The organism is Allobosea sp. TBD101, from assembly GCF_059817965.1.
The window spans coordinates 3,780,018-3,833,242 of record NZ_CM187543.1 but is presented as its reverse complement, the minus strand read 5'-3'; the positions used below and the strand labels follow the sequence as shown (position 1 = coordinate 3,833,242).

The window sequence follows — 53,225 nt, the reverse complement described above, 5'->3', positions numbered from 1 at the left end:
CGCAGACCGATCGCACGGTGCATTGCTTCTCGGTTGAGATGAGCGGCGATCTCTACGTCCTGCGCAACAACGGCAACGGCATGGTCAACGCGCTGGCCAAGGTCGAACTCGGCAATCCCCGCAATCATAGCGATAACGGCACGCCCTGGTATTGCGACGGGCTTATCTCGCGGGCGCCCGGTCCCCCGATGAGCCGGAAGCTGGCGCGGCGCTGATGACCAGGCTCGCAGGTATCGCCGGCTTTGCGTTCGGCCTGCTGGCCGCAAGCCAGGCACCTGCGGTCGAGCGCCTGAGCGGCGATCAGATCAGGCGGCTCTTCGAGGGCAACACCGTCTCCGGCCGCTATTCCGGCAGCAACCTGCCGTTCAGTGAGTATCATCACGCCGATGGTCGGGCGAGCGGGCATAATCGCCATCTGACGAATACCGATGCCTGCTGGACCACGACGCCGGATTCCGTCTGCTATTATTACGGACCACTCGAAACGCGCCGCACCTATTGCTTCGCCATCGAGACCAGCGGCGACCTGATCGTCATCCGCAGCCGCCCGAGCGGCCGGATCAACGGCCTCGCTCGCGTCGAGAAGGGCGATCCATACGACTACGCCACGAAGAAATCCGACTGGGTTTGCGACGGCCTGATCTCGCGGGCACCGGGCCGGTCGCGTCTGGCAGGCCGATGAGCCCCGGCGAGGGGCTCGATGAGGTGCTGGCGGAGCTGCGAGCCTGCCGCATCTGCCGTGACGCTCCGCTCTACCTGCCGCCCTTGCCGCATCAGCCCCGCCCGGTCATCCAGGCTGCGGCGACGGCCCGGCTCTGCATCGCCGGGCAGGCGCCGGGCACCCGCGTCCATGCCAGCGGCCGGCCCTTCACCGACCCTTCGGGCGTGCGCCTGCGCAGTTGGCTCGGCATCGACGAAGCGCTGTTCTACGATGCGGCCAAGGTGGCGATCGTGCCGATGGGGTTCTGCTTTCCCGGCCTCGATGCCAAGGGCGGCGACAAGCCTCCGCGGCGGGAATGCGCGCCGACCTGGCGGAGCCGCGTTTTCGCGGGTCTGCCGCGGGTCGAACTCGTGCTGGCGATCGGGCGTTATGCCCAGAGCTGGCATCTCGGTGCGAAGGAAGCGGCCAATCTCTCCGCGACCGTCGCTGACTGGCGTGAAATCCTCGCGCGGCCGGGCTTTCCGCGCGTCCTGCCGCTGCCGCACCCGTCATGGCGCAACAATGCCTGGCTCAAGCGCAACCCGTGGTTCGAGAAGGAACTCCTGCCCGCCTTGCGGCAGGAAGTGACGCGCCTGCTGCGGTAGTCCGGATGCTCAGTAGCGGAAGGGGCCGGAATCGAGCCCGCGATTGACCTGGCCACGCACGCCGACCACCGTGCGGACGGGACCGAGCGCTGTCTGGCCGCGGCTTTCGAGATAGACTACCCCGTCGGCGCGGCTGCCATAGCCATTGCGGGAGCTCTTGCCGAATTCGGCTCGGACGGCGCCGCCCGCCCGCACGCAGAACGCCGAACCTTCCATCCGGATGAAGCCCGCGCCGTATTCCGGGCAGGGACGGGCGGCGGAACCGGGTTTGGCGGCCGGTTTCGCGGTGGCCTCGTACGGCGCTGATTTCCGGGGCAACGGCTCGCCGATCGACTGTGCCGAAGCTGCCGTTGCGAGGCCGGTCAGAAGCAGGGCGAGGGTGGCGGTGCGGAGCATGGCGAACATCCGTGGCGACGGTCCTTGCTACTGAGCCAGCAAGGCGCAGTTGTGGCAAGATCGCCCGTTCAGGCCCGGCCATAGAAAAACCCCGGCTCGCGCCGGGGTGAGTATCCCTCGCGCTACGGGCTCTGTTGGATCAGAGCTGATTCGAAACGCGCGAGCGGATCAGGAAGTTGTCGAAGGTGTATTCGGCGATCTGGAACCAGAGATATTCGTCGCCGCGGAAGGCCGCCATCGAATCGTAGATCTTCTTGAAGTCCGGATTCTTGGCCGAGGTCTCGGCATAGACCTCCTTCGAGGCCTTCAGGCAGGCTTCGAGGATCTCCTGCGAGAACGGGCGCAATTGCGCGCCACCGGCGACCAGACGCTTCAGGGCCGGCGGATTGCGGGCGTCGTATTTCGCCTGCATGTCGATATTGGCCTGGGCCGCGGCCGTGGTGAGCAGCGATTTGTAGGTCTTCGGCAGCTCTTCCCATTTCTTCGTGTTGATGAAGAAATGCAGTGAGGCGCCGCCTTCCCACCAGCCCGGATAATAGTAATACGGCGCAACCTTGTTGAAGCCGAGCTTCTCGTCATCGGCCGGGCCGACCCACTCGGCCGCGTCGATCGTGCCCTTTTCGAGCGCCGGATAGATGTCGCCGCCGCCGATCTGCTGCGGCACGACGCCGAGCTTGCTCATCACCTGCCCGGCGAAGCCGCCGATGCGCATCTTGATGCCCTGCAGGTCGGCGACCGTCTTGATCTCCTTGCGGAACCAGCCACCCATCTGGCAGCCGGTATTGCCGCCGGGCAGGGCGTAGATGCTCGCCTTCCTGTAGAATTCGTTCAGCAGCTCGTTGCCGCCGCCATGGTAGAACCAGGCGTTCTGCATGCGCGCATTGAGCCCGAACGGCACCGCGGTGCCGAAAGCGTAGGTCGGATCCTTGCCGACATAGTAATAGGACGCGGTGTGGCACATCTCGACGGTGCCGTTCGTGACGGCATCCGCCGCCTGCAATGCCGGCACGATCTCGCCGGCCGCAAAAACCTGGATCTGAAAGTTGCCGTCGGTCGCTTCCGAGACGGCTTTGGCGAGAACTTCAGAAGCCCCGTAGATGGTATCCAGCGATTTCGGGAAGGATGAGGTGATGCGCCACCTGATCTCCGGCATCGACTGCGCGATGGCCGGACTGGCGATCGCGCCCGCAGCTGCCCCTGCCGCTGCGGTCTTCAAGAATAGGCGTCGCTTCATCAACCATACCCTCCCTCTGGGTCTCGCCGGTTTTCCGGTCGTGCCGATGCGCGCCAGCAAAGCAGGTCTGTTGGCCGGCGCAAGAGAAATTTGCATAGCTATCATGCAATTTCATCATGAATCGACGCCGAACCCTGTTTTTCGCAGATCGATCATGGGCGGGAGAGGGGAAGGACCGAGCCCGGAATGCAGCAAGGCCCGGCTTTCGCCGGGCCTTGCTTTGTCGAGCGATTGTCGCGCCGGTAAGCTCAGCGAGCGCGGGTGCGGACCTGGAAGACGTCGAAGCTGAGCTCGGCGACCTGCCACCAGAGATACTGGTCGGAACGGAAGGCAGCCATGGCGTCGATCGCCTTCTTGAAGTCCGGGTTCTTGGCCGAGATCTCGGCATAGAGCTCGTTGGAGGCCTTCAGGGAAGCTTCCATCACGTCCTGCGGGAACGGGCGAAGCTGCGTGCCGGCCGCGACGAGGCGCTTCAGCGCCGCCGGGTTCACTACGTCGTAGCGGGCGGCCATCTGCGTGTTGGCATAGGTGCAGGCGGCGGTCAGCGCGGCCTGGTAGGCCTTCGGCAGGGCGTTCCACTTCTCCAGGTTGACGAAGGCGTGCACGGTCGGGCCGCCCTCCCAGAAGCCCGGATAATAGTAGTACGGTGCGACCTTGGCGAAACCGAGCTTCTCGTCGTCATAGGGGCCGACCCACTCGGCGCCGTCGATCGTGCCCTTCTCGAGCGCCGGGTAGATGTCGCCGCCGCCGATCTGCTGCGGCACGACGCCGAGCTTGCTCAGCACCGAGCCGGCGATGCCGCCGATGCGCATCTTCAGGCCCTGGAGGTCGGCGACCGACTTGATCTCCTTGCGGAACCAGCCGCCCATCTGCGCGCCGGTATTGCCGCAGGGCAGGCCGTAGATGTTGAACTTCTTGTAGAACTCGTTGAACAGTTCGTTGCCGCCGTTCTGGAACAGCCAGGCGTTCTGCTGGCGGGCATTGAGGCCGAATGGCACCGAGGCGGCGACAGCGAAGGTCGGGTCCTTGCCGACATAGTAGTACGAGACGGTGTGGGCCATCTCGACGGTGCCGTTGGTCACGGCGTCGGCCGCCTGCAGCGCCGGCACGATTTCACCGGCCGCGAAGACCTGGATCTGGAACTTGCCGTCGGTCAGCTCGGAGACCATTTTCGCCATGATCTCGGCGCCGGCATAGATCGTGTCGAGGGACTTCGGGAAGCTCGACGCCAGGCGCCATTTGATTTCCGGATTCGACTGGGCGACGGCCGGCATGGCGACGGCGGTCGCAGCGGCGCCGGCTGCGGCGGTCTGGATAAACTGACGACGCTTCATCTAGGGACTCTCCTCGGATGTCTGGCGGGTGCGGGCGTTTCGAAACAGCTTCTGCCGCCCGGCGTTCGGAATCGGGTTGTAGCGAATGGGTTTTCGAAGCGCGAGGGATTTCATCGCCGATTCCTGCGACTTTCGGCTAGTTTCCGTCCGCATCTTGGCGCGCTCCTCCGGCGATGGTTAAAGCGGGCATGATCGAGACCGAAAACCTGCGCCTGCGCCGTCCCGAGATCGATGATCTCGACGCGATCCATGCGATGCGCAGCGACCTGAATGTCGTCCGTTTCCTCGGCGGCCGGGCCCTCAATCGCGAGGAGGCTTGGCACCGGCTGATGCGCCTCGTCGGCCACTGGGCCCTGCGCGGCTATGGCATGTTCGCGGTCGTCGAGAAGGGCAGCGGCGCACTGGTCGGCGAAGTCGGCCTGTTCGACGGTTGCCGGGGCCTGTCCCCCGATTTCGACAATGCGCCCGAGGCTGGCTGGATCCTGGCCAGCGCCGCGCATGGCAAGGGCTATGCGGGTGAGGCTGCGGCGGCGGCCCATCGCTGGTTCGCCGCGACCCATGGCGAGCAGCGCAGCGTCTGCATCATCGCGCCCGAGAATCTTGCCTCCTTCCGCGTGGCGCACAAGCTCGGCTACAAGAGCTTTGGACAGGTCGATTACCATAACGGGCCGATGACGATGCTCGAACGCATCCCCGGCTGAAGAGCGTGAGGCGGGGAGGCCGGCATGGATCAGGACAGGCTCGCGAAGCTGCGGCAGCGTTATGCCGGCGCCGGCGGCGGTGACATTCACCATCCGCACTTCGCCAAGGTGGCCGCAGCCCAGTTCACCGGCGACAAGCGCAAATGGCCCTTCGCCGATGTCGCGACCTTCGTCGGTGCGCCCTACCGCCCCGATGCCCTGACCACGCCCGGCCTCGGCGGGCTCGACGTCGCGATCATCGGCGTGCCGATGGATCTCGGCGTCACCAATCGCGCCGGCGCGCGCCTCGGTCCGCGCGCGGTGCGTGCGATCGAGCGCATGGGGCCGATGGATCATGTGCTGGGCACGGCCCCTTTCACCATGCTCAAGGCGGCCGATATCGGCGACGTGCCGTTCCGCTCGCGTTACTCGCTGGAGAGCTGCCACGAGGATATCGAGGCGACCTTCAGGACGATCGTCGAGGCCGGCGTTTCGCCGCTGGCCGTCGGCGGCGACCACTCGATCACCTATTCGATCCTGAAGGCGGTCGGCGCGAAGCGCCCGGTCGGCATGGTCCATATCGACGCCCATTGCGATACATCCGGCCCCTATGAGGGTTCGAAATTCCATCATGGCGGGCCGTTCCGGCAGGCGGTGCTGGACGGGGTGCTCGATCCCGAGCGCGTGATCCAGATCGGCATCCGCGGCGGCGCCGAATATCTCTGGGAGTTCTCCTACGAGTCCGGCATGACCGTGATCCACGCCAACGAGGTCGACGATCTCGGCCTGGAGGCGGTGATCGCGAAGGCATTGGCCGTGATCGGCGACGGGCCGACCTATGTCTCCTTCGATGTCGATTCGCTCGATCCGGGCTTTGCGCCGGGTACGGGCACGCCCGAAGTCGGGGGCCTGAGCCCGCGCGAGGCCTTGGCGATCCTGCGGGCGCTGAAGGGACGCGACATCGTCGCCGCGGATGTCGTAGAAGTCGCCCCGCAATACGACGCGACAAGCAACACGGCGCAGTGCGCGGCACAGGTGCTCTTCACCGAGCTCTGCCTGCTGGCTGAGGCGCGCGCTTCGGGAAAAGGACGACCATGATTCGGATTCGATCGATCGCACGGATCGCCGCGCTCGGCGGGCTCTGCCTGCTGGCTCCCGCCGCGCGCGCCGAGGTGCCCGCCAACGGAAAGGCCTATCTGGACGCCGCCTACGCCTCCGTCGAATCGCTGTTCAAGCTGTATGACGGCAAGCCCAACCTGCCGCGCCTGTCGGACCCGGTCGACGGCAAGGTTCTGGCCGATGTCTGGAACGCCCCGGCAATCCTCGGCAAGCCGCCCTATGGCGCTGACGATCTCCCCACGCTGATCGATTTCGTGAAGAAGCAGACCAGCATCCTGCAGGCCTATGCCCTGTTCTCGCCGCAGCCGGGCCGGAAGGCCCCGGACCAGGCGGCGAATGCCGTCGAGTTTCAGGACGAGCTGACCCGGGCGCGCGTCTTCCTGCTTCAGACGGCGGGCGGCGTCCTGTCGGCGATCAATGATTTCGCCGCCAGGCTGAAGGATCAGGACAAGACCGAGGATCGGGCACGGGGCTTGCGGGAGATGCGGCTCGGCCTGCAGGAGATCGTCGTCGGCGCGGCGCTGGCGCTGCGCAGCCCCGAACTGCGCGATGCGAATCGCCTGTTGATCGCGCAGGCCTTCGCCGAGAATGCCGCCGGCATCGCCACCGCACTGGCCCCGCCGGACCGGACTGCGCTCGTGTCGGCGCTCCAGGCGGTTCGCCCGTCCCTGAAGCCGGAAGCGCAGAAGGCGATCACGGATTTCGCCACGGCCGTGACCGCCGCTCCTTGCGAGCTCTTCTGCCTCGTCAACTGAGCGGCGGCGGCGCCGCTCTCAGGGCCGCGTTGCCAGCCAGATCACATGCCGAGCCCCGCCGCCGGTGCGGCGGGCGCGTGCGGTCACCTCTTCGGTGGCGAAGCCGGCCTGGCGCAAACGCCGAGTGAAGCCGTGATCCGGCCCCGAGGACCAGACCGCCAGAATGCCGCCCGGCCGTAATGCCGCCCGGGCGGCCTGCAGCCCCTCCGCCCCGTAGAGCTGGTCGTTGCCGGCGACGGTGAGCCCTTCCGGGCCATTGTCGACATCGAGCAGGATGGCGTCGTGGCGCGCCTTGCCGGCGCCGATCGCGGCGGCGACGTCGGTGACATTCACCCGCACGCGGGTATCGTCGAGAGAGCCGGCGAAGACCGCGGCCATCGGCCCCCGCGCCCAGACGACGACGGCGGGAATGAGTTCCGCCACCTCCACTTGCGCATCATCAGGCAGATGGTCGAGCGCGGCCCGCAGGGTGAAGCCCATGCCGAGGCCGCCGATCAGGATGCTCGGCTGCCGGCGCTGTCCCAGCCTGTCGCAGACCAATGTCGCCAGCGCCTCTTCCGATCCGCTGAGGCGGCTGTTCATCAGCTCGTTGCTGCCGAGCATGATCGAGAATTCGCTGCCGCGCTGCTTGAGCCTGAGGTCGCCGCTGCCGTCCGGCAAGGCTGCCGTATCAAGGGTGGTCCAGGGTATCACGTCGCTCTCGCCTGTCTGGGAAGCCGCCTTATAGCGCATTTGATCCGAGGGCTCGGAAGCCAAAACGATATGCGCAGATTGCATGAAGTATCGCCGCGGGCGTCGTTGATCGGTTGGTGATGCATGGCTATTTCATGTTGCATCGCAGCATTCGCTGCCGCCTTCCGTGAAAGCCCAATACGACGCTCGCCGCGAACGATCGCAGCCTGGACGTATCCGCGTCCGCTCACGCGCCTACCTCGGCAGGGCTCGTGCTGTTCGCGCTCGTCATGGGCGGCTTCGCCATCGGCACCACCGAATTCGCGACGATGAGCCTGCTGCCGTATTTCTCGGCGGGTCTCGGCATCGACGAGCCGACCGCGGGCCATGTCATCAGCATCTATGCGCTCGGCGTCGTCGTCGGCGCGCCCCTGATCGCCGTGCTGGCGGCGCGGATTCCGCGCCGCACGCTATTGATCGGTCTGATGGCCCTCTTCGCGCTCGGCAACGGGTTGAGCGCGCTGGCCCCGACCTATCACTGGATGCTGGTCTTCCGCTTCCTGAGCGGTCTGCCGCACGGCGCCTATTTCGGTGTCGCGGCGCTGGTTGCGGCCTCACTCTCGGCGCCGAATCGCCGGGCGCAATCGGTGGCGCGCGTCATGCTCGGCCTGACGGTTGCGACGATTCTCGGCGTTCCTGCCGCGAGCTGGATGGGGCAGGTGCTGGGCTGGCGCACGGGTTTCGCCATCGTCGCCGGCCTCGCCCTGCTGACGGTGGTCCTGATCGCCCTGTTCGCGCCGCGCGACACCGTCCAGCCGGGCGCGAGCCCGCTGCGGGAGCTCGGCGCCCTGAAGCGGCGGCAGGTCTGGCTGACGCTGGCGACCGGCGCGATCGGCTTCGGCGGCCTCTTTGCTGTCTATACCTATGTCGCCTCGACCCTGATGGCGGTGACCGAGGCTTCGCCCGCGCTCGTTCCCGTCGTGCTCGCGATCTTCGGTCTGGGATTGACGGCCGGCACGCTCGTCGCCGGCTGGGCCGCCGACCGTGCGCTCGTTCCCGCAACCGCGGGCATGCTGCTCTGGAGCGCCTTCTGGCTGGCGGCCTTTCCCTTCGCGGCCGGCAACATCTGGGCGGTCTCGCTGGTCATCTTCATGATCGGCAGCGGCGGCGGACTCGGCGCCATGCTCCAGACCCGCCTGATGGACGTTGCCGACGACGCGCAGACGCTCGCTGCCGCGCTCAACCACAGCGCCTTCAACGCCGCCAATGCGCTCGGCCCCTGGCTCGGCGGCATGGCGATTGCCGCCGGCTACGGCTGGACCTCGACCGGCTGGGTCGGCTCAGGCCTGGCGCTGGGCGGTCTCGCGATCTGGATCGTCGCTGTTCTCGACGCGCGCCGCTGAACCTGATGGCGGGGCCTTTCCGGCCCGCCCATCACCTGCTTCTTTGGTCGCATTCCGGTCAGCGCCGGTCGTTTGGGCGTGCAAGCCGCGAAAAGCTGCGCCGCTCCCTCTTGCGAGCGGCGCGAAACTGCGCCCAATCTGTCGCCACAGAACCGGACCGGGACAACAGGAAGACCGGCCGGCTGAATCTGCGGAGGTTCCATGAAGAGTTTCGTTCGTTTCATCGCGGCGGCGGCGTTGACGGTTGCCGGCGCGACAGGGGCGCTCGCCCAGGCCAAGGAGTGGAAGGAGATCCGGATCGGCACGGAAGGCGCCTATCCGCCCTTCAACAACCTGAATGCCAAGAAGGAGCTCGAAGGCTACGAGATCGACTACGGCAACCTGCTCTGCGAGCGGATGAAGGTGAAATGCACCTGGGTCGTGCAGGACTGGGACGGCATCATCCCGGCGCTGCTGGCCAACAAATACGACGTCATCATCGCCGGCATGAACGCGACCGATGAGCGCAAGAAGCAGGTCGACTTCACCACGCCTTACAACAAGACCCCGATCTGGATGATCGGCCCGAAGAGCACCAAGTCGGACGACATCTCGCCGGCGGCGCTGAAGGGCAAGGCGATCGGCGCGCAGGGCTCGACCATCCACGCCAACTATCTCGAGAAGTACTACAAGGACTCGACGCCCCGGCTCTACCCGACCCAGGAAGAGGCCAATCTCGACCTGATCAACGGCCGGCTCGACTATATCGTCGCTGACGCGCTCGCCCTCTCGGACTTCCTGACCGGCAAGGGCAAGGATTGCTGCAAGTTCGTCGCCGAGGTGAAGCGCGACGACGCGATCCATGGCCCGGGTGTAGGTGCCGCGATCCGCAAGTCCGACACGGCGCTGAAGGCCATGTTCGACAAGGCGATCGCCGAGACGACCGCCGACGGCTCGAACCAGAAGATTCAGGACAAGTGGCTGAAATTCTCCAAGTGACGCCTGCAAACGCCTGACTCTCGCCGGCGCCTTTGCGCCGGCGAGCATTCTCTCCCGCACGGCACCTCATGCTCGAAAAATTCGCATTGCTCGGCTTCGGCCCTTCCGGCTGGGGGCCGGCCCTGCTTCAGGGCGCCGCCACGACGCTCTCGGTCGCGCTCGCAACCCTGCCATTCGGCCTGGGGCTCGGTCTCGTTATCGCGCTCTTGAAGCGCTCCGATAACATCCTGCTGCGCGCGCTGGCGACGATCTACACCACCGTGTTCCGCGGCGTGCCGGAATTGCTCACACTCTACATCATCTATTTCGGCATCCAGATCCTGGTGCAGCAGGTCTGGCCGGGCTTCTCGATTCCGCCCTTTGGCGCGGGCATGGTCGCGCTCGGCATGGTGCTTGCCGCCTTCTCCAGCGAGGTCTGGGTCGGCGCGCTCAATTCGATCCAGAAGGGCCAGCGCGAGGCTGCCGCCGCGCTCGGCCTCTCGAAGGCGCAGGCCTTCCGCCTCGTCGTCTTCCCGCAACTGATCCGCGTGGCGCTGCCCGGCCTCGGCAATAACTGGATGGTGCTTCTGAAGGAGACCTCGCTGATCTCCGTGATCACGCTGCAGGACATCATGTTCATTGCGACGCGGGCCAATGTCGTGACCAAGGAGCCGTTCCTGTTCTTCGGCACGGCGATGCTGCTCTATTTCTTCTTCTCGCTGGTCTCCGCCTGGGGCATCGACAAGCTCGAGCAGCGCACCAATCGCGGCCAGGCCGCCTTCGGCGGAGCGACGCGATGAACTGGTGCGAATATCCCGGCGCCTGGGTCGGCAGCGAAGTGCTGCAGAACTACGGCTGCCGCATGGCGAGCGGCCTCTGGGTCACCTTCGAACTCGTGGCGATCTCGGTCGCCATCGGATTCTTTCTGGCGCTCGGCCTTGCCGTGACCCGGCTCTACGGCCCGCGCTGGGCGCGGATGGCGGTGAGCGGCTACACCACCTTCCTGCGCGGCACGCCGCTGCTCTGTCAGCTTTTCCTCGTCTATTACGGGCTCGGCCAGTTCCGCGAGTTCTGGCAGGGCATCGGCCTGTGGTGGTTCTTCCGCGAGCCGTTCTTCTGCGCGCTGTTCACCTTCACCATCAATACCGCCGCCTATCAGGCCGAGATCCTGCGCGGCGCCATCCAGGCCATCCCGCGCGGCCAATTCGAGGGGGCGCTCTCGCTCGGCCTGCATCGCTGGTCGACGCTGCGCCTCGTCGTGCTGCCGCAGGCGATGATCCTGGCGCTGCGCCCGCTCGGAAACGAGCTGATCGTGATGATCAAGTCGAGCGCCATCGTCTCGCTGGTGACGCTGTTCGACCTGATGGGCGCGACGCGGCTCGCCTTCGCACGCTCCTTCGACCTCACGATCTATCTCTATGCCGCGCTGATCTATCTCGTGCTGGTCGAGATCATCCGCCGCGTCTGGGACAGGCTCGAAATCAGGTTGAGCCGGCACATGGCGCTGCGCTGACCCGGTCTCAGCCCGGCAGGGTCAGCACCACCGCGCCCCGTGGGGTGGCGACGACGGTGTGCTCGTACTGGACGGTGGGCGCGCACGGATCGCTGTAGAGCGTCCAGCGATCACCGTCTGCGTTCTCCGCCCAGTCTGCGCCCAGCGACAGGAACGGCTCGACGGTGAAGACGAGCCCGTTCGTCATGGTCCGGCGTTCGCTGCGATCCGGCCAGGTCGCGATCTCCTTGGGTTCCTCGTGGAGCGAACGGCCGACGCCGTGGCTCGCGAGATTGCGCACCAGCGTATAGCCGTTCTTGTCGGCGAAGCGCCCGATGGCCTGCCCGATTCCGGCCAGCGGCTTGCCGGCGCCGACCTGCCCGATGCCGGCCCAGAGCGCGCGGCGGCCGTCGCGGCAGAGCCGCTCCAGCTTCGGCCTGATCGGCGGCACGGCGAAGGACGCGCCGGTATCGGCGAAGAAGCCGTTCTTCTCGGCGGAGACGTCGATATTGACGAGATCGCCCGCCAGGATGCGCCGCTCGCCGGGAATGCCGTGGGCGATCTCCTCGTTGATGCTGATGCAGGCCGCGCCGGGGAATTCATAGGCGAGCTCCGGGGCAGGGCGCGCGCCATGGTGTTCGAGATAGTCGCGGCCGATCGTGTCGAGTTCGGCGGTGGTCATGCCGGGCTCGATCGCCTTGCCCATGGCCGCGAGTGCGCGGGCCACGATGCCGCCGATCTCCTTCAGCGCCTGCAATTCGTCGTCGTTGGATATGGTCATGAACCGGAGCTAAGCCGCGCGCCTCGCGCCCGCAAGGGAAAAGCCGCATGGGCGAATGGCGTGCAATCGCCTTCCCCGCCCGGCGCGTGCACGCTAAAGCGGGATTATCTTTGAAGAAAAGCGGGAGTTCGGCATGGCCAAAGTCGCATTCATCGGTCTCGGCGTGATGGGGTTCCCCATGGCCGGCCATCTCAAGGCCAAGGGTCATGAGGTCACCGTCTACAACCGCAACCCGACGAAGGCGCAGGATTGGGTCTCCCGCCATGGCGGGCTCTCGGCGCCGACCCCGGCCGAGGCCGCCAGGGGGCAGGAGATCGTCTTCTGCTGCGTCGGCAATGACGACGACCTGCGCTCGGTGACGACGGGCGAGAACGGAGCCTTTGCCGGCATGGAGAAGGGCGCGGTCTTCGTCGACCACACCACGGCCTCCGCCAATGTCGCGCGCGAGCTTTACGAGGCCGCGAAGCAGGGCGGCTTCGGCTTCGTCGACGCGCCGGTCTCGGGCGGGCAGGCCGGCGCCGAGAACGGCGTGCTGACCGTGATGTGCGGCGGCGAGCCCGAGACCTATGCCCGCGTCGAGCCGGTGATCGCGAGCTTCGCGCGCATGTGCAAGCTGATGGGCCCGGCCGGTTCCGGCCAGCTCACCAAGATGGTCAACCAGATCTGCATTGCCGGCCTCGTCCAGGGCTTGTCGGAAGGCGTCCATTTCGCCAAGCGCGCCGGGCTCGATGTCGAGACCATGCTGGAGGTCATCTCCAAGGGCGCCGCCGGCTCCTGGCAGATGGAGAACCGCGGCAAGACGATGAACCAGAACAAGTTCGATTTCGGCTTCGCCGTCGACTGGATGCGCAAGGATCTCGGCATCGTGCTCGACGAGGCCCGCCGCAACGGCGCGCAGCTGCCGGTCACCGCGCTGGTCGACCAGTTCTATGCCGAAGTCCAGAAGATGGGCGGCAATCGCTGGGATACGTCGAGCCTGATCGCTCGTCTCGAAGGCTGAGGGCGTCCCTTTGCCTTAGGCAGAACCGCCTTTGTCATTCCGGGGCGCGCCGCAGGCGCGAACCCGGAACCCACGACTGGGTGAGACATCAGGTGTTCGATTGCAAGCGGCTCACCCGGTCGTGGGTTCCGGGTTCTTCGCTCCGCGAAGCCCCGGAATGACAAAGGGTGGCGCCGACGGCTTGCCGCGGTGGTCGCTCAAGTGGCCTGAGGCCGTTTCCGCACGAACGTGACGGCGGCCAACCCGGTCGTCGTCAGAAGCCAGACGAACAGGTTCATCGATTGCGGCCACAGCGTCACGAGCCAACTGATCAAGACGGTGAGCGCTGCGCTGAAGCCGAGCTGGGTCGCGCCCAATAACCCGGCCGCCGAGCCCGCCAGCTCCGGCCGGGCCGAAAGGGCCTCGGCCGTCGCGCCGGGGATCGTCATGCCGTTGCCGACCGCGTTCAGGGCCAGCGGCAGGAACAGTGCCAACGGCGACCACCAGGGCGAGAGCGACAGGGCGAGCGCTATCGCGGTTCCGACGAAGGAGATCATCAGGCCGCGCCGCACCATCGTCTGCGTGCCCATGCGCACCGCCAGCCGCGACATCGCGAAGTTGCCGATCATGTAGCCGAGCGCGTTCAGGATGAAATAGGTGCCGTAGACGTCGGAGCCGCGCCCCATCGTCTCGACGATGATATAGGGCGTCGCCGCGATGAAGACGAAGAAGGCCGACGAGGCCGATGATCCCACCATGACGTTCAGCATGAAGTCGCGGTTGCGCACCAGTTCCGGAAAGACGCGGAAGACGCCGAGCAGCGAGCTCTGCCGGCCGAGATTGGGCGCGGTCTCCGGCAGGCGCGCAAGCGTGAAGACAAGCACGGCCGCGCCGAACAGGGTCATGAACCAGAAGATCGCGCGCCAGCCGAAGGCGGTCTCGATCTGGCCGCCGAGCCAGGGCGCGAGCATCGGCGCCACCACCATCACCATGGTGACGGTGGCGATCTGGCTCGCGGCGTTGTCGCGGTCGGCGGTGTCGCGGATGATCGCGCGCGATAGCGCGAAGACCGCGCCGCCGCCGGCCCCTTCCAGCACCCGCGCGATCAGCAGGACATGCGTCGTGGGGGCCAGCGCTCCGAGTACGGAGCCGAGCGCGAACAGGACGACACCAGCATTGACGCAGGGGCGGCGCCCGAAGCGGTCGGATAGCGGTCCGATGATGAGCTGGGTCACGGCGACCGCGACGAGGAACAGCGTCAGCGTGAGCTGGATCGTCGCGTAGTTCGAAGAAAAATGCCGGGCGAGCGCGGGCGTCGCTGGTGCGAGCAGGTTGAGCGCGATCGGCTGCAGCGCCGAGATCGCGACGAGGATCGCAAGCGTGGGCTTGACCGCAGCCGTCATGCTGGCCGCTTCCGCGTGAGTTTCAGGTTGGAATCGGGCCGCACGCGCTGGCGATGCATGGTGTAGAGCCCGCTGCCGACGATCAGTGCGACGCCGATGAGGGCGTAGAGATCCGGCACGTCGCCCCAGACGGCATAGCCCAGCACGGTCGCGAAGACGACGATGGCGTAGCGATACTGCGAGATCACGCCGACATCGGTGCGCCGGAAGGCGCTGATGATGAAGAAGGTGCCGGCTGTGACCAGGACGGCGGCGAGCGCGACATAGATGGTCTCCACGCGCCAGATCGGCAGCCACTCCTCGGTGAAGCCGTAGGCGACGGCGACGATGCCGACGAGGACGGTCGTGGTCAGCGATACCACCGTCGAGGGCACGTCGTCGCCGATGGTGCGGGTCGTCAGGTCCCGGCCGGCGACGAGGATGGCGCTGATGACGGCGACGATGGCGGCGGCGTTGAAGGATTCGGCGCCCGGGCGCACCACGAACAGCACGCCGACGAAGCCGACGGCCAACGCCACCACCCGCCGCCAGCCGACGCGCTCCATGCCCAGCAGAACCGCCAGCGCGACGATGAGCAGCGGCGAGGCCATGTTGATCGCGGTGAGATTGGCGAGCGGCATGAGGCCGAGCGACCAGCCGAAAGTCAGCGCGCCGAAGGCCTCGATAATGCCGCGCTGCAGCACGCGGGGGCGGAACGCCAGGCGCAGGCGATCGCCCTCGCGGGCGAGGAAGACGAGCGCGAAGCCGATCACGACCGCGATGCCGGCCCTGAGCGCGATCGACTGCCCGGCCGGGTAAGCCTCGCGCGCGAGCTTCATGAACACGTCGTTGATGACGAAAAGTGACATCGCCGCGAGCATGAAGATGATGCCGCGGCGGTTTTCGGCTGCGCTGGCCAAGGGATGGAATCCAGTTCGGAAGGCTTCAGGCCGGCAGGCGTGACAGGGAGAACGGTTTCAGGTCGAACGGCGACTGTCCGACGGTCGACAGGTCGGCGAGGATCTCGCCGATTGCGCTCGCGAACTTGAAGCCATGGCCCGAGCAGGCCGAAGCGAAGACGGCCTGCGGCACGCCCGGCACCGTGTCGATGATGAAACCCTCGTCCGGCGAGACGGTGTAGATGCAGCCCTTCACCGTCAGCGGCTCGCCGGCGGCATCGGGGATGTAGCGCGCCAGGCATTCGCGGATGCGCGCGACTTGGGTTGCGCTCGGCGTGCGGTCGGGGTCGCGCGGGTCCATCGGCTCGCGGCCGAAATGCGGGCCGCCGAGCTTGAAGCCGGGATGCTCATAGAGCGGGAAGCCGTAGAAATTGCCTTCCTCGACGCTGAGGATGAAGACCGGGAAGGCGCCTTCGCGGAACAGTTCCGGCCGGCGCGTGGTGAACCAGCCGATCGCCTGCTTCACCGTGTTGACCTGCCGGCTCAGTGCCGGCACCGCGTCGGCGATCCAGCCGCCGGAGGTGATGACGAGGCGCCCGGCGGAGTAAGTGCCGCGCTCGGTGCGCACGATCACGCCGCCCTGCGCCGTCGGCGTCCAGTCGAGCAGCGGTTCGTTGGTGCGGATTTCGGCGCCACGCGACTGCGCCAGCCCGACATGGGCATAGATCGCCTTCTCCGAGGCGACGAAGCCGCCATCCGGCTGCCACAGGCCGATATGCCCTTCCGGCAGCTGGAAAGCCGGGAAGCGGCGCGTCACCTCCGAACCTTCCAGGACTTCATGCGTCAGCCCGTGGTCGAGGCAGGATTGCAGCGAGGATTCGACCGGTCCGCCGCCCTTGGGCGCGAGATCGAGCGAGCCCGTGACATGGAGCAGCTTCATGCCGGCCTGTTCGCCGGTCTGCGCCCACAATTCATGCGCCCGCTTGACGATGGGGACGTAGTGCGAGCCCTCGAAATAGGCGAGGCGGATGATGCGGGTCAGGCCGTGGGACGAGCCCATCGCATGGCCGAGATCGAAGCGTTCGAGACCGAGCACCTTGAGCCCGCGCTGGGCCAGATGCCAGCAGGCGGCGGACCCCATGGCGCCGACGCCCGCGACGATGACGTCATAGCTGTGCTCGCTCATGGCTGCCTGTCCTGATGGCGCGTGAATTCCAGCCATACAGGGGCCGGCAGCGGGGGTCCAATGCGTCTCCGGCAAGGGCGCCGTGCGGCGGCGTGGAAGCCTTTGTTAACGGGCGGGGACCATAACCGGACGCGAGCTTGACCTATGGGGAGATTGGGTAGGGATGCAGGGCAGGATTCGACGATGGCTAGGCGCTCGACATGCGGTGGAGGAAGTCCCCGCGGCGCCGGTGCCGGTCGAGGAGGCTGCACCCCGGCAGGTCGCGATTCAGCCCTATGACGCCGCCGCACATGACGCCGTCGATGATATCGAGCGCGACATCCTGCGCGCGATGCAGCAGCTGACGAAGGAGCTGGGCGAGGTCGAGGAACGCTCGGCCGAATCCGAGAGCGGTTCGCGCACGATCCTCGAGAATGCCGGCAGCATGCGCATGGCCGTCGGCGCCGCCAGCGTGAACGCCTCCGCTCTTGCCGCCGCGACCCATCAGGTCTCGCAGGCGGCCGAGCAGGTCGATGGCGCCATGGTCGATGTCCGTGACAAACTCGACGCCGCCGTGTCGCGGGCCGGCGAGGCGGCGCTGATGCTGGATGGCCTGGCGACTGCAACCGGTGAGATCAAGGGTATCGTCGATTCGATCGCGGAGATCGCCCGCCAGACCAACCTTCTCGCACTCAACGCGGCGATCGAGGCCGCTCGCGCCGGCGAGGCCGGGCGGGGCTTCGGCGTCGTCGCGCATGAGGTGAAGTCGCTTTCGGTCGAGGTCAGCGAAGCCGTCGGCCATATCCGTGAACGAGTCGATCGTTTGACCCGCGCCGCCCAGGGTTCGACCGGGATCGTCAACGACACCTTGCAGATCGTGCGGGACGTCAATCCGATCATGGCGACGATCGGGCGTGCTTCCCAGGAACAGGCGAGCTCGACCGCAGAGCTCTCCCGCAACGCACACGAGGCGGCGCTGTTCGTCGAGGGCGTCGCGCGTCGCGCCGACGAGATCGACCGTATCGCGCATGAGACGGTTGCGGAGAACGAGCGCGCCCGCCGGGCCACGCAGAAGGGCAGCCGCCTCGTCGGCAACATGCTCAGGCGCTTCAAGCCCGTGCTGCGCCATTCGGCCTTCGCGGACCGGCGCCGTTTCGATCGCTTCCCCACGGCGCGCAAGGCGCATCTCGTCATCGGCAGCGTCGATGTCCCCGGTCGGCTGGTCGATCTCGGCCGAGGCGGGGCCTTGCTGGCCGGCTCGCCGCTGGCACGGCTGCCGACCGGCAGTGTGGGCATGGTCACGATCGAGGGGCTGCCGCCGCTGCCTTGTCGCATGACGGGTGCCAGCGAACTCGGCCTGCATCTCGCCTTCGCCGGCGATGCCGCCGGCTGCGGCGAGCTCGCGGGCATGATCGAGGAGATCGAGCGCTCATGGCGCCCGCTGATCGAGCGAGCCCAGGATTTCGCGCGCGAGGTTGCGGGCGCGATGGAGCAGGCGATCGAGCGTGGCCTGCTCTCCGAGAATGATCTGTTCGATCTCCGTTACGTCCCGGTGCTCGATAGTGAGCCGAGGCAATATCTGAGTCCCAGCCTGCCGGCGCTGGAAGCCGTCCTGCCGCCGTTGCTGGCTGGCACGCTCGCGGCTGATCCGCGCCTGGTCTTCGCCTTGCCGAGTGACCGCAACGGTTATGTGCCGGTCCATCACCCTGTATGGTCCCTGCCGCAACGCGCCGGTGACTCCGCCTGGAATGGGGCTTATGCCCGCAACCGGCGCATCATCGAAAGCCGCGCCGGTCTGAGCGCCGGGCGTTCGATCCGGCCGTTCCTCGTCCAACTCAGCCGGCATGAGATCGAGAACGGCCGCAGCGAGTTGCTGAGCGAGGTCAACGCGCCGCTGCGCGTCCGTGGCCGCCATTGGGGCGGCGTCCGGATGGGGTATCGGCTCTGACGCGTGTCATCCCGTGCGCGCTGCGGCATGTGAATGCCGCTGCGCAGACACGGGACCGTCCTTCGGAAAAGGCACCTTCACGTCATGCGGTCCCGTGTCTGCGGCGCACCGCTTCGCGCTGCACCGCGCACGGGATGACAGCGCCCGCCTACAGCCGGTCCCAGCCCACGCTGATATTGAGCTTCTGGAAAGCGCCTTTCCAAAGCACCGCCGCCTGTTCGAGCCTGGCCGCGTCATACACGCCCTGGACCTGATGCACGCTCAGATCCCAGCCCGACGCGCCCGAATCCTGCCAGACCTTGCCGAGCAGGCGCCGCAAACGCTCCGGATCGCGCGCACCGGCCGCGTTGCCGAACATCGTGAACTGGTTCGAGTTCTGCAGCATGTCGGAGACGAGCAGGATCTTGCGGTCCCCGGTCGGGACGCGGTTCTCGCGGCGTGAGGCGACGTCCCCGATCGCCTCGACGATCGGCGACTGGTTGCCCTTGCCGGGCTGCGTCAACACCGTCAGTGCCTCGTCGAGCGGCCGGCCAAATTTCTCGACCCATTTGACGTATTCACGCCGCGGGTTGCCGATCAATTCGCTCGCGGTTTTGCCGGGATTGCAGAGCGAGACGAGCGAGGGGAAACCAGGCTCGAACACGTCGTTGAAGACATAGATCGACAGCATCCGGTCGGTCGGCAACTCGTCGCCGACCTGCTTGACCAGCGCCTTCAGTCGCTTGGCCTGGACTTCGCTCCACGGGTCGCTCTTGTCGACGAGGATCAGCGTATGCCCGACGGGCCCGGTCTTCGGGCATAGCGTCTCCTGGTCGCGTGGCGGGCCACGCAGCAGGGAAGGCGCCGCGAAGAAGCCGACAAGGCCAAGCCCGGCGAGCACGGAGGCGACGATCGCCCAGTTCTCGGTCTTCATGATCAGCTCATTAGCGCTTCATTGCGGCGAAGTCCTCCGCCGCCTGCTTCTGGGCCGCTTCGTCCTGCTCGAAGGCCTCGCGCCCGGCTTGCGCCGCGCGGAGCTTTACTTGCTCGATCTCACCGGCAAGGTCGATGCCGCGCAGCAGCACCAGCCGGTCCTTGAGCTTGGCTTCGATCAGCGCCGGCATGCTGGTGAGCTGCTGCTCGAAATCGTCGATCTGGCGGCGGGCCGCGACATATTCCGGCAGCTCCGCCGGCTGGTCGATCTCGGCGAGGTTGAGCGATTGCGTGAAATAGGCCGGAGCGAGATCGGTGCGGACCCTGAGATTGGCCTCGCGATACTGCATCATCGCGGCGTCCTTGGCGGCGCGCAGTTGGCCGAGACGCGAGAGATAGAGGTCGCGCGCCTTCTCGGCAGCAGCTTTCACGCCTTGCAATTTGCCGAGTTCGTCGCGGCAATCCTCGCGAAAACCGTCGACCTGCGTACGGATCGCCTCCAGCTCCGGCAGCAATTCGGCATCGAGCCGACGCCGCTCCTCCTCGACCGCGCTCCAGCGCTGGCGCCAGCGCTTATAGGCGGTCGCGTGGCCGGGATAGGTGCCGAAGGCGGTATAGCCCTTGCTCGCCGAGACGAAGGCGACGAGGCAGCCGATGATGACCAGCGCGACCGACTTGATGTCGTAGATCGCGAACGGGTTCTCCATCATCCGCGGCATGACCTGGAAGGAGCGCGCATCCGGGTTGGCGATCAGCATCTCCCGGTAATGCCCGACGGCCAGATTGAAGAGCACGATCAGTCCGATCATCCCGGCATAGGCCGGCAGCGCCCAGAACAGGTGCGAGCTCTTCACATGCTGGCAGTAGCGCGCCGGCCCGACCCCCATGAAGAAGCCGAGCGCGACGTTCAGCGCGGATATGATGACGGCGGTGGCAGCACCGCCGACGAGCCCGAAATCGCTGGCCTCGGCGAAGAAATTGCCGTTGAGCAGGCTCTCGATCACCAGCGGCACGACGAGGAAGAAGAGGATGAACTGCCACTTGTCGAGCTTGGGATCGGCCCGGCGCTTGTTCTCGTAATTGAAGAAGGCGTATTCGCGCTTGGCGCGGAGCGCGTCATAGACGCGCTGCTCCAGCTCGCCGCCATGCTTGCTCAGCATCGCGCGCATTGTCGCCTCGACGCCGCGCACGCGGCGCTCGAAGCGCTGCTGCGTGAACAATTCCCGCCGGCTGACGATCTCGGCCTGGATCGCGTTGAGGCTCACCGCCGCCTCTTGCCGCAGCGTGGCGAAATGCTCGCGCGCCCGGGCGATCAGGGTCTGCTCGGTCTGCGACAGCATCGTCGCATGCGCCGGCGGCTGGTTCTCGACGGCGTCGCTCGCGCCGTGATGCCCGGCCTTGACCGACTCGGCCAGATGATGGGCTGTCGGAGCGGGCGTCATCCGGACGACCCGCGAGGTTGCGCCGTCGTCATTCGCCATGGGCGGCTCGCATCAGGAAATGGCGGGCTTCGACGATATCGGCCCAGAAGTCGCGAAAGCCCGGATAGGCCGGGCGCAGATAGGCGCGCTTGAACCAGATCGTCAGCGCCACGAGCCCGCACAGGCCAAGGGTGGGCAGGACCACACCCGCAAGGGCTGGAATTCCCTCGACAGCCAGATGCGAGAGCATCAACGCCAGCCCGAGCGCGCTCGCGATCGCCAGCGAGGCCAGAACGCAGTGGCGGCCGGTATCGTAGGCGAGTTGCAGGGCCGCGGTCATGATGGTGATGGCGAAGGCCGCGCAGAGTTCGAGAACGGCAAGCCCGGCGACGATGGCCGCGATACCAGCCATGATCCCCGTTGGAGAGGCCGGCGACAGCGCGGCGAAAACCCCACGCGCCGAGGACCAGGCCAGGAACAGGCACAGTAGCAGCGTCGCGAGAAGCAGCATGGCGATCAGGGGCAGGGCGCGCCGCAGATTCGCGGCCATGATGGCGAGCCGCGCCGCATGGGTCTGCCTCACGGCACCATCGATCGCGCTCGCGGCCGCCTTGATCCGGCGGGCCATCGCCTTGAACTGTGACCGCATGCAACTCCACCCGTCGGCCCGGACGGTGACCGCATTCGGCCGAGGGGTCAAGCGAGGGACAGGCTTCGAGGCCGGCTCAGCCGCCGGTGACGCTCATGTGCCGGCCGACGGCAGGACCGTTATGGCGGCGGTCGATGATGAAATCGTGCCCCTTCGGCTTGCGGGCGATCGCCTCGTCCATGGCGCGGAAAAGCAGGGCGTCGTCCTGCGAGGCCCGGACCGGGGCGCGCAGATCGGCGGCGTCTTCCTGGCCGAGGCACATATAGAGTGTGCCGGTGCAGGTCAGGCGCACGCGGTTGCAGCTCTCGCAGAAATTATGGGTCAGCGGCGTGATGAAACCGACGAGCCCGCCGGTCTCCTTGACGCGGACATAGCGCGCCGGCCCGCCGGTTCGGTAGGGGTCGTCGACGAGCGTGTACTTGTCCATCAGGCGCCCGCGCACCACCGAGAGCGGCAGATACTGGTCGACGCGGCCGACCTCGATCTCGCCCATCGGCATGACCTCGATCAGGGTCAGGTCCATGCCGAGCCCATGCGACCACAGCATCAGATGCTCGATCTCGTCGTCGTTGACGCCCTTCAGCGCGACCGCGTTGATCTTGACCCGCATGCCGGCCTTGCGCGCCGCCTCGACGCCGTCGAGCACCACCTTGAGGTCTCCCCGGCGGGTGATCTCGCGGAACTTGTCGGGGTCGAGCGTGTCGATCGATACATTGATGCGGCGCACGCCATAACCGGCGAGCTCGGCGGCATAGCGATGCAGCAGCGAGCCGTTGGTGGTCAGCGTCAGCTCGTCCAGTGCGCCGGAGGTGAGATGCCGCGAGAGCGAGCGGAACAGGCTCATGATGTCGCGGCGCACCAGCGGTTCGCCGCCGGTCAGGCGCAGTTTGCGGGTGCCGCGCGCGACGAAGGCGCTTGCGATCCGGTCGAGCTCCTCCAGCGTCAGCAATTCCTTGCGCGGCAGGAACTTCATGTCCTCGGACATGCAGTAGACGCAGCGAAAATCGCAGCGATCCGTCACCGAGATGCGCAGATAGGAAATCTTGCGGCCGAACGGGTCGACCAAGGGCGGCCGCGTCAGCGGCTTCATGTCGTCGAGCAGCACGTCTGCCTCACGTTCCCGCATTGTGGAGCGGCCGGTCCGCGCAGGATGCGGGCGCGCCTTCACATTGCTATAGCATGACATTGGCACTGCGCCCGTGAAGGTCAAGCGCTAGCATCGGACCGAAAAGTGGAATGCACGTTTCGGATTAATCCGATGCGATAACAAATCGACGGATCGTCGCGCGCCCGATAGGACGCGCGGCGGTCCGTCCGATGGCAGCCTGCGAAGGACGAATACCGCCCATGTCATCCTGGCCGACCGAACTGCGCCTCTCCAAGGACCGCCGGACCCTGCATGTCGCCTTCGACGACGGCGCGAGCTTCGCGCTGCCGGCCGAGCTTTTGCGCGTCGAAAGCCCTTCGGCCGAGGTCCAGGGCCACCATCCCAGCCAGAAGACGATCGTGCCTGGCAAGGCCGAGGTCGAGATCCTCAGGGTCGAGCCGGTCGGCCATTACGCTGTCAGGCTTGGCTTCGACGATATGCACGAGACCGGCATCTACGCCTGGGACTACCTGCGCGAGCTCGGCGAGCAGGGCGAGGAGAAGATGCGGGCTTATGTCGCGGCGCTGGCCGAGAAGGGGCTGTCGCGCGAAAGGCGGCGCTAAGTCCCAACGAAAAAGGCCGGCGTTTCCGCCGGCCTTTCCATCGAAATCTGCGCTTCGCTCAGCGCGCAACCACGACGCGGGTGCCGACCTTGGCGCGCTCGTAGAGGTCGATCACGTCCTCGTTCAGCATGCGGATGCAGCCCGAGGAGACCGCCTGGCCGATCGTCTCCGGCTCGTTCGAGCCGTGGATGCGATAGAGGGTCGAGCCGAGATAGAGCGCGCGCGCGCCCATCGGGTTGTCCGGGCCGCCCGGCATGAAGCGCGGCAGGTCCGGGCGGCGCTTCAGCATCTGGGCCGGCGGCGTCCAGGTCGGCCATTCCTGCTTGCGCGAGATGGTCTGGGTGCCCGCCCAATCGAAGCCGGGGCGGCCGACGCCGACGCCGTAGCGAACCGCCTTGCCGTCCGACATCACGAAATAGAGGCGCCGCTCGGTCGAATCGATCACGATCGTGCCGGGCCTGTGCTTCGTCGGATAATCGACGACCTCGCGCGGGATGGCAGTGGCCTGCGCCTTCGCCGGATCCACGTACTGGACCAGCGGCTGACGGGTCAGAGGGTCGATTTCGGCTCGTGCGGCGGAGCCCAGGGCAAGCAGGCCAAGGCTGGCGAGCAGGGCCGGGCGGAGGGAGCGGATCATCGGAGGAACCTCGGGCGGATCGGGACGGCTGGGTCGCGAAATTGACGCAGAAAAGTCAACGTCTCCTGAACGTCCTGTCAGCTTCCCCAGGGTCGTGCAATCCAGCCGCAATCACATCGCCGGGAGCGATCGAGCTTTGCAGGGCTGCGTTGCGCGCATGCAACATCGCCGGATCGCCGTCAGCTCCGCAAGACGACGCAGGCGCCGCGATCCGCCTGGATGCGCCGGCAGAGCGCGATCGCCTCGGCGCGCGTCGCGGCGGGCAGGCGCACCCGGTAGAAGGCGCGGGTGCCGCGACTGCGCAGGCGCGTCCCGATCACCATTGGCGGCAGTGCTCCGATGATCGCGCGATGGCGGGCGCCGGCCCGCTGGAACGTGGCGAGCGCGCGCGCCTTGGAGAAGTTGCCGGCAAGCTGCACGCCCCAGGGCGCGAAGGGTGCTTCCGCGATCGCTGGCAGGGCAGGGCGCGCCTGCCGGATCGCCATGAGCGTGGGCGCGCAGCTCGCCAGCGGATCGCCGTCGCGCGTCGCCGGCGGCACCGGCGGCGAGCGCCCGTCGCCATTGGCGCGGCCGACGGCCTCCTCCGCCCAGTCCTCGGCGGTTCGGCCGGTGATGGCGAAGACGTAGTTCTCGGTCTCGCTCGGCAGGAAGCGGGGCTGGCCGGCCTTTCGTGCGGCGATCCAGCCGGCAACGCGATTCGGCCCGCCATTATAGGCGGCGGCTGCGAGCCCCCAGTTGCCGAAGCGGTCGCGCAGCTCGGCCAGGAAATGCGCTGCCTTGGGCACCGCCTGCTCGGGATCGAACGGATCGACGAGGCCGCGCTCGCGCGCGGTGCCGGGCATGAACTGGGCGACGCCCTGCGCGCCGGCGGGGCTGGTGACGCCCGCGCGGAAGCTCGATTCCTGGAAGATCAGCCTGGTCAGGAAGGCGGCGGGCAGGCCCTGCGCCTTTGCTGCGTCGTCGATCAATCGGCACAGCGCGTCCTGGATGCCGGATGACGCCGGCATCGGCTCTTCGGTCGCCCGCGCCGCTGAGGAAAGCAGCACGAAGCCGAGCAGCAGCGCGAGCCCTTGCAGCAGGCTGATGGAGAGGTGAACACGGTCTGGCGTCATCGACCTTCTCTGCCATGTTCGGTGGCCTGCGGCCATGCGGCCGTGCCTTTCGCGTTGTGACGAGGCGCCGGCCTGTGCGAAGAGGACGCCGCACAGCCGCCGGCTCGTCGTCGGTCGCGCTTCTGTTGGATCTGGCGTCGGAGCGGAAGGCCGGAATGGCGAAGGCCTGGATCAAGTGGTCGCGATGGTTCCTGGCGTCGGCGCTGGTCGTCGCCGGCCTGCTCTTCGCCTTCGTCGCGATGCTCGACCCCTTCGGCATGCGCGTCCATGCCGGCCAGGCGCCGCGGCCGATCATGGATATCAACCAGCGCTTCATGTATCCGCAACTCGTCCGCTCCGGGCGTTTCGACGCGGCGGTGGTCGGCACCTCGACGATGCGGCTGCTCGACCCCGAGGTTCTCTCGCGCGGCCTCGACGCCCGCTTCGTCAACCTCGCGATGAATGCGGCGACGCCCTGGGAGCAGACGCAGATGGCGCGGCTCTTCCGGGAACATGTTCGCGCGCCCAAGCGCCTGATCTGGGGTATCGACACGACCTGGTGCGAGGCTGATGCGACCGATGAGGCCAAGCGCCTGACACCGCGGCCGGTGCCGGCCTGGCTTTCCCGCGAGGTCGGCTGGGGAGACTGGCCGAAGCTGCTCAACTTGACCAATCTGGAGATCGCAGGCCGGCTCATGGCCCATCGGCTCGGCTGGTCGCGCGAGCGTATCCGCGGCGACGGCTACGAGGTCTTCACGCCGCCGGAGGCGAGCTACGATCTCGCCCGGGCGCGCTGGCATATCTATGCGGGCCATGGCGGCCTGGTCGCGGACCTTGCGCCCCTGTCTCCGCCAGCCGTCGTCACGCCGGCCGAGAGTGCAGCATGGCGCTTCCCGGCCCTGTCCTGGCTGGAAGACAGCATCAGTGCCTTCCCGAAGGCGACGCAGGTGATGCTGGTGCTGCCGCCCGCCCATCTGGCCGCCTATCCGCGCCAAGGCTCGGCCGGCTGGCAGCGCTATGCAAGCTGCAAGGCGCAGATCGCCGCCCTGGCTCGCCGCCATGGCGCTGTCGTCGTCGACTACGCCCATGCCTCGCCGATCACGTCGCAGGACGCCAATTATTGGGACCCCCTGCATTTCCGGCTGGCGATTGCGGCTCGCTTCGGCGAGGAGCTCGCCCGGATCGGCAAGGGCGGCGCGCCGTTGCCCGATGGGGCGGCGGTCGTACTGCGCTGACGGACGAGCGAGTAGCGGCCGCCGGCAGCGCTGGCCGCGCTCCGTGCTCTCGGTGACGCCATCCTGCGGTATGGGGCAGGGCATGCGGCAGGTGCCGGTGGGCCTTTTGCGTTCCGGAAGATCGGTCGGTATTGGAGCAGCCTGAAGGCACGCCGGTGGCCATGCCGCGCTCCCTTCGACAGGACCCCCGCAGCACAGGACCGAAGCCGATCATGCCGAAGCTCTGCAAGTTCACCTCGCCGGCCGACGGAAAGCCCGTTTACGTCAATCCCGAGCAGGTGGCCGTGGTCTATCAGTTCAAGGGGCAGCCGGCTGACACGATCATCGCTTTCGGGAAGGATTTCCTTCTCGGCGTGAAGGAGAGCGTCGATGAGGTTGTGGCGGCGTTGGAGCGGGCATCGCCGGACAAGGCCGGGTGAGGCCGGACGCAGCACGGCTTGGCGCGCTGCCGCGTCAGAAGACTGAGTGATTTCCGGAAAAATGGTGGGCGATACAGGGATCGAACCTGTGACCCCTCCCGTGTGAACGAAGTTCCCAGCCCTCAAGCGATTGAAAATGCGGGCGGTTCATCTCCTGTCCCTGCTGAACATAGGAAGATCAAGAGCAGAACGAAAGGAGTTTTGCGATTGAGCTGCTGTTGACGCTTCAACGCTCTAATCACACCGCGAAGTGGATTCGCTGCGCGGGTGCGTCGGTGGAGTCCTGTCCGTCTTCCGGCAGGGCTTCGAACGCAAGGTCGAGCTTTCGCAGGTCCCACACCTTACGGGTATTGATCTGCTTTGAGCGCGGCATCCGGCCGTCGTTCACCAGGATGTCGAAGAGGGTAGGCGAGACGCCGATATAGGCTGCCGCCTGCACCCGGCTTAGCCCTCGAGGCGGAAGGTTCGACGGAAGAGCATCGCCGCGAGGTCGTCTGGCATCAGACATCAGTCTTTTGATTTCGGCATCTGGCCCCGGAGCTTGGCGGTTACCTCTTCAAGGCGAGCAATCGCCTCTCCGAGGTCATGGGCGCCTGGGGATAGATCCTGCCGAGAGGTCACGTAGAGGATCGGCTCGCGCTGTTTGCCTGGCTCAAAGCTGTCCGCCAAGCGAGCGACGATCTCAGCATTCATGCTGCGTTTGGCGAATTTTGCCGCCTCTTTCAGCTGCTCACGCATGCCGTCGGGTAGGCGGACAATGACCTTATCGAGGTCACGACTGGGGGTCTCTTGCGGCATCAGCAATTCGTATGGCCTTAGGCCAGAAAAGAAAATGCTGGCCTAGTGCCATATTCGCTTGACTTGATATGGCACTAGGCCATTATGGCACTAGGCCATAAGGAATGCATTCATGTCGAGCACAGCTACAAGTCGTCAGTCCGACAAGTTCATGGTCAGACTACCGGATGGCATGCGCGAGCGTCTGGCCGTCGCGGCTCGCGCCAATCGCCGCTCCATGAACGCAGAGCTGATCGTCCATCTCGAGACGGCGCTCGCGGCATCCAGCGCTCAGCCGGCCAAGCCCGCCCCCGCCAGCAACTGACCTTCTTCCCATCTCGGAGAACGACAATGCCCAGCGCACGCGTTGCGGCAGCCGCTACCGGCTTGCCCGAAGACACCGAAGATTTCCACCTCATCCTGGGACGATCAATCGCCCGTGCTGGCGACGACATCTTTCGCGCCGAAGACGAGATCGCGGCGATGGAAGCCACCAACGCGGCTGGGGCAGGGCTGATCAAGATGGCCCTCGATCACGCTTTCGACCGGGAAGAGGCCTTGATCCGAGCGCTGGCCACGGCGCCTGCGAGTTCTCTCGGCGGCGCCGCGGTTCAACTCGCGGCAGCGGTCAAGATTTTCGCCTGGACCACGATGGAGGACACGCCGCGTCCCGAAGACGAGCGGGCGATCCGGCGGCTCATGTCGTCCGCACTAACGGTCATGATCGACGCAGCCGGCCTCGATGCGGAACGGGATGGCGTCAATTATCTCGCGGCTCCGACCACAAACCCTTGGCGGGACGTCTACCAGCGATTGGCCGATCTGTTTCCGGAGACGGCCAGCGAGGAGGCCGGCCATGAAGGCTAACGCGATCAGCCGCCGCGAATGTCTAGCCGTTGCGGCCAGCGCGGCCGCTTTTCCGGCTGTCTCTGCGTCCCCTGAGTATTCCCGGATGGGCGAACTGATTGCCGATTGGGAGATGGCGAACGAGGAGGCCACTTTCCTCTCTGCGGAAGCGGACCGCATCTTCGCGGCGGCCCAGCTTCCCGCGGTAGGCGTATCGGACGGCGCGCGACGGTTCAGATACCCGTGCCAGGTGCATGATGCCTTCGATCGGCGGATTGATGCCTGGCAGAAGGATCGCCTGCAGGCGGAGTTCGCGCCTGCAGTCAAAGCGCGACGCGATGCGCTCATCGCCGAACTGGAGCGGCAGGAGGCGGCTCTCATCGAGGCCGAGCGCGCCTGCGGGTTCACGGCGGCCGAGGCATTGGCTGACGCGGCCAGTTGGCGCGCTTGGGCCATCCGCACGGAGATATTCGCTCATCGGCCCGTGACGATGGCCGAGGTCGAAGCCCGGAATGCCTTCGTCCTTCGTCAGATCGCCGCCGGCTCGCCTCCGGACAAGGACGAGCTCAATCAAATCTTCGGCAGCGCCACAGGCGGTGCCAATGCTGGATAAGTATCTGAATTTGCGCAACTATCGCCGCGTTGCATAATACAACGTTGCATGATAAAACGCTTTTTAGATCAACCCCATGCAAGAGGCAGTCATGGTCCGCTTTTGGAACGACGTTTTCGGGGAACAGCTCCACCGCGGCGTCACCATCGATCTCAAGCCGGCGGAGATCGCCGCTCTGTCGGGGGTCTCCGCTGACAAGCAACGGCAGTGGCGCTTTCGCGAGGTCGTGCCGTTCCTCGACGCCCATACCGACCGCTTTGATAGCGACATCGTCCACGCGCTGCAGTGGAAGATCACCGCCGACCTGGTGAATCGCGGTCTCGATGTGAAGTCCGCCGCCTTCTTCGCCCTCGGCTGCAACAAGAGCGGCAAATCGGTCGAGGACGGCGTTCCGATCCATCGCGGGCAGGGCCTGCTGGAGATGAGCCATGCGCACTACGCGCAGTCCCCGCTCTTCGCCTTCTGCCGGCCCGGGTACACGCCGGAAAGCTTCGCCAACGTCTCCTCGGTCGGTGGCGAGTTCACGCTCCCGCTCGGCGATGGGTTCTTCAAGGACTTCGGCTTCTATTACAACCTTTCGAGCCAGGTGAATGAGTTCGAGGCACAACTGACCTCGATCATCTTCGGTCGCAAGTCGGGCTGAGCGCGGATGCTGACGCAGATGCCCATCTCAGCAGGCCATCCCGCAGCATCTGCGCTCGCAACGCTGCGCGAGCACCTCGATCTGGAGGTTGCGGAATTCGACGAGCACGGCCGCTACGTCCTTGAGTTCGAGGCCATGTCGGCGATCGTCGATGCGGTCGACGAAATCGAGGATCTCCTCGATGATAACGTGGAGGGGAGCGGCGCATGAGCGTTGTCATCTTCCCCCGCAAGCATCTCGGTCAGCGCCAGCCATCGGCGCTCGTGATCGACGTGCCCCACTTCACCGTCACGACTGTTCCGACGGCGCTCTCCGGTGTCGACGATGATTCTCGGGCGGCTGTCCTGGCCGAGATGGCGCGATCGAACGAACTGATCGCAGAGGCGCTGAAGTGCCTCGCCAGGATCGACGAGCTGCTCGGCCCTTTCGTTGTGGAGATGCCCGCATGAACGTCGCCATCCTCACCCGCGCCCCCGATGAAATGAGGACGCGCCTGAAGGCGCCGGACCCTCGCGCGATCGCGGCCCCGTCGAGCTACGACGCCGCCGCCCGCACCGTTGAGGCCGTCGTCGCCACCGATACGCCGATCAAGCGGTTCGGCGTTGGGGAAATTCTCGTCATGTCGGCCGATGCCGCCGACCTCAGCCGGGCTACCGGCGGCCGCATGGCTTTCCTGCTCAACCACGATCCCGACCGCCCGATCGGAACCGTGGCCAAGGTCAACCTCAAGAACGGGCAACTCGTCGCGCTGCTTCGCTTCGCCGACACGGATGAAGGCCGCAAGGCTGAGGGCCAGGTCGCGCGCGGCGAGCTGTCGCAATTTTCGATCGGTTTCCGGGTCAATTCCTGGAACCAGCGCCATTCAAACTCCGCCACCGACACGATCCGGGCCGTCGACTGGGAGCTCTACGAAATCTCGCTCGTGGCGATCCCCGCCGACAAGGCCGCAGTTGTCCGATCCCTGAAAGGAACCCGCATGCCCCCCGAAGATGACGAAACCCTCACCCTCGAAAGCCAGTCGGAGAGCAACACGGCTGCGTCCGCGACCGCTCGGCGAGCGGAGCGCGCCGAGCGTTCCCGCGTCAGCACGCTGGCAGACCTTGGCCGCCGCGCCGGCTTGGATCAGCTTCGTATCGACGAGGCGGTCGAGAACGGCACCACTGTCGAAGCGTTCCGCAGCGTCGTGAACGAAGCTCTTCTCGCCCGTCAGTCGCCTTCGTTCAGCGCGGTTCGCGTCGAGCGTGACGAGGGCGAATCTCGCGTCCGCGACATGGCGCTCGAAATCCGGCGTGCACTTGCCGGCGAGGAAGCGCCCCTCGAGGCCTCAGCAGCCCGCTATCGCGGTCTTCCGATCGTCGAGATGGCTGCCGAGGTTCTCGGTCACCGTGGTCGCATTCCGCACGACGTGGCTGGCCGCGAGGAGATCCTCCGTCGCGCTTTCCACGCGACCAGCGACTTCCCACTGATGTTCGAAACCGCCACCGCCGGTCATATGGCGGCCCGGTACGCCGCGGCGCTTCCAACGTACCGTCAGCTCTGCCGTCGCCGCGACGTGTCCGATTTCCGACCTGCCCCCTACTACCGGCCTGGAGACTTCCCTGCGCTGCAGCCGGTGAACCCCGAGGGCGGCGAGATCAAGTACGGCACCTTCTCCGAGAGCCGCGAGTACATGGCGGTTTCCGCCTACGGCATCGGGATCAGCCTCTCTCGCGCAATGCTGGTCAACGATCAGCTGGGCGCGATTGCTGATGTCCTGAATCACTCAGTGGGCAACGTGGTTGCTTTCGAAGATCGCCTGTTCTGGACACTGGTTCTTTCAAGCGCAGGCGCCGGGCCGCTTCTGCAGGCGACCGGTCGTGGCGTCTTCAACACCACGGATGGCAGCCTTGCCGGGGCCGCGGCGGCAGTGAGCAGCAGCGGTGTCTCACTGGGGCGGGCCGCGATGCGCAAGCGCAAATCGCTCGATGGGCTTTTTGTCCAGTCGGAGCCGAAGTTCATCGTGGGCGGGCCGGACAAGGAGACCGAGATCGACCAGCTGCTTGCTTCGATCACGCCGGAATCTGCTGCCAGTGCCAACCCGTTCGCGGGCGCGTTCGAGAAGATCATCTCGCCGGAGATCCCCGGCAACGCCTGGTACCTCTTCGCGGACCCGCAGAAGGTACCCACCTTCATCTACAGCCTGCTCGACGGTTACACCGCGCCGCGGCTGACCTTCGAAACACCGTTCAGTGCGCAGGGTCTGCGGGCGAAGGTCGAGCACGATGTCGGCTTCTCCGCGGTTGATTTCCGCGGGGCGTATCGGAACGCCGGCGCCTAGTCGCCGGAATGGCGGGCGCCGGGAGACCGCCCGTCGCTAACCACCCTCGCTGCTTTGGCCGTCACTCCCGGTTGAAGCAGCGAGGGACGGTTCCTCCGAAACATCATGAGCTAAGATGGCCGACGCCCCGCCCACCCTTACCGCAGATATGGTCGACGAAGCGCTCGCTAAGAGCGACCTGTCGGCTGACGAGCTGCGCGCGTTGATCGCCGGCGCGGAATCCACCTCCGCGAGCGGTCCCGATCTGCCAGGCCTGGACGAAGAGAGTGAAGCCGGGTCGGCCGCTCCAGCAGCCCAGGAATGGGGCTTCGACATCGAAGAGATGAACCGGCAGTTTGCCCTCGTCCTGATGGGCTCGAAGGCCGTAGTCGTCCGCGAGATGACCCAGGCGAAAACGGAAGATCGGGTCCGCATTCTCGCGATCGATGCCTTCCGCGCCTATTTCGGAAACAAATTCACCCAAGTAACCGGCGCTGACGGAAAGATCAGGACGATCACCTGGGCCGATCGGTGGCTTCGCGCCAGCGCCCGCCGGCAATACGACGGCATCGAGTTCCATCCGGATCGCCACAATGCAGGTGGAACGTCTGGCTATCTGAACCTCTGGCGTGGCTTTTCCGTCGAGCCGAAGAAGGGCGCCGGCAAGTACAAGATTTTCCGCGACCACCTCCTGACAAATGTCTGCTCGGGCAATCAGGACCTGTTCACATGGATATTCGGGTGGTTCGCGCACCTGGTGCAGCGGCCGCGCGAGCGGATCGGAACGGCCCTCGTGTTTCGCGGCCGTATGGGCACGGGCAAGACCAAGGTCGGTGAGGTCATCGGTCGGCTGATCGCTGACCACTATTTCCTTGTCGACGACCCGCGCTACATCACCGGACAATTCAACGCGCATATGGCGGCCTGCCTGCTCATGCAGGCTGAAGAAGCCGTGTGGGCGGGCGATAAGGCTGCTGAAGGCCGCCTCAAAAGCCTCGTGACATCCGGAACCCAGATGATCGAGGCGAAAGGCGTCGATCCGGTGCGGGTCGACAATTATCTCCGGCTGATCATGACCTCGAATGAGGACTGGGTTGTGCCGGCTGGCAAGGAGGAGCGCCGCTTCGCCGTTTTCACGATCTCGGACCTTGCCAGGGATAACCACGGCTATTTCGCCGAGATGCAGGAGGAGCTTGAGGCCGGCGGATACGAAGCGCTTCTGGCCGATCTGCTCGACTTCGATCTATCGAGCGTGAACCTTCGTCTGATCCCGAAGACCGAGGCACTCCTCGAGCAGAAGATCCGGTCGCTGAAGCACGTCGAGCGCTGGTGGCTGGACTGCCTGCATCGGGGATCGATGGTGCGCAGCGGCAGCGATTGGCAGGCGGAGATCGCGAAGACGCATCTGTTCGCGGAATACCTGGCTGACAGTGATCGCACCGGCATCCGGCATCGATCGGGCGAAACTGAGCTTGGAATCGCGCTGCGCAAGCTGATCCCGGGATTGCGGGAGGCGCGGAAGCTCATGAGGGGCGAAGGCGGCGATTTCCAGCGCTTCCGCGCATGGATCGTTCCTGCGCTCGAAGACTGTCGCGCGGCTTTCGAGGAGCTGGTGGGCCAGCCGATCGCATGGTCCGACGATGAGAGCGCGGGGGAGGGGGCGAGCGATGGCACATAAGCCCTTGGCGTCCAACCTCCCATCATCACGTCCAACCTCGGGATGGCGGAAAATCAGAGGTTGGACGCCGCAAGCCTTTGGAAACAAAGGCCGCGTCCAACCTGTCCAACCTGTCCAACCTTTTTCGCCCCCACGCGCGCGTGTAATGCGGCGCGACCGTCGTTCCTCCTATTTCTTCTATACCTCTGTTTTAGGTTGGACAGGTTGGACAGGTTGGACGCGGCTAATCAAATCAACCACTTGGCGCGTCCAACCTCTGTTTCGGCCCTCTGCAGAGGTTGGACAGGTTGGACGCGGCCAGGCTGCGGGTCCTTCCCGGGCCACCCGACCCTGCGACGTGGATGCGGCGCCCGATTTCGCTAGCCGGGTCGGTTCAAACCTGACCGAACACCCCGAACACGCCCCGGGGCGCCCGAACACGCTCTGGCGGTGTCGCCGGTTGTCAACGCTGGCAACCCTGTCAACCCGTCCGGGAAACCTGCCTCACTGGGAAAACCCCGCGCCGTTGACCCGTCGCAGCGCCGGGGCGGCCCGGAAGGACCCACGCCGTTCGGGCGCGCGCCTGCGCTCGCCCTCCACCCTGCCGGTCGATTCCTCCGGCGTCATCCAGCAAAGGACTTATCGATGATGGAACAATCCCGCGCGCCGCGAAGCGAAGACCAGCCCGATGGCTGTGTCCGCGTTTTCTTCTCCGCCCCGATCGTCGGGATCGGTGGTGAGGCGCGGCCTTATGTGACTATCCGGCCGCCGAGCGTCCGCGAGATCTGGGAGGTCGGTGATCCACGGTCCCTCATCTTCGGTGAGGCAGGTCTGGCCACGCCATACACCGACCGCGAGAAGCTGCAGCAGTGGATTGGCAGGCTCATGGTCGATCACGATGCCGATGTCATCGGCCGCGAGCGCGATCCAGCGCTCGGGATGCTGATCGAAGAGGTCGTCCTCGGTTTTTTTACGAGCGCGCGGAAGCGGTTGATGCCCGCATCCGCGCCCTCGTCGCAGGCGGCGTAGCCCCCTCGGAGATCGAACGCATGGACCTTCCCCGTCTGGCCCGCTGGGCCGCCTACGTGAGGTGAGCAATGGTTGTAGCGGTTCGCGCCGAGGCCATCCTGACGGCACAAAACAAGCTGCGCCCCGGCCTCAATGCCGCGGCGCGCGAGCTCGACAAATTCCGTGCTCGTGAGAAGACAAGCATGGCCGCGTTCTCGTCGACAGCCGCGCGCGCCATGGGCGCGCTCGGCGGCGCCATCTCGGCCGTGGACATCGCCCGACGCGCCTTCAAGTCGTCGGTCTCGATGGAGCGCGAGATGTACAACGTACAGCGCGCAACCGACGCCAGCTCGCAATCTCTGAAAGAGCAGGAGAAGTTCCTGCTCGACCTGGCTCGTGCCACGGGCAAGACGAAGGAAGAGTTGGCGCAGCTATATGCGGCTGCAGGCTTCGCCGGCCGTCCAGCGCGCGAGCTTGGTCAGTTCACGGAATATGCGTCAAAGGCCACCGTCGCCTGGGGTACGAACGCTGCCGAAACCGGGCAGGCGCTCGCCGAGATCGGCAACATCTACGATGCGAACCAGAAGCGCATCGAGGCGATCGGCGACGCGATCAACTCTGTCGCCGACAGCTCCGCATCGAGCGAGAAAGACCTGATCGAGATACTTCGACGCGTGGGCGGCGCCGGCAAGATTCTTGGCATATCGGCCGAGAACATGCTCGCCTTCGGCGCGGCTCTGAAGGAGGTTGGTGTCGGGACTGAGGTGGCGAGCACAGGCCTCAACGCCATGCTCACCAAGATCGCCGTTCCGGATGACGATTTCGATGACGCCCTGAAGCTGGCTGGCCTGAAGCCTAAGCAATTTCGGAAGAGCGTCGAAAAGAACGCGACCGGTGCGATCATGGAGCTGCTCGGAGCCCTCAAAAAGCTCGAAGGCACTAAGCGCATCTCTGTGCTGAAAGATCTTTTCGGCATGGAATATGCCGACGACATCGCTCGCCTGACTGGTGGCTATGATCGGATCGTCAAGCTGCTGACGCTCGCGAACGACAAGACGAAGACCTTGGGGTCTGTGCGCAACGGCTTCACCATCGCGCTGGAGAAGGATTTCAACAGGCTCGACCGCGCGCAGCAGTCGATCGATGTCGTGATGAAGCGCGTCGGCGATCGTCTCAAGGAGGTCGGCGGCGCCTTCGCTGATGTGATCAACCAGTCTGTCGACGCTTCGGAGAAAGCCGCGAACCGGCTGGATAAGCTGCGCGATGTCGACGCCGAAGCGGCTCGCATCGCGGGCAAACTCCCTCCCGAGCCCTCTCCGCCGGTCGACAAGAAGGCTCAGGACATCCAGACCCTGAAGAACATCTCTGGCGGGAAATACGACACTTCGACGCTGCCCTATGTCGTCGCCTATGCCGAGAACGAGGAAGTGCGGCGCGCCGCGGAAGCGGAATATCGCAGGCAGAAGCTCGGCAAGGCATCAAGAGACGGCCTGCAGAAAGAAGCTGGACTGTTCCAGGGTGCAACCACCCTGACCGCAAAGAGCCTGCTCGCCGGCCCTGACAATATCCACGCAGAGCGCATCCAATCCGCCCTCCATGACTGGGAGCGCCTGCGGCAGGATCGTATGGTCCGCGAGTTCGACAACATGCGCATTGTCAGCCAGGCGACGAAGGGGGCAGGCGACGCTTCGAGTGGCATTTCGAGCCTCGATCGCCTCGCTAGCTTCGGCAATCTGCCGCTGACGATCGGCAAGGGAAAGGCAGCCAAGACGCTCGAAGCACCAAAGCTCGATTTAGGCTCCGCAGGAACCGCAGCGGGGGCGGATTTCGTCAGTTCCCTCAATGCGGAGCTAGATCGCGGGATCGCAGAGGCGGCGGCGAAGATCGCCCAACTGAAGCGAATAATGAGCTTCTCAGCTCATCCTTCCCTGAGGATCGACATCAAGGCTAATCCATACGGCAGCGCCAGCAGCCTGAATACAGGCTACCAGGGGGCGGAGTGACCATGGTCGTCGCCTCTCTCACATCACCGTTCGCTAACCCCGTGAGCTTCCTTCGTGAGCTCACGGTGCCTTTCCATGAAAACGTAAGGGAAAAAAACGCGCTGAGCTCACGCGGATGGTCGGCGACCAGGCGATTTTTTTCTCTTGTTCTAACTTTCGTCGATCTGACGAAGATGGGGGGTCTCGGGACCAAGGAGGCCCGCGACATGACCTTCCACGATCCAGAAGATGCCCGCCGCTGGCGCAGGCGCCTTAAGAGGCAGAGAGAATACCAGCGAAAGTATCGCGAGCGGCTGATTGCCGAACGCACGCCGGAGCGGTCCGACATCGCAACGGCATGCCTCGAGGCTTGTATGACCATTTCCCGAGGCCAGTTCTCAGAACTCCAGCAGCTCGCCAAGGCGATCGTCGATCGCCTGGTAAGCCGAGGCTTCGACCGCGCGCATTCCATCGAGCGCATCCAGCAGGTTGCCGCCAAGCTGCAGGACCGCGCCAGGCGGGAGGCGGAGGACTGAGATGCTTCTCGCCGGCGCGCATGTCATCGATCCCGACGCGTATCTCTCGGAAGCTCAGGTCGAGGAGCGTTGGCGATTCCTCAAGTCCGGCGAGATGCGCCGGGCTCGCAAAAAGGGACTGGTCGCCTTCTACGCCTTTCCCAATGGCCCACACTACACGGCGGAAGCCGTGCAGGAATACCTCGATCGCAGCTACCACCGGAGTGCAGCGTGGCCCAACGAAAGCAAAAGGGAGATGAACAGCGAGGCGACGCCGTCGGATGGGAATTCGGCGGTTACTACCTCGAAGTTCCTCACCCCGATCGCGGCGGTGTGTACTACGCCTGTCGCTATGACGCCGGAGCTCGCGCTGTCCGCCGCCGAAGCCTGCGTACAGCGGATGGCGAGGAAGCAAAGCAAGCCCTCGTCGCCCTCGTCGCGGCCGCGCCGGCCCGCTCCGCTAGCGAATGCCCGGGACCAAGCCAGGTCCTGACGGTGCATGTGATGGAGGCCTATCTGAACGGTCATGCGACGACGATTCGTAGCGAGGCGCAGGCGCTGCGCGCTGTAGACCTAGTCGTCGAGTATCTGAAGGCTGTGAAGCAGGTCTCCGCTCCGCTGTCATTCTGGACGCCATCCCGGCAACTCGATTTCGCCGGCTGGCTTCACCGCACGCATAAGCATAGCGCAGCGACCATCGAGCGCGTGATCAATGTTCTCGGCGCCGCGATGAACGATGCTGCGGCGGTCAAGATGCGCCTCGACGCCATCGGCCAGCCGGTCGAGGGCGCGATCGTCTCGCATGTGCCGAAGATCGTTTATCAGGGCGAACGTATCGCAAAGGAGCTGAAGCTGCCGCCGCCGAAGAAGGGGGGCTATGTTCCTACGATGGCCGAGATGGCCACCTTCATCGACGCGCTGGAGACACCGCACCTGCGCCGCTGGTTGATCCTGGCGTTGAACACCTGGGCAAGGCCCGAGGCGATCACGGAATTCACCCCAGCCGCGCAATATGACAGGCGTCTCGGCGCGATCGACCTGAACCCACCCGGCCGCGTCCAGAATGACAAGCGCAGGCCGACCCTGCCGATAACGCGCGGTTTGGCGAGTTGGATCGACCACTGGCAGGCGGAGGATCTGGCGCGCTTCGAGCAGCGATACGGCCGGCGGCCCAATGAAGAGATCCCGCTGCTCGTCTACAAGCTCAAGCGGGTCGGCACTGTCAAAAAGGCGGTGAAGCGAATCGCGGATGAAGCCGGGGTACCGGAACTGACCCAATATTCGACGCGCCGCTTTATGGCGACGATGGTCCGCAAGCTTTGCCCCTTCGTGACTCGCGAGCGCCGTTCGATGTGGCTTGGACACGTCGTGGAGGAGGGCTCCTCGACGACGGATCACTACGAGGGTTTCGCGGTTGAAGCGCTCGAAGAGGTCGCGATTGCCACGGATTTCGTGATCGGTGAGCTTCAGAAGCTGACCAAAACGAAGCTGTTTGCGATTGAACTTCGATTGAACGCGGCAGAACTGCGCCGGATCGGTGCCAACCCAAAGGCCAAAAGCCGTTATCGGACAATGGGTTGAATGGTGGGCGATGCAGGGTTCGAACCTGCGACCCCTCCCGTGTGAAGGGAGTGCTCTACCGCTGAGCTAATCGCCCGGACCCGGCCTCTCCTAGTCGGCGCGCTTCATGCCGTCAAGGATGTGCGGGAAGGAGATTTGAACACGCGGTCGACCGCGCCGGCCAGCTCGTCGAAATGCTGGATGATCAAATCGGGCTCCAGCGTCTCGATCGGCACATCGGTATAGCCGAAGGGCACGCAGATCGTCGGGATGCCGGCGGCGCGTGCGGTTGCGATGTCCGTGCGGGAATCCCCGATCATCACGGCCCGCGCCGGATCGGCCTTCGCCGCCGCGATCGTCAGGGTGAGATGGCGCGGGTCCGGCTTGAAATAGGGGAAGCTGTCGCGCCCGGCGACGGCCGCGAAGCGGTCTGCGATGCCGAAATGGTCGAGGATCAGCCGCGTGTGCAGGATCGGCTTGTTGGTGCAGACAGCGAGCGCATAGCCTTGCGTGGCCAAGACATCGAGCGCGCCGAGCACGCCGTCATAGAGGTGGCTGCTCCCCGCCGTGTCCTGCGCATAGATCTCCATGAATTCCTGGAAGAGCCGCTCCAGAGTCTCCAGATCGAGCGGCTGTCCCGAGACCTTGAAGCCGCGCTCGATCAGGACGCGCACGCCCGCGCCGACGAGTTCGCGCGCCCGCTCCAGCGGCAGCGCCGCCAGGCCTTCGCGCACCAGGATCAGGTTGAGGACCCGCATGATGTCGGGTGCGGTCTCGGCCAGGGTTCCGTCGAGATCGAAGACTACGATCGGGGGCAGACTCATGGTCGGAACCTTCGAGGTGATTCGGTCGGGCAGGATTCGGTTAAAGGTCGTTGTGGCCGGGCTGGCAAGTCCCGTGCGCCGGCCTCCCCAAAATTGCCGCGCGAGATGGTATCGTGCGCGCGATTCGTCGCGCTGCCGGCGGCAGGGAAGATCATCATGTCGGATTTCATGGGAAGACGGGCTGGAATCGCAGGGCTGGTGCTCGGCGCGGGGCTTGCGATGGCGGGCGCGGCGCCGGCCTGGGCCGGGCCCTTCGAATTCGCGCCCGCGCCGCAGAACGACCTCAACCGCGTCTATCGGATCGACAAGGCGACGGGCGAGGTCGGCGCTTGCCAGTTCCAGCTCAAGGAGGGCGGCGTCGGCCTGACCGTCTGCTTCCCGTCGGGCGAGGGGGCCGGGCCGCAGGCACCCAGCGATTATGGCCTGATGCCGTCCCGCCATGAGAAGGAGGGCGGTATTTTCCGCGTCAACATCCGTACTGGCGAGATGAGCATCTGCTACGTCTTCGACGACAAGACGGTGTGCACGCCCCAGACGAAATGACGCCTTAAGTCTTCCGCGCGCTGGACTCGCTCGCCCTGCCGGGGCAGGAGAGCGCCGTCGTCCGCAGAGGCTGCTAGGATGGGACGGCGGGCGTTTTCCACAATCTGAGCCGGACGGACCATCATGAATGCCGACGACCTGAAGAAGCAGGCTGCCGCCCGCGCACTCGAACTCGTGCGGCCGGGCATGCGGCTCGGCCTCGGCACCGGCTCCACCGCGAAGCATTTCGTCGATCTGCTCGGCGTCAAGGTTGCCGCCGGTTTCGAGGTGCTCTGCGTCTCGACCTCTGAGGCGACGCAGGCGCAGGCCGTGTCGCTGGGCATTCCGATGTCGACGCTCGACGAGACGCCCGAGCTAGACCTCACCGTCGACGGCGCCGACGAGGTCGATCCGCAGCTGCGCCTGATCAAGGGCGGCGGTGCGGCGCTGCTGCGCGAGAAGATCGTCGCGGCGGCCTCCGCCCGCATGATCGTCATCGCCGATGACGGCAAGCTGGTGCAGACGCTCGGCCGCTTCCCGCTGCCGATCGAGGTCGTACCCTTCGGGCTGGAAGCGACGCGCCGGGCCGTAACTGCTGCCATCGCCGCCTCCGGTGCCGCGGGCAAGCTTGTGCTGCGCCAACGGGCGGACGGCACCACGCTGGTCACCGATGGCGGTCATTACATTCTCGACGCCCATCTCGGCACGATCGAACGTCCGGAATTGCTGGCGCAGGCGCTGAACATCGTGCCCGGCGTTGTCGAGCACGGCCTGTTCATCGGGCTGGCGAGCGGAGCCATCCTCGCGGGCGCTGATGGCCTCAAGCTGCTCGGCAGCATCGAATAATTCCATTCCGGCGCGAGACACGCTAAGGAACGCGCCACAATGACCGATCTGTCATGGCTGGTAGCGCAATCGCGCACCGGCGACGGTTCGCTGATGAAGGGGTTTCAACGCATGATCCGCCGTTCTCTCGCTCAGGCTGCCCTTGGTCTGGCGCTTGTCTGCGCAGCTCCCGCCTTCGCCCAGGCGCCGGCGCTGACCCCGAGCCATCTCCAGGTGGCACGCGAGGTCGCGGACCTGACCGGTATCACGCAAACCATCACGAGCATCTTCACCGAGTTCGAGGCGAGCGTGCAGCAGCTCACCGCGACCCGGCCGGAAATGAAGAAGGACGCCGATGCCGTCATTGCGGTGCTGAAGCCGGAGGCCGACAAGCGCATCGACGAGATGGCCAAGACGTCGTCCGAGGTCTTCGCCCGGAGGATGAACGAGGCGGATCTCAAGGAGGTCGCCGGCTTTTTCAAGTCGCCGATCGGCCAGCGCTACAATGCGCTGCGGCGCGATGCGATGGATGACATCTTCACCGTGCTGAAGCCCTGGAGCGAGCAGACTAGCCAGTATCTGTTCGACCGCTTCTCGCAGGAGATGCGCAAGCGCGGCCACACGCTGTGATGCGGCGCGCCTGACGGCGCCTCAGGATATCCCGACGAGGCCGGCGAGCGATTGCCGGCCTTTTTCGTTGTCGCGCAACCTGGCGCCCGGCGCGCCGGGGTACTGGCATCGGGCCGAAGCTCACTTTATGGCCGGGTTGGTTGAAGCGCGAAGCCGGAGCCAGCGACATGACCCGTGATCTCGTCCTCGTGACAGGGGGCTCCGGCTTCCTCGCGGGACATTGCATCCTGTCGCTGCTCGCGGCGGGCTACGATGTCCGCACGACGCTGCGCGCTTCCGGGCGGGAAGCGCCGCTCAGGGAAGCCTTGCGTGCGGCCGGGATGGATGCCGGCGGCCGCTTGCAGGTCGTCATCGCCGATTTGATGCAGGGCGAGGGCTGGGCCGAGGCGGCCGCCGGCTGCACCTATGCCCTGCATGTCGCTTCGCCGGTCGCTGCAGCCGAACCGAAGGACGAGGACGAGCTGATCCGGCCGGCGCGCGAGGGCACGCTGCGCGTCCTGCGCGCCGCACATCGGGCCGGGGTGAGGCGCGTCGTCCTGACCTCGTCCTTCGCCGCGATCGGCTATGGCCGGACGATGAAGCGCCCCTATGACGAGCGCGACTGGTCGAATGCCGCAGCGTCGGGCCTTGCCGCCTATCCGAAATCCAAGACGCTGGCCGAACGGGCCGCCTGGGATTTCGTCGATGGCGAAGGGCAGGGGCTGGAGCTTGCGGTCGTCAATCCCGTCGGCATCTTCGGCCCGCTGCTGGGGCCGGACCTCTCGCCCTCGATCCTGCTGGTCAAGACCATGCTGGACGGCCGGCTCTGGGCGGTGCCGCGTCTGATGTTCGGCGTCGTCGATGTGCGCGATGTCGCCGACCTGCATCTGCGCGCCATGACCGATGCGGCGGCGGCCGGCGAGCGCTTCCTGGCGACGGCCGGCGATTTCATGACGATGCAGGCGATCGCCCAGGCCCTGAAGGACGGCCTCGGCGAGAATGCGCAGCGGGTTTCAACCCGCGTGCTGCCGGACTGGCTGGTGCGCTTCGCCGCGCGCTTCAGCGCGACCGCGCGTCAGGCCGCGACCGCCGAACTCGGCCGCAGCAAGAATGCGACGAGCGCGAAGGCGCAGGCCATGCTGGGCTGGCAGCCGCGCCCGCCGAATGAGGCTCTCGTCGCGACGGGCGAGAGCCTCATTCGGCTCGGTCTCGTCAGTCCTCGGAAGCCTTGAAGCGGTTCAGGCCCTTCATCACGAACGGTGCCACCAGCGCGATGAAGGCGATGCCGAGCAGCGTCGCCGAGATCGGGTTCTCCAGCAGGATCATCGGATCGCCCAGGCTGATCTGTAGGGCGCGGCGCAGTTGTGCCTCTGCCATCGGGCCGAGGATGAGGCCCACGACCATCGGTGCGACCGGATAGTCGTAGCGCCGCATCAGGTAGCCCAGGAAGCCGAAGGCGAAGAGCATGCCGAGTTCCACCGGCGAGCTGTTGACCGCGAGCGTGCCCATCGTCGCGAAGACGAGGATGCCGGCATAGAGCCAGGGCTGAGGGATCGCGAGCAGCCTGACCCAGAGCCCGATCAGCGGCAGGTTCAGGATCACCAGCATGACGTTGGCGACGAAGAGCGATGCGATCAGGCCCCAGACCAGGTCCGGCTTCTCGGCGAAGAGCAGCGGGCCGGGATTGAGCCCGTATTGCTGGAAGCCGGCGAGCATGATCGCCGCCGTCGCCGAGGTCGGCAGGCCGAGCGTCAAGAGCGGCACCAGCGTACCGGCGGCCGAGGCGTTGTTGGCGGCTTCCGGCCCGGCCACGCCCTCGATCGCGCCCTTGCCGAACTCGTCGGGGTATTTGCAGAGCTTGCGCTCGGTCGAATAGCTCAGGAAGGTCGGAACCTCCGCGCCGCCGGCCGGCAGGGCGCCGATCGGGAAGCCGAAGGCGGTGCCGCGCAGCCAGGGCGCCCAGGAGCGCTTCCAGTCCTCCTTGGTCATCCACAGCGAGCCCTTGATCGGGATGATCTCCTCGGGATCGCGGGCGCGCTTGGAGGCGACGTAGAAGGCCTCGCCGACGGCGAACAGGCCGACGGCGAGCGTGGTGACCTCGACGCCGTTGAGCAGCTCCGGCACGCCGAAGGTCAGCCGCGCCTGGCCGGTGAGCTTGTCGATGCCGATCAGGCCGAGCGCGATGCCGAGGAACAGGCTGGTGAGGCCGCGCAGGGGCGAGTCGCCGAAGGTCGCGGAGACCGTGACGAAGGCGACGATCATCAGCGCGAAATAGTCCCAGGGACCGAATTTCACCGCGAGCTCGACCAGCAGGGGCGCGAGGAAGGCGAGCCCGATCGTCGCGATCAGGCCGGCGACGAAGGAGCCGATCGCCGAGGTTGCAAGCGCCGGGCCGCCGCGGCCGGCCTTGGCCATCTTCGAGCCTTCGAGCGCTGTGGCGAGCGATGCGCTCTCTCCGGGGGCATTGAGCAGGATCGCGGTGGTCGAGCCGCCATACATGCCGCCATAGTAGATGCCGGCGAACATGATCAGCGAGCCGGCCGGGTCGAGCTTGAAGGTCACCGGCAGCAGCAGCGCGACGGTCAGCGCCGGGCCGATGCCGGGGAGCACGCCGACGGCCGTGCCGAGGAACACGCCGATCAGGCAGAACATGAGCTTGGCGGGCTCGAAGGCGACGCCGAAGCCGTTGAGCAGGGAGAGCAGGGTATCCATGTCGCGCTCTCCTCAGAGGAACAGGCGCTCGAGCGGGCCCGACGGCAGGATCAGCGTCAGGAGCTTGGCGAAGACGAGGAAGATGATGAGGCCGAGCACGAAGCCGATCGCGGCATCGACAGCCAGGGCCTGGCGGCCCATGCCGCGCGCGGTGCAGGCGAAGACCACGGCGATGGCGATGATGAAGCCGCCGCCGAGCCCGATGCAGGCGATCAGGAAGATCAGTCCGCCCGCGATCCAGAGCAGGGCGGGATTGTCGGCTTCGTCGGGCTGAGGCAGCCCTTCGCGGAAGGCGACGACGAAATGCGAGAGGCCGAGGATGACGAGCCCGACGGCTACGACATAGGGCATCGCGGTCGGGCCGATGCCGTAGGTGGAGGTGATGGTCTGCTGCGAGGCGTCATAGCCGACGAGGACGGCGACGATCAGCAGCAGGACGCCCACCACCAGGGCCGGCTTGTTGGCACCTTGCGTGCGCGTGTCGTTGGTCATGGCGTTTCCGCAGTCGTGTCCGGCGCTTTTGAGGCGCTTCCGGCGGTTGGAAAAGGGGCCGGTCGCCCGGCCCCTTATGATTCTGTCGTCGTGATTGGCTTACTTCACCAGGCCGACTTCGGTCATCACCTTGCCGACACGCTCGATCTCGCCCTTCAGGAAGGTGTCGAAGGCGGCGCCGGGCAGGAAGGCATTGTCCCAGCCGCGGGCCTTGAGGATCTCCTGCCACTCCTTCGACTTGACCATCTTCTCGACGCTGTCGGTCAGGGCCTTGGTCTGCTCGGCCGAGAGGCCGGGAGGCGCGACGACCGAACGCCAGTTCAGGAGCTCGAGATCGATGCCCTGCTCCTTCAGCGTGGGCGCATCCGGGGCGTTCTCGAGGCGCTTGGACGAGGAGACGGCGAGCACGCGCAGCTTGCCGGCCTTGATCTGGCCCTCGAACTCGCCATAGCCGGAGACGCCGGCCGTGACGCGCCCGCCTAGCATGGCCGCCAGAGCCTCGCCGCCGCCCGAGAACGGGATGTAGTTGATCTTCTTGGCGTCGGCGCCGACCGCCTGCGCGAAGAGCGCCGCGAGGATGTGGTCCGTGCCGCCGGCCGAGCCACCGGCCCAGGTCACCTTGGCCGGGTCGGCCTTCAGGCGCTCGGCCAGGTCCTTGGCGGTCTTGAGCGGCGATTCCGTCGGCACCACGATGACCTCGGCCTCGGCGGTGAGGCGCGCGATCGGCGTGATCTGGGTCAGGTTGACCGGCGATTTGTTGAGCAGGATCGCGCCGACCATGACGAAGCCGTTGACCATCAGCTGGTCGCCGGCACCCTTGGCGCCGATCAGCTGGGCGAGGCCGATGGTGCCGCCCGCGCCGGTCACGTTGTTGACCTGCACGCTCTTCACGATGCCGGCCGCCGTCATCGCCTGCTGCATCGAGCGGGCCGTGCCATCCCAGCCGCCGCCGGGCGCTGCGGGGGCCATGATCTTCAGTTCATTGAGCTGGGCGAAGGCGGCGGTGGAGAGGGCAGCCAGCGCCACCGCCGTCAGGGCCGTGCGCTTCAGGATGGATGTCAGCATGAATTCCTCCGCTTGCGGGCTTTGGCCCACGGGTTTCTTGGGCGATCCGCCTGTGGCACCTAGCCGCGCCGGTCGTCAATTGCGCCTGATTGCATAATCGGAAGTCAAGAATTTTCGAAGGAGGCGGGCATCAACCGCAGAATCTACACCTTTCATCCTACGACTGTGACGCATTTGCGTGACAACGCGCTGGCGGCGTTTCCCGCTATCGCGTAAGCGCAGGCTATGAGCCAGACGCGTCTCGCCGATCGCCAGGATTCCGCGCCGCACCGCGGGCCGTTGCCATCGCGCCTGATCGGGATCGGCGTGGCGCTGATGGTGCTGATGCCGGTGGCGATGTGGCTCGCCAACCGCTCCTCGACGCTCCTGCTCGGTCTGGCGGTCATTCCCTTCGTCGCCGTGGCCGTCGCCTCGGGCGGGATGGGCGATCTCGCCTTGCGCATGTGGCGGCTGCTCGCGACTCCGCTCGGGCTGGCCGTGGCTGCGTTCCTCGGCTGGGCTCTCGTCTCGATCTCGTGGAGCCACAGGCCTGGGGCCTCCTTGCGGGTCTGGGGCGAGCTTGTGCTGCCGATCGTCTTCGCCCTCGCCATTGCCGCTTCGGGTCGGTTCCGGCCGCAGCCCGCATGGTTGCGCGCGCTCGCGCTGGCGATCATCCTCGCCTGCCTGCTGGCGATCTTCGAACTCGCTTCCGGGTTGTCCCAAAGGGCTGCGCTAGGTGTCGGCAAGCTGTGGAGCTTCGTCTTCAACCGCCCGGCGATCACGGCGCTCGTGCTGGCGCTGCCGGTGATTCATGGTCTGTGGAGCCTGCCCGGCGCGCGCCGGTCGGATCGGATACTGGCGATTGTTCTCGCCCTGGTTGTGACCGCTCTCGCGCTGCGCTCGGAAAGCTCCTCGGCGCGGCTCGGCGTTGCCGTCTGCGCCCTCTGCTGGGGGCTGTCGGCGCTCTGGCCGCGCCTGACGCTGACGGCAGCGGGCTGCGCCTTCCTTCTCGCCATGGCAGTGGCCCCCGTTCTCGGCATCGCCGCCCAGAACTGGCTGCCTTCGCTGATCCTGGATCGTTTCGCCGTGATGACCGGCCAGGCCCGCATCGATATCTGGCATAGCTTCGGTGAGGTTGCGCGCGCGCGACCGATCGCCGGCGCCGGCTTCGGAACCTCGGCCACCATGCATCAGCATCCGGTGGCGGCGGAGGTCTCGCCCGCGCGCCGCGAGCTCCTGGCGGCGAGCCATCCGCACGACATGCCGCTGCAGGCCTGGGTTGAAACCGGGGCGATCGGTGCGGGTATCCTCGCTTTGGCGGGCCTGCTGCTGCTCGCGCGGCTGCGCCGCCTGCCGGCGCGCGAGATGGCGCCGCGCCTTGCGCTGTTTGCCGGCGCCTTCGCGATTTCAGTCGTCGGGCACGGTGCCTGGCAGGGCTGGTGGATTGCCGTTCTGGGGGCTGCGGTCCTCTGGTTCGGTCCGGGCGCTGCGGCGCCTCAGGGAGAAGACCATGACTGATTTCGACGTCGATCTCTTCGTCATCGGTGCCGGCTCCGGCGGCACGCGCGCGGCCCGCATCGCCGCCGGCCACGGCGCCCGCGTCATGATCGCCGAGGAGGACCGGATCGGCGGCACCTGCGTCATCCGCGGCTGCGTGCCCAAGAAGCTCTTCGTCTATGCCAGCCGTTTCGCGGAGGATTTCGAGGATGCGGCCGGCTTCGGCTGGACCTTGCCCCAGGCGCCGGTCTTCGACTGGGCGACGCTGCGGGATGCGGTGGCGAACGAGGTCACGCGCCTGTCCGGCCTTTACCGCAAGGGGCTCGAGGGCGCCAAGGTCGCGATCCGCGAGGAACGCGCGGTCGTCGAGGGGCCGCATCAGGTCCGGCTGACGAAGAGCGGAGAGGTGATCCGCGCCCGTCATATCCTGGTCGCGACCGGCGGCTGGCCGTCCTTCGATCCGCCGATCCCCGGCGGCGAACTCGGCATCTCCTCGAACGAAGTCTTCAACCTGCCGGCGCTGCCGAAGCGCCTTCTGGTCGTCGGTGGCGGCTATATCGCGCTGGAATTCGCCAGCCTCTTCGCCCGGCTCGGTGTCGCGGTGACGGTACTGCACCGGGGCGACAACATCCTGCGCGGCTTCGACGAGGATATCCGCACCCGCCTGCGTGATGCGCTCGTCCATGCCGGCATCACCTTGCGGCTCGGCTGCACGATTGACCGGATCGAGGAGCTGGCAGACGGCAGCCGCCGCGCCCATTGCGCCAAGGGTGAGCCGATCGATGCCGATGTCGTCCTCGTCGCGACCGGCCGCCGGCCGAACACGAAGGGGCTTGGCCTCGACAAGGCCGGCGTCGCTCAGGGCCCGCTCGGCGAGATCAAGGTCGATGTGGCATCAGCCAGCAGCGTGCCCTCGATCCATGCCGTCGGCGATGTGACCAACCGGGTCAACCTGACGCCAGTCGCGATCCGCGAGGGCCATGCCTTCGCCGACTCGACCTTCGGCAGCCGCAACTGGACGGTGGACCACGCCACCATCGCCTCAGCCGTCTTCACGACGCCGGAGATCGGCACCGTCGGCCTGTCGGAAGCGCAGGCTCTCGCCGCAGGCCATGAGGTCAAGGTCTTCGAATCCGGCTTCCGCCCGATGAAGGCGACGATCTCCGGCCGTCAGGAGCGCATCTACATGAAGCTCGTCGTCGATGCGCAATCGGACAAGGTGCTCGGCGTCCATATCCTCGGCCATGATGCCGGCGAGATCGTCCAGGCGGTCGCCATCGCGGTGACGATGGGCGCGACCAAGGCCGATTTCGACCGCACCGTCGCGCTGCATCCGAGCGCCGCCGAGGAACTGGTGACGATGCGCACGCCGCGGGCCGGTTGAAGCAGCGGAACCACGTTTGTCATTCCGGGTTCGTCGTCGTGCGAAACACCGGAATGACGAAGGTCGCTCCCGCTTCCCCGTTGAATCGCCTTGTGAAGCGCTTGAATCAGGATGGCAGGCCGTTGCCGCGATAGAGCAGCGGCACGCGCTATCCCGTTGCGAAGAATCGCTTTTGCCGGCGCATGCGCTGAGTGGCCGGGCGGCCTGCCGCGAGGGCTTCCCTCAGGCGGTGGCCATTCCCACATCATCGGTGTATAGCCGCCCCTTCGCGCTACCAAGAGGTTAACGATGCGCGATCTCACAGTCAGGAGCACGTAAGTCCCATGTCCGAGCGGTGGACGCCAGAGAGCTGGAGGGCCAAGCCCGTCCAGCAGATTCCGGAATATCCGGACCAGGCAGCCTTGAAGGCGGTTGAGCAGCAGCTCGCCGGCTTTCCGCCGCTCGTTTTTGCAGGCGAGGCGCGCAAGCTCAAACGGGCGTTGAGCAAGGTCGCCGCCGGTGAGGCCTTCCTGCTGCAGGGAGGCGACTGCGCCGAGAGCTTCGCCGAGCATTCGGCCGACAACATCCGCGACTTCTTCCGGCTGTTCCTGCAGATGGCGGTGGTTCTGACCTTCGCGGGCGGCTCGCCGGTGGTGAAGGTCGGCCGCATCGCCGGCCAGTTCGCCAAGCCGCGCTCGGCCCCGACCGAGACGATCGGTGGCGTCGAGCTGCCGAGCTACAAGGGCGATATCGTCAACGACAACGAGTTCACGGCCGAGGCGCGCATCCCCGATCCGCGCCGCCAGCTCGAGGGCTATCGTCAGTCGGCAGCGACGCTGAACCTGATCCGCGCCTTCGCGACCGGCGGCTATGCCAATCTCGACAACGCGCATCGCTGGATGCTCGGCTTCGTCAAGGATAGCCCGCAGTCGCATCGCTACCAGGAGGTAGCCGAGCGCATCACCGAGGCGCTGGAATTCATGCGCGCCATCGGCATCGACCCGGAGACACATCCGGAGATGCGCACGACCGACTTCTACACCAGCCACGAGGCGCTGCTGCTCGGCTACGAGCAGGCGATGACGCGGACGGATTCGACGACCGGCGAGTGGTACGACACCTCCGGGCATATGCTCTGGATCGGTGACCGTACGCGTCAGATCGACCATGCCCATGTCGAGTTCTTCCGTGGCATCAAGAATCCGATCGGCCTGAAATGCGGTCCCTCGACCACGGTAGATGGCCTGCTCAAGCTGATTGACGTGCTCGATCCGCAGAACCAGGCCGGGCGGCTCACGCTGATTGCGCGCTTCGGCGCCGACAAGGTCTTCGACCATCTGCCGGCGCTGGTGCGGGCGACGAAGCGGGAAGGCCGCAACGTCGTCTGGTCCTGCGACCCGATGCACGGCAACACGGTCAAGGCGGCGAGCGGCTACAAGACCCGGCCCTTCGACCTGATCCTGGGCGAGGTGAAGAACTTCTTCGCCGTCCACCAGGCCGAAGGTACTCATGCCGGCGGCCTGCATCTGGAGATGACCGGCAAGAACGTCACCGAATGCACCGGCGGCGCGCGCGGCATGACCGATGCGGACCTCAACGACCGCTATCATACGTTCTGCGATCCGCGCCTCAACGCGGAACAGGCGCTGGAACTCGCCTTCATCGTCGCCGAGCTGGTCAAGCGCCAGCGCGCCGGCCGGGCGCGGCCCGAGGTCGAGGCGGCCGAGTAGGGCGCTTCGCATAGTCCACGAACAGGAAAGGCCGGGGCTCTCGCCCCGGCCTTTTTCTTGATGCCGTCAGTGATTTCTCAGAACTTCAGGGCGGCGCCGACGCGGGCCTGGTTCAGGCTCGTGGTGATGCCCTCGACATCGTTGAAGCGGGTATAGAGATATTCGGCGCGGACGAGGATGTTGTCGGCCAGCGCAGCCTCGATGCCGCCGCCGATCACGCCGCCGAAGCCCCAGACATCCTTCTTGGGACCGCCGACCATGCGCGGCCAGCCGACATAGCTGCCAAGCGCAACGCCGTTGACGTCGGTCGGCCCCCAGTCGCTGTAGACCGAGACATTGGTGTCGAAGCGCCCGACCGCCGCGCCGAACGTGACATAGGGCATCCACCGGCCATAGGTGTAGCCGAAGCGGGCGCGCAGCGAGGCATAGTCGTTGATCCGGGCGCTCTGGTTCAGGCCGACCGTGAGGTACTCGTTGCCGACGCGTCGCGACTCGAGGCGGGAAGCGGCAGCTGCCTGGTCGATGCGCGAGTAATCCGCTTCCAGGCCCATGACGACGTCGCCGAAGGCCCAGTTATAGCCGGCATAGCCGCCGAACATGGCGCCGCTGTCGCGGCGCGGCATGGTGCGCGTCAGGTCGTAGACGTTGATCGAGTTCGCGATCGTGGTGTTCAGCATCGCATAGTCGATGAGCCTGTCGACGCTCTGATCGCGCTCGAAGCGGGATTGTGCCTGCCCCGCAAAGCCGCCGACATAGAAACCTTCCCAGGTGAACTGACTGGGAGGCGGAGGGGCGTCCTCGATCTGCGAGCCGCGCAGCACGGGATAGTCCGCCGCTAGCGTTGGTGCGGCGAGAAGGCTGGTCGCGAGGGCCGTGGACCCAAACATGAGCGCGATGGAACGGATGCGCATCCTGATCTCCCCGAGCGACGGTTCGGTTCCACCCGTTTCACCTCGCTCCGGGGACAATTCATGCCTTGGTAACCCTAATGGCGGGTTAACGATGGGGAATTCGGTTTGAGTGCCGGATTGTCGCCCGCCGGCAAACGCGCCATAAGCCGGCCATGACCTCGCCTCTGGTTCGCTTCGCGCCGTCGCCCACCGGCTATCTCCATATCGGCAACGCCCGGCCGGCGCTGTTCAACTGGCTGTTCGCCCGCCGGCACAGCGGCCGCTTCCTGCTGCGCTACGATGATACCGACATCGCCCGCTCGAAGGCGGAATATGCTGATGCCATCGCCGAGGACCTCGGCTGGCTCGGCATCGTGCCCGATCAGGTGATCAGGCAGTCCGAGCGGCTGGCGATCTATGACGCCGCCGCCGACAAGCTGCGCGGGGCAGGGCGGCTCTATGCCTGCTATGAGACGGCCGACGAGCTGGATCGCCGCCGCAAGCGCCAGCTCGCCCGTGGCCTGCCGCCGATCTACGACCGCGCCGCGCTGAAGCTCACAGCCGAGCAGAAGGCCGCCTTCGCGGCGGAGGGGCGTAAACCCCACTGGCGTTTCCTGCTGGAGCCGCGCGAGGTCGCCTGGGACGATCTGGTGCGCGGTGCTTCCCACGTCGATTGCGCCTCGCTCTCGGACCCGGTCCTGGTCCGCGAGGACGGCAGCTATCTCTACACGCTGCCCTCCGTCGTCGACGATATCGAGACCGGTGTGACCCATGTCATTCGCGGTGAGGACCATGTCACCAACACGGCCGTCCAGGCCCAGATCTTCGAGGCGCTCGGCGCGAGCCTGCCTGCCTTCGGGCATCACAACCTGCTGACCACGGCGAGCGGCGAGGGGCTGTCCAAGCGCCTCGGCCATCTCTCGCTGCGCGGCTTGCGCGAGACTGGCGTCGAGGCGTTGGCCGTGGCGGCGCTGGCGACGTTGGTCGGCACCTCCGATGCCGTGCGTCCGGTCGCGAGCCTCGACGAACTCGCCGGCCTCGTCGAGCTCGCCCATGTCTCGCGCGCGCCGGCCAAATTCGACGAGCACGAACTGGAGACGCTGAGCGCCCGCACGCTGCACCAGTTACCGCTCGCTGCTGTTTCCAATCGGCTGGCGGCGCTGGGCGTCGCGGCCGACGAGGCGTTCTGGCAGGCCGTGCGCGGCAATCTTGCCAAGCTGGACGAGGCGGCTCAGTGGTGGCGCGTGGTGCAGGGGCCGATCGAGCCCGTGATCGCCGATGCCGGCTTCGCCGCGACCGCGGCCGGGCTTCTGCCGGCCGAGCCCTTCGATGCCACGACCTGGAAAAGCTGGACGCAGGCTGTTTCGGCCGCGACGGGAGCCAAGGGCAAGGCGCTGTTCATGCCGCTCCGCCAGGCGCTGACGGGGCTTGATCACGGCCCGGAACTCGCCGCGCTGCTGCCGCTGATCGGCCGGAGTAAGGCGCTGAAGCGGCTGGCGGGCGAAAGCGCTTGACGATCTAACCTTTGTCATTCCGGGGCGAGCGCGTAGCGCTCGAACCCGGAACCCACGACTGGGTGAAGCGCTTCAAGACGCCGTCATCAAGGGCTCGCCCGGTTGTGGGTTCCGGGTTCAGGCCTAACGGCCTGCCCCGGAATGACAAGGCTCCGGACGCCCCCTCCTTACTCGTGCCGCTCCATCGCCGAGGCGTGCTTGGTGTCGCGCATCGTCGAATAGACCAGGAACGACAGGAAGATGATGCCAGCAAGGTAGTAATAGAACCACTGCTCGTGGCCCTGCTGCTTGAAGAACAGGGCGATGGCCGGCGCCGTGCCGCCGAAGATCGAGACGGTGAGCGCATAGGGCACGGCCACGCCAGTGGCGCGGATTGCTGTCGGGAACAGCTCCGCCTTCACCACGGCATTGATCGAGGTGTAGCCGGCGACGAAGATCCAGGCTGCTGAGATCAGCAGGAAGGCCATCCAGGGTGACTTGGTGCCGGCGAGCGTCGTCAGCAGCGGCACCGTGAACAGCGTACCGCAGACGCCGAAGAAGATCAGCATCGGCTTGCGGCCGATCTTGTCCGAGATCAGCCCGTAGATCGGCTGCAGCGCCGCGGCGAAGATCAGCGAGCCGGCAATGACATAGGTCGTGGTGATGTCGGAGAAGCCGGCCGTCTGGCGCACGAAGGTCTGCATATAGGTGGTGAAGGTGTAGAATGCGGCCGTGCCGCCGGCCGTCAAGCC

General features: G+C 66.2%; 58 protein-coding genes and 1 tRNA gene (2 of these 59 cut by a window edge). 36 read left to right on the top strand and 23 right to left on the bottom strand.

Annotated elements, in window-relative coordinates:
- The 3 genes in view from AC6RIC_RS18665 to AC6RIC_RS18655 are tightly spaced (each overlapping or abutting the next) and all read left to right on the top strand, a layout consistent with a single transcriptional unit that may run on beyond the window.
- Positions 1–215 carry the final stretch of a hypothetical protein gene (locus AC6RIC_RS18665; RefSeq protein WP_499733444.1) on the top strand. 253 nt of this gene lie to the left of the window's left edge, so 215 of the gene's 468 nt are visible here — the last part of the coding sequence; its start codon lies off the left edge, out of view; the stop codon is at positions 213–215.
- A complete protein-coding gene (locus AC6RIC_RS18660; protein ID WP_499733443.1) occupies positions 215–682 on the top strand; it encodes a hypothetical protein in 468 nt (155 codons plus the stop codon). The genes AC6RIC_RS18665 and AC6RIC_RS18660 overlap by 1 nt, the downstream gene beginning before the upstream one ends.
- Entirely contained in the window at positions 679–1,305 is a 627-nt protein-coding gene (locus tag AC6RIC_RS18655) for a uracil-DNA glycosylase family protein (protein ID WP_499733442.1), read from the top strand. Before AC6RIC_RS18660 ends, AC6RIC_RS18655 begins: the two co-directional genes overlap by 4 nt.
- Before the next feature lie 9 nt (positions 1,306–1,314).
- Here AC6RIC_RS18655 and AC6RIC_RS18650 read toward each other — a convergent pair whose 3' ends face one another.
- From AC6RIC_RS18650 to AC6RIC_RS18640, 3 genes are all read right to left on the bottom strand, one after another.
- Entirely contained in the window at positions 1,315–1,701 is a 387-nt protein-coding gene (locus AC6RIC_RS18650; RefSeq protein WP_499733441.1) for a hypothetical protein, read from the bottom strand.
- Positions 1,702–1,840: 139 nt separating this feature from the next.
- Positions 1,841–2,935, bottom strand: a complete 1,095-nt coding sequence (locus tag AC6RIC_RS18645; protein WP_499733440.1) for a TRAP transporter substrate-binding protein — start codon at positions 2,933–2,935, stop codon at positions 1,841–1,843.
- A gap of 248 nt (positions 2,936–3,183) precedes the next feature.
- Complete coding sequence (locus AC6RIC_RS18640; protein WP_454657616.1) at positions 3,184–4,269, bottom strand: TRAP transporter substrate-binding protein; 1,086 nt, start codon at positions 4,267–4,269, stop codon at positions 3,184–3,186.
- Between the two features lie 188 nt (positions 4,270–4,457).
- On the opposite strand from AC6RIC_RS18640, the gene AC6RIC_RS18635 reads away from it, so the two are divergent.
- Genes AC6RIC_RS18635 through AC6RIC_RS18625 form a run of 3 tightly spaced genes read left to right on the top strand, consistent with a single transcriptional unit; the run spans position 4,458 to position 6,823 of the window.
- Positions 4,458–4,970, top strand: a complete 513-nt coding sequence (locus tag AC6RIC_RS18635; protein WP_499733439.1) for a GNAT family N-acetyltransferase — start codon at positions 4,458–4,460, stop codon at positions 4,968–4,970.
- A gap of 24 nt (positions 4,971–4,994) precedes the next feature.
- Positions 4,995–6,047 (top strand): agmatinase, encoded by a 1,053-nt coding sequence (gene speB / locus AC6RIC_RS18630; protein ID WP_499733438.1) that lies wholly within the window; start codon positions 4,995–4,997, stop codon positions 6,045–6,047.
- Entirely contained in the window at positions 6,044–6,823 is a 780-nt protein-coding gene (locus AC6RIC_RS18625) for a hypothetical protein (protein ID WP_454657613.1), read from the top strand. The genes speB and AC6RIC_RS18625 overlap by 4 nt, the downstream gene beginning before the upstream one ends.
- Positions 6,824–6,841: 18 nt before the next feature.
- Here the strand turns inward: AC6RIC_RS18625 and AC6RIC_RS18620 are convergent, their stop codons facing one another.
- Entirely contained in the window at positions 6,842–7,516 is a 675-nt protein-coding gene (locus AC6RIC_RS18620) for a spermidine synthase (protein WP_499736624.1), read from the bottom strand.
- Between the two features lie 206 nt (positions 7,517–7,722).
- Here AC6RIC_RS18620 and AC6RIC_RS18615 point away from each other — a divergent pair, with 206 nt between their 5' ends.
- The 4 genes from AC6RIC_RS18615 (at position 7,723) to AC6RIC_RS18600 (ending at position 11,368) form a co-directional block, all read left to right on the top strand.
- Positions 7,723–8,898 (top strand): MFS transporter, encoded by a 1,176-nt coding sequence (locus tag AC6RIC_RS18615; RefSeq protein WP_499736623.1) that lies wholly within the window; start codon positions 7,723–7,725, stop codon positions 8,896–8,898.
- Positions 8,899–9,099: 201 nt separating this feature from the next.
- Complete coding sequence (locus AC6RIC_RS18610; RefSeq protein ID WP_454657610.1) at positions 9,100–9,876, top strand: transporter substrate-binding domain-containing protein; 777 nt, start codon at positions 9,100–9,102, stop codon at positions 9,874–9,876.
- 68 nt (positions 9,877–9,944) lie between these two features.
- Complete coding sequence (locus AC6RIC_RS18605) at positions 9,945–10,655, top strand: ABC transporter permease (protein WP_499733437.1); 711 nt, start codon at positions 9,945–9,947, stop codon at positions 10,653–10,655.
- Entirely contained in the window at positions 10,652–11,368 is a 717-nt protein-coding gene (locus tag AC6RIC_RS18600; RefSeq protein WP_499733436.1) for an ABC transporter permease, read from the top strand. Before AC6RIC_RS18605 ends, AC6RIC_RS18600 begins: the two co-directional genes overlap by 4 nt.
- A 7-nt stretch (positions 11,369–11,375) precedes the next feature.
- On the opposite strand, the gene map is transcribed toward AC6RIC_RS18600, so the two are convergent.
- Positions 11,376–12,128 carry a type I methionyl aminopeptidase gene (gene map, locus AC6RIC_RS18595; RefSeq protein ID WP_499733435.1) on the bottom strand — a complete coding sequence of 251 codons (753 nt, stop codon included), beginning with the start codon at positions 12,126–12,128 and terminating at the stop codon, positions 11,376–11,378.
- 133 nt (positions 12,129–12,261) lie between these two features.
- On the opposite strand from map, the gene AC6RIC_RS18590 reads away from it, so the two are divergent.
- Entirely contained in the window at positions 12,262–13,128 is an 867-nt protein-coding gene (locus AC6RIC_RS18590) for an NAD(P)-dependent oxidoreductase (protein WP_499733434.1), read from the top strand.
- Positions 13,129–13,325: 197 nt separating this feature from the next.
- On the opposite strand, the gene AC6RIC_RS18585 is transcribed toward AC6RIC_RS18590, so the two are convergent.
- The 3 genes from AC6RIC_RS18585 to solA are packed head-to-tail and all read right to left on the bottom strand — an operon-like array spanning position 13,326 to position 16,574.
- On the bottom strand, positions 13,326–14,510 hold the full coding sequence (locus tag AC6RIC_RS18585; RefSeq protein WP_499733433.1) for a multidrug effflux MFS transporter: 1,185 nt from the start codon (positions 14,508–14,510) through the stop codon (positions 13,326–13,328).
- Positions 14,507–15,409, bottom strand: a complete 903-nt coding sequence (locus AC6RIC_RS18580; RefSeq protein WP_499733432.1) for a DMT family transporter — start codon at positions 15,407–15,409, stop codon at positions 14,507–14,509. Before AC6RIC_RS18580 ends, AC6RIC_RS18585 begins: the two co-directional genes overlap by 4 nt.
- A gap of 25 nt (positions 15,410–15,434) precedes the next feature.
- Positions 15,435–16,574: an N-methyl-L-tryptophan oxidase gene (solA, locus tag AC6RIC_RS18575; RefSeq protein ID WP_499733431.1), complete on the bottom strand. Its 1,140-nt coding sequence runs from the start codon at positions 16,572–16,574 to the stop codon at positions 15,435–15,437.
- A 205-nt stretch (positions 16,575–16,779) separates the two neighbouring features.
- Between solA and AC6RIC_RS18570 the strand changes: the two genes are divergently transcribed.
- Positions 16,780–18,501: a methyl-accepting chemotaxis protein gene (locus tag AC6RIC_RS18570; protein WP_499733430.1), complete on the top strand. Its 1,722-nt coding sequence runs from the start codon at positions 16,780–16,782 to the stop codon at positions 18,499–18,501.
- 148 nt (positions 18,502–18,649) lie between these two features.
- Here AC6RIC_RS18570 and AC6RIC_RS18565 read toward each other — a convergent pair whose 3' ends face one another.
- The 4 genes from AC6RIC_RS18565 to moaA all read right to left on the bottom strand — a co-directional run bounded on the left by AC6RIC_RS18565 (position 18,650) and on the right by moaA (position 22,573).
- Complete coding sequence (locus AC6RIC_RS18565; protein WP_499733429.1) at positions 18,650–19,414, bottom strand: hypothetical protein; 765 nt, start codon at positions 19,412–19,414, stop codon at positions 18,650–18,652.
- A gap of 10 nt (positions 19,415–19,424) precedes the next feature.
- Entirely contained in the window at positions 19,425–20,894 is a 1,470-nt protein-coding gene (locus AC6RIC_RS18560) for a hypothetical protein (protein ID WP_499733428.1), read from the bottom strand.
- A complete protein-coding gene (locus AC6RIC_RS18555) occupies positions 20,884–21,483 on the bottom strand; it encodes a hypothetical protein (protein ID WP_499733427.1) in 600 nt (199 codons plus the stop codon). The genes AC6RIC_RS18560 and AC6RIC_RS18555 overlap by 11 nt, the downstream gene beginning before the upstream one ends.
- Positions 21,484–21,559: 76 nt before the next feature.
- On the bottom strand, positions 21,560–22,573 hold the full coding sequence (moaA, locus tag AC6RIC_RS18550) for a GTP 3',8-cyclase MoaA (RefSeq protein WP_454659017.1): 1,014 nt from the start codon (positions 22,571–22,573) through the stop codon (positions 21,560–21,562).
- Positions 22,574–22,830: 257 nt separating this feature from the next.
- Between moaA and AC6RIC_RS18545 the strand changes: the two genes are divergently transcribed.
- Positions 22,831–23,193, top strand: coding sequence for a gamma-butyrobetaine hydroxylase family protein (locus AC6RIC_RS18545; RefSeq protein WP_454657598.1), 363 nt, complete (start codon positions 22,831–22,833; stop codon positions 23,191–23,193).
- Between the two features lie 58 nt (positions 23,194–23,251).
- On the opposite strand, the gene AC6RIC_RS18540 is transcribed toward AC6RIC_RS18545, so the two are convergent.
- Positions 23,252–23,830, bottom strand: a complete 579-nt coding sequence (locus tag AC6RIC_RS18540; RefSeq protein WP_454657597.1) for a L,D-transpeptidase — start codon at positions 23,828–23,830, stop codon at positions 23,252–23,254.
- A 179-nt stretch (positions 23,831–24,009) separates the two neighbouring features.
- Complete coding sequence (locus AC6RIC_RS18535) at positions 24,010–24,942, bottom strand: lytic transglycosylase domain-containing protein (RefSeq protein WP_499733426.1); 933 nt, start codon at positions 24,940–24,942, stop codon at positions 24,010–24,012.
- 155 nt (positions 24,943–25,097) lie between these two features.
- On the opposite strand from AC6RIC_RS18535, the gene AC6RIC_RS18530 reads away from it, so the two are divergent.
- Positions 25,098–26,156, top strand: coding sequence for a hypothetical protein (locus AC6RIC_RS18530; protein WP_499733425.1), 1,059 nt, complete (start codon positions 25,098–25,100; stop codon positions 26,154–26,156).
- 212 nt (positions 26,157–26,368) lie between these two features.
- Entirely contained in the window at positions 26,369–26,575 is a 207-nt protein-coding gene (locus AC6RIC_RS18525; protein WP_454657594.1) for a hypothetical protein, read from the top strand.
- A gap of 238 nt (positions 26,576–26,813) precedes the next feature.
- On the opposite strand, the gene AC6RIC_RS18520 is transcribed toward AC6RIC_RS18525, so the two are convergent.
- Together AC6RIC_RS18520 and AC6RIC_RS18515 are read right to left on the bottom strand one after the other, a co-directional pair.
- The gene (locus AC6RIC_RS18520; protein ID WP_499733424.1) at positions 26,814–27,014 is read right to left on the bottom strand and encodes a hypothetical protein; all 201 of its coding nucleotides are present in this window, start codon (positions 27,012–27,014) and stop codon (positions 26,814–26,816) included.
- Positions 27,015–27,082: 68 nt separating this feature from the next.
- Positions 27,083–27,373, bottom strand: a complete 291-nt coding sequence (locus AC6RIC_RS18515; RefSeq protein ID WP_499733423.1) for an Arc family DNA-binding protein — start codon at positions 27,371–27,373, stop codon at positions 27,083–27,085.
- 112 nt (positions 27,374–27,485) lie between these two features.
- On the opposite strand from AC6RIC_RS18515, the gene AC6RIC_RS18510 reads away from it, so the two are divergent.
- The 13 genes from AC6RIC_RS18510 (at position 27,486) to AC6RIC_RS18450 (ending at position 38,493) form a co-directional block, all read left to right on the top strand.
- A complete protein-coding gene (locus tag AC6RIC_RS18510; RefSeq protein ID WP_499733422.1) occupies positions 27,486–27,677 on the top strand; it encodes an Arc family DNA-binding protein in 192 nt (63 codons plus the stop codon).
- Between the two features lie 26 nt (positions 27,678–27,703).
- Positions 27,704–28,219, top strand: coding sequence for a hypothetical protein (locus tag AC6RIC_RS18505; protein ID WP_499733421.1), 516 nt, complete (start codon positions 27,704–27,706; stop codon positions 28,217–28,219).
- Positions 28,209–28,811 (top strand): hypothetical protein, encoded by a 603-nt coding sequence (locus AC6RIC_RS18500; RefSeq protein ID WP_499733420.1) that lies wholly within the window; start codon positions 28,209–28,211, stop codon positions 28,809–28,811. The genes AC6RIC_RS18505 and AC6RIC_RS18500 overlap by 11 nt, the downstream gene beginning before the upstream one ends.
- A 91-nt stretch (positions 28,812–28,902) precedes the next feature.
- Positions 28,903–29,454, top strand: a complete 552-nt coding sequence (locus tag AC6RIC_RS18495; protein ID WP_499733419.1) for a hypothetical protein — start codon at positions 28,903–28,905, stop codon at positions 29,452–29,454.
- Positions 29,455–29,460: 6 nt separating this feature from the next.
- Positions 29,461–29,664 carry a hypothetical protein gene (locus tag AC6RIC_RS18490; protein ID WP_499733418.1) on the top strand — a complete coding sequence of 68 codons (204 nt, stop codon included), beginning with the start codon at positions 29,461–29,463 and terminating at the stop codon, positions 29,662–29,664.
- Positions 29,661–29,903, top strand: a complete 243-nt coding sequence (locus tag AC6RIC_RS18485) for a hypothetical protein (protein WP_499733417.1) — start codon at positions 29,661–29,663, stop codon at positions 29,901–29,903. Before AC6RIC_RS18490 ends, AC6RIC_RS18485 begins: the two co-directional genes overlap by 4 nt.
- A complete protein-coding gene (locus tag AC6RIC_RS18480) occupies positions 29,900–31,771 on the top strand; it encodes a phage major capsid protein (protein ID WP_499733416.1) in 1,872 nt (623 codons plus the stop codon). Before AC6RIC_RS18485 ends, AC6RIC_RS18480 begins: the two co-directional genes overlap by 4 nt.
- Before the next feature lie 115 nt (positions 31,772–31,886).
- The gene (locus AC6RIC_RS18475; RefSeq protein WP_499733415.1) at positions 31,887–33,428 is read left to right on the top strand and encodes a DUF5906 domain-containing protein; all 1,542 of its coding nucleotides are present in this window, start codon (positions 31,887–31,889) and stop codon (positions 33,426–33,428) included.
- 624 nt (positions 33,429–34,052) lie between these two features.
- Positions 34,053–34,436: a hypothetical protein gene (locus tag AC6RIC_RS18470; RefSeq protein ID WP_293795058.1), complete on the top strand. Its 384-nt coding sequence runs from the start codon at positions 34,053–34,055 to the stop codon at positions 34,434–34,436.
- A 68-nt stretch (positions 34,437–34,504) separates the two neighbouring features.
- Complete coding sequence (locus tag AC6RIC_RS18465) at positions 34,505–36,418, top strand: phage tail tape measure protein (RefSeq protein WP_499733414.1); 1,914 nt, start codon at positions 34,505–34,507, stop codon at positions 36,416–36,418.
- A 2-nt stretch (positions 36,419–36,420) separates the two neighbouring features.
- On the top strand, positions 36,421–36,933 hold the full coding sequence (locus tag AC6RIC_RS18460; protein WP_499733413.1) for a hypothetical protein: 513 nt from the start codon (positions 36,421–36,423) through the stop codon (positions 36,931–36,933).
- Between the two features lies 1 nt (position 36,934).
- A complete protein-coding gene (locus tag AC6RIC_RS18455) occupies positions 36,935–37,405 on the top strand; it encodes a hypothetical protein (protein WP_499733412.1) in 471 nt (156 codons plus the stop codon).
- Between the two features lie 11 nt (positions 37,406–37,416).
- Positions 37,417–38,493, top strand: coding sequence for a site-specific integrase (locus AC6RIC_RS18450; protein ID WP_499733411.1), 1,077 nt, complete (start codon positions 37,417–37,419; stop codon positions 38,491–38,493).
- 1 nt (position 38,494) lies between these two features.
- Here the strand turns inward: AC6RIC_RS18450 and AC6RIC_RS18445 are convergent.
- Positions 38,495–38,569 (bottom strand) — tRNA-Val (locus tag AC6RIC_RS18445).
- Between the two features lie 28 nt (positions 38,570–38,597).
- On the bottom strand, positions 38,598–39,296 hold the full coding sequence (gene gph / locus AC6RIC_RS18440; RefSeq protein ID WP_499733410.1) for a phosphoglycolate phosphatase: 699 nt from the start codon (positions 39,294–39,296) through the stop codon (positions 38,598–38,600).
- Between the two features lie 156 nt (positions 39,297–39,452).
- On the opposite strand from gph, the gene AC6RIC_RS18435 reads away from it, so the two are divergent.
- The 4 genes from AC6RIC_RS18435 (at position 39,453) to AC6RIC_RS18420 (ending at position 42,484) form a co-directional block, all read left to right on the top strand.
- Entirely contained in the window at positions 39,453–39,839 is a 387-nt protein-coding gene (locus AC6RIC_RS18435; RefSeq protein ID WP_454657592.1) for a hypothetical protein, read from the top strand.
- 123 nt (positions 39,840–39,962) lie between these two features.
- Positions 39,963–40,664 (top strand): ribose-5-phosphate isomerase RpiA, encoded by a 702-nt coding sequence (gene rpiA, locus AC6RIC_RS18430; RefSeq protein WP_454657591.1) that lies wholly within the window; start codon positions 39,963–39,965, stop codon positions 40,662–40,664.
- Between the two features lie 39 nt (positions 40,665–40,703).
- Positions 40,704–41,273, top strand: coding sequence for a DUF2059 domain-containing protein (locus AC6RIC_RS18425; protein WP_454657590.1), 570 nt, complete (start codon positions 40,704–40,706; stop codon positions 41,271–41,273).
- A gap of 167 nt (positions 41,274–41,440) precedes the next feature.
- Positions 41,441–42,484, top strand: coding sequence for an SDR family oxidoreductase (locus AC6RIC_RS18420; RefSeq protein WP_499733409.1), 1,044 nt, complete (start codon positions 41,441–41,443; stop codon positions 42,482–42,484).
- On the opposite strand, the gene AC6RIC_RS18415 is transcribed toward AC6RIC_RS18420, so the two are convergent.
- The 3 genes from AC6RIC_RS18415 to AC6RIC_RS18405 form a co-directional block, all read right to left on the bottom strand.
- Positions 42,465–43,964, bottom strand: a complete 1,500-nt coding sequence (locus AC6RIC_RS18415; protein WP_499733408.1) for a tripartite tricarboxylate transporter permease — start codon at positions 43,962–43,964, stop codon at positions 42,465–42,467. The two genes, AC6RIC_RS18420 and AC6RIC_RS18415, sit on opposite strands and share 20 nt — an antisense overlap.
- Before the next feature lie 12 nt (positions 43,965–43,976).
- A complete protein-coding gene (locus AC6RIC_RS18410) occupies positions 43,977–44,456 on the bottom strand; it encodes a tripartite tricarboxylate transporter TctB family protein (RefSeq protein ID WP_454657587.1) in 480 nt (159 codons plus the stop codon).
- 99 nt (positions 44,457–44,555) lie between these two features.
- Positions 44,556–45,521 carry a Bug family tripartite tricarboxylate transporter substrate binding protein gene (locus tag AC6RIC_RS18405; RefSeq protein WP_454657586.1) on the bottom strand — a complete coding sequence of 322 codons (966 nt, stop codon included), beginning with the start codon at positions 45,519–45,521 and terminating at the stop codon, positions 44,556–44,558.
- A 225-nt stretch (positions 45,522–45,746) separates the two neighbouring features.
- Here AC6RIC_RS18405 and AC6RIC_RS18400 point away from each other — a divergent pair, with 225 nt between their 5' ends.
- From AC6RIC_RS18400 to AC6RIC_RS18390, 3 genes are all read left to right on the top strand, one after another.
- Entirely contained in the window at positions 45,747–47,018 is a 1,272-nt protein-coding gene (locus tag AC6RIC_RS18400; RefSeq protein ID WP_499733407.1) for an O-antigen ligase family protein, read from the top strand.
- The gene (gene gor / locus AC6RIC_RS18395; RefSeq protein WP_499733406.1) at positions 47,011–48,381 is read left to right on the top strand and encodes a glutathione-disulfide reductase; all 1,371 of its coding nucleotides are present in this window, start codon (positions 47,011–47,013) and stop codon (positions 48,379–48,381) included. The genes AC6RIC_RS18400 and gor overlap by 8 nt, the downstream gene beginning before the upstream one ends.
- Positions 48,382–48,704: 323 nt before the next feature.
- Complete coding sequence (locus AC6RIC_RS18390) at positions 48,705–50,090, top strand: class II 3-deoxy-7-phosphoheptulonate synthase (protein ID WP_173047230.1); 1,386 nt, start codon at positions 48,705–48,707, stop codon at positions 50,088–50,090.
- Between the two features lie 77 nt (positions 50,091–50,167).
- Here the strand turns inward: AC6RIC_RS18390 and AC6RIC_RS18385 are convergent, their stop codons facing one another.
- The gene (locus AC6RIC_RS18385; RefSeq protein ID WP_499733405.1) at positions 50,168–51,001 is read right to left on the bottom strand and encodes an outer membrane protein; all 834 of its coding nucleotides are present in this window, start codon (positions 50,999–51,001) and stop codon (positions 50,168–50,170) included.
- Positions 51,002–51,153: 152 nt separating this feature from the next.
- On the opposite strand from AC6RIC_RS18385, the gene gltX reads away from it, so the two are divergent.
- Positions 51,154–52,494, top strand: coding sequence for a glutamate--tRNA ligase (gene gltX, locus AC6RIC_RS18380; protein WP_499733404.1), 1,341 nt, complete (start codon positions 51,154–51,156; stop codon positions 52,492–52,494).
- 167 nt (positions 52,495–52,661) lie between these two features.
- On the opposite strand, the gene AC6RIC_RS18375 is transcribed toward gltX, so the two are convergent.
- A protein-coding gene (locus tag AC6RIC_RS18375; RefSeq protein WP_499733403.1) for an MFS transporter crosses the window boundary here: on the bottom strand, positions 52,662–53,225 show its end. Its footprint extends 762 nt past the window's final position; 564 of the gene's 1,326 nt are visible here — the last part of the coding sequence; the start codon falls outside the window, past its right edge — the gene reads right to left on this strand; the stop codon is at positions 52,662–52,664.

Bases quoted from the DNA above. Each gene is read 5' to 3' on its own strand.
- AC6RIC_RS18660 (WP_499733443.1), top strand. From the start codon at position 215: ATGACCAGGCTCGCAGGTATCGCCGGCTTTGCGTTCGGCCTGCTGGCC.
- AC6RIC_RS18655 (WP_499733442.1), top strand. From the start codon at position 679: ATGAGCCCCGGCGAGGGGCTCGATGAGGTGCTGGCGGAGCTGCGAGCC.
- AC6RIC_RS18650 (WP_499733441.1), bottom strand. From the start codon at position 1,701: ATGCTCCGCACCGCCACCCTCGCCCTGCTTCTGACCGGCCTCGCAACG.
- AC6RIC_RS18645 (WP_499733440.1), bottom strand. From the start codon at position 2,935: ATGAAGCGACGCCTATTCTTGAAGACCGCAGCGGCAGGGGCAGCTGCG.
- AC6RIC_RS18640 (WP_454657616.1), bottom strand. From the start codon at position 4,269: ATGAAGCGTCGTCAGTTTATCCAGACCGCCGCAGCCGGCGCCGCTGCG.
- AC6RIC_RS18635 (WP_499733439.1), top strand. From the start codon at position 4,458: ATGATCGAGACCGAAAACCTGCGCCTGCGCCGTCCCGAGATCGATGAT.
- speB (WP_499733438.1), top strand. From the start codon at position 4,995: ATGGATCAGGACAGGCTCGCGAAGCTGCGGCAGCGTTATGCCGGCGCC.
- AC6RIC_RS18625 (WP_454657613.1), top strand. From the start codon at position 6,044: ATGATTCGGATTCGATCGATCGCACGGATCGCCGCGCTCGGCGGGCTC.
- AC6RIC_RS18610 (WP_454657610.1), top strand. From the start codon at position 9,100: ATGAAGAGTTTCGTTCGTTTCATCGCGGCGGCGGCGTTGACGGTTGCC.
- AC6RIC_RS18605 (WP_499733437.1), top strand. From the start codon at position 9,945: ATGCTCGAAAAATTCGCATTGCTCGGCTTCGGCCCTTCCGGCTGGGGG.
- AC6RIC_RS18600 (WP_499733436.1), top strand. From the start codon at position 10,652: ATGAACTGGTGCGAATATCCCGGCGCCTGGGTCGGCAGCGAAGTGCTG.
- map (WP_499733435.1), bottom strand. From the start codon at position 12,128: ATGACCATATCCAACGACGACGAATTGCAGGCGCTGAAGGAGATCGGC.
- AC6RIC_RS18590 (WP_499733434.1), top strand. From the start codon at position 12,262: ATGGCCAAAGTCGCATTCATCGGTCTCGGCGTGATGGGGTTCCCCATG.
- AC6RIC_RS18585 (WP_499733433.1), bottom strand. From the start codon at position 14,510: ATGACGGCTGCGGTCAAGCCCACGCTTGCGATCCTCGTCGCGATCTCG.
- solA (WP_499733431.1), bottom strand. From the start codon at position 16,574: ATGAGCGAGCACAGCTATGACGTCATCGTCGCGGGCGTCGGCGCCATG.
- AC6RIC_RS18565 (WP_499733429.1), bottom strand. From the start codon at position 19,414: ATGAAGACCGAGAACTGGGCGATCGTCGCCTCCGTGCTCGCCGGGCTT.
- AC6RIC_RS18560 (WP_499733428.1), bottom strand. From the start codon at position 20,894: ATGGCGAATGACGACGGCGCAACCTCGCGGGTCGTCCGGATGACGCCC.
- AC6RIC_RS18555 (WP_499733427.1), bottom strand. From the start codon at position 21,483: ATGCGGTCACAGTTCAAGGCGATGGCCCGCCGGATCAAGGCGGCCGCG.
- moaA (WP_454659017.1), bottom strand. From the start codon at position 22,573: ATGAAGCCGCTGACGCGGCCGCCCTTGGTCGACCCGTTCGGCCGCAAG.
- AC6RIC_RS18545 (WP_454657598.1), top strand. From the start codon at position 22,831: ATGTCATCCTGGCCGACCGAACTGCGCCTCTCCAAGGACCGCCGGACC.
- AC6RIC_RS18540 (WP_454657597.1), bottom strand. From the start codon at position 23,830: ATGATCCGCTCCCTCCGCCCGGCCCTGCTCGCCAGCCTTGGCCTGCTT.
- AC6RIC_RS18535 (WP_499733426.1), bottom strand. From the start codon at position 24,942: ATGACGCCAGACCGTGTTCACCTCTCCATCAGCCTGCTGCAAGGGCTC.
- AC6RIC_RS18530 (WP_499733425.1), top strand. From the start codon at position 25,098: ATGGCGAAGGCCTGGATCAAGTGGTCGCGATGGTTCCTGGCGTCGGCG.
- AC6RIC_RS18525 (WP_454657594.1), top strand. From the start codon at position 26,369: ATGCCGAAGCTCTGCAAGTTCACCTCGCCGGCCGACGGAAAGCCCGTT.
- AC6RIC_RS18515 (WP_499733423.1), bottom strand. From the start codon at position 27,373: ATGCCGCAAGAGACCCCCAGTCGTGACCTCGATAAGGTCATTGTCCGC.
- AC6RIC_RS18510 (WP_499733422.1), top strand. From the start codon at position 27,486: ATGTCGAGCACAGCTACAAGTCGTCAGTCCGACAAGTTCATGGTCAGA.
- AC6RIC_RS18505 (WP_499733421.1), top strand. From the start codon at position 27,704: ATGCCCAGCGCACGCGTTGCGGCAGCCGCTACCGGCTTGCCCGAAGAC.
- AC6RIC_RS18500 (WP_499733420.1), top strand. From the start codon at position 28,209: ATGAAGGCTAACGCGATCAGCCGCCGCGAATGTCTAGCCGTTGCGGCC.
- AC6RIC_RS18495 (WP_499733419.1), top strand. From the start codon at position 28,903: ATGGTCCGCTTTTGGAACGACGTTTTCGGGGAACAGCTCCACCGCGGC.
- AC6RIC_RS18490 (WP_499733418.1), top strand. From the start codon at position 29,461: ATGCTGACGCAGATGCCCATCTCAGCAGGCCATCCCGCAGCATCTGCG.
- AC6RIC_RS18485 (WP_499733417.1), top strand. From the start codon at position 29,661: ATGAGCGTTGTCATCTTCCCCCGCAAGCATCTCGGTCAGCGCCAGCCA.
- AC6RIC_RS18480 (WP_499733416.1), top strand. From the start codon at position 29,900: ATGAACGTCGCCATCCTCACCCGCGCCCCCGATGAAATGAGGACGCGC.
- AC6RIC_RS18475 (WP_499733415.1), top strand. From the start codon at position 31,887: ATGGCCGACGCCCCGCCCACCCTTACCGCAGATATGGTCGACGAAGCG.
- AC6RIC_RS18470 (WP_293795058.1), top strand. From the start codon at position 34,053: ATGATGGAACAATCCCGCGCGCCGCGAAGCGAAGACCAGCCCGATGGC.
- AC6RIC_RS18465 (WP_499733414.1), top strand. From the start codon at position 34,505: ATGGTTGTAGCGGTTCGCGCCGAGGCCATCCTGACGGCACAAAACAAG.
- AC6RIC_RS18460 (WP_499733413.1), top strand. From the start codon at position 36,421: ATGGTCGTCGCCTCTCTCACATCACCGTTCGCTAACCCCGTGAGCTTC.
- AC6RIC_RS18455 (WP_499733412.1), top strand. From the start codon at position 36,935: ATGCTTCTCGCCGGCGCGCATGTCATCGATCCCGACGCGTATCTCTCG.
- AC6RIC_RS18450 (WP_499733411.1), top strand. From the start codon at position 37,417: ATGGAGGCCTATCTGAACGGTCATGCGACGACGATTCGTAGCGAGGCG.
- gph (WP_499733410.1), bottom strand. From the start codon at position 39,296: ATGAGTCTGCCCCCGATCGTAGTCTTCGATCTCGACGGAACCCTGGCC.
- AC6RIC_RS18435 (WP_454657592.1), top strand. From the start codon at position 39,453: ATGTCGGATTTCATGGGAAGACGGGCTGGAATCGCAGGGCTGGTGCTC.
- rpiA (WP_454657591.1), top strand. From the start codon at position 39,963: ATGAATGCCGACGACCTGAAGAAGCAGGCTGCCGCCCGCGCACTCGAA.
- AC6RIC_RS18425 (WP_454657590.1), top strand. From the start codon at position 40,704: ATGACCGATCTGTCATGGCTGGTAGCGCAATCGCGCACCGGCGACGGT.
- AC6RIC_RS18420 (WP_499733409.1), top strand. From the start codon at position 41,441: ATGACCCGTGATCTCGTCCTCGTGACAGGGGGCTCCGGCTTCCTCGCG.
- AC6RIC_RS18415 (WP_499733408.1), bottom strand. From the start codon at position 43,964: ATGGATACCCTGCTCTCCCTGCTCAACGGCTTCGGCGTCGCCTTCGAG.
- AC6RIC_RS18410 (WP_454657587.1), bottom strand. From the start codon at position 44,456: ATGACCAACGACACGCGCACGCAAGGTGCCAACAAGCCGGCCCTGGTG.
- AC6RIC_RS18405 (WP_454657586.1), bottom strand. From the start codon at position 45,521: ATGCTGACATCCATCCTGAAGCGCACGGCCCTGACGGCGGTGGCGCTG.
- AC6RIC_RS18400 (WP_499733407.1), top strand. From the start codon at position 45,747: ATGAGCCAGACGCGTCTCGCCGATCGCCAGGATTCCGCGCCGCACCGC.
- gor (WP_499733406.1), top strand. From the start codon at position 47,011: ATGACTGATTTCGACGTCGATCTCTTCGTCATCGGTGCCGGCTCCGGC.
- AC6RIC_RS18390 (WP_173047230.1), top strand. From the start codon at position 48,705: ATGTCCGAGCGGTGGACGCCAGAGAGCTGGAGGGCCAAGCCCGTCCAG.
- AC6RIC_RS18385 (WP_499733405.1), bottom strand. From the start codon at position 51,001: ATGCGCATCCGTTCCATCGCGCTCATGTTTGGGTCCACGGCCCTCGCG.
- gltX (WP_499733404.1), top strand. From the start codon at position 51,154: ATGACCTCGCCTCTGGTTCGCTTCGCGCCGTCGCCCACCGGCTATCTC.